We start from the raw sequence: 54,985 nt of genomic DNA, 5'->3' as shown, positions 1-54,985 counted from the left end.
CACCAACGCATGATTCGCAGCCGCCCCTAGGATAACCCCTACTAGGCAAGCGAACTCCAATCCCCCTACGGCAGACAAGATGCCCAATCCGTCTGTAGGTGGAATATCTGCATATTTTACTAGCGCATCGTAAACGACCTTTTGTTTTACTTTCAATCGTTCGTCCGAAATATTCGTGCCTCGTCCCGTTGCTTCATCCGCTGAAAGTCCGGAGAATTTTGCTGTAATCACCGCACTGGACGTAGTATTGCCGATACCCATTTCCCCCACTAGGAAGGTGTTGAAGCCTTCTTTCACTTTTTCTTCTACGAAAGCAATGCCCACCTCAACGGCCTCAATAGCTTTATCCATAGGCATAGCTGGTTCTTCTAACATGTTGTTCGTACCATTCGGCATTACCTTGTGATGGTGTAAGCCTGGCACAGCGGACATATCTGCCGCTACCCCTACGTCGATGACTTCAATTTGAGCACCACAATAATTCGCTAGCGCATTGGCTGCGGCCCCTTTGGGAATCAAGTAGTTCATAGTCATGTGCACTGTTACCTCTTGCGGGTAGGCACTGACACCGATTTTTGCCACACCATGGTCACCAGAGGCGATGATCATACAAGGCTTAGGAGCTGCTGGATTTACTTGATTCGTCGCCGCCGCATAATGCTCTACCATCGTCGCTAACTTACCATATGAACCGTATGGAGTCCCCTTACTCCACTGTTCCCCAATTGCTCGTTCAATCTCTTTATTCCGTGGCACAATCCGTGCCAATGTACTTTCATATAAACTCATACGTCCTCCTATGTGAAACCCATCATAAGAATACAAAAAAGCATAGCCCTAGACTATGCCAAGTTGATTCCATTATAAAGTATTTTTCGGTCAGTTTCAATTTTTATATTCATTTCGTTGTTAGAGTGGAGTCGCCCACATGCATGTTGTAAAAACTGCCCTACGCGAAAGTTTTGACAACATACATGTGGGCTTCCTATACAGTAGCAAAGATGAAACTATAAAAATTGAAACAGACCGGGGGAAAATTGGTGGGGAAAAGATGTTACTTATTTATATACCTCACGTCGGTGAGCTTCTCCCATTCCGCCATATACACAGCGACTCAAACCACACTCTTCCCCCTAGGTCGCCACCTGCTCAGAGCGGTTTAAATTCCTACCCCTCGATAAACGCAAAGGAGCCCCCGTGTATTCCGCAAAAACTTTCGCGTAGGGCAGTTTTTGCGGAATACACGGGGGCTCCCCTCCTTACTTTCATCGCACTATGGAATTTAAACCGATATGAGCGAACGACCTCTCCATTTGTTTGACTGCCACCGCCACACAAATGTCATCGCTCGTATAATCTCATCAATAGCCATGGCAATCCACACGCCTACAAGTCCCCAACCAAGGACGATACCAAAGTAGTAGGACAAAGTCACCGCAAAGGCCCACATACCAAAGACGCCGACAAACATAGGGATTCGAATATCTCCTGCTGCTTGCAAACATTGTACCAATACGATATTGGCACCACGTCCAATTTCTAGGAAAATTTCAATAAACAAGACCGCTTTCGCCAGATCTATAATCTCCTGATTATCCGTCACAAGGCGCATCACGGGTTCACAGGCAAAATAAAAGAAGGTACTCAATCCAACACCGATGGAAACGCCTGCTGCCGTTGTGAGCCACACACGGCGGGACACTTCTTCTTCTCGTTTAGCCCCCATAAGGAATCCTACCACGATTTGCGCTGCATTGGCCAAAGCAATTGTATACATATAGCAGAAAGTAGCGATGATATATACATACACTTTCGTTGTAATCACCACGAGCCCCATGAGGTTCACCATTTTCATGATAACTGTCTGTGACAGTTGGTATGACAAGGTTTCCCCTCCGGATGGTACGGAAATAAACAGCAATTGTCGTAGCGTTTCCCAACGGAATGGGCGAAGATACTCTACTTTCAGACGAGCTGTCAACAGTGATTGATGACACCAGATGATAAGACCCAGTCCCAATGCCTTGCTAATCACACTCGATACGGATGCGCCTAAGACACCCATGCTTGGGATGGAACCCCAACCGTAGATAAGTACGTAATTCAGAATAATATGGACCACGTTCATGACAAGGGCAATCCACATGGTGATACGAGGCATGGAGTGCCCCCGAAACACTGCTACATAGGTCATGTAGATACCCGTAATAGGAATGCTGGCAGCGGTGATATTTAAATAGAGTGCGGTTTCTTCTATAATCTCCGCTGGGACCCCAAGCCATTCGCAGAGAGTTTGATGAAAGATAATGACCACAGCCCCTGCGATAACACTGAACACCGTATGAAAGGCAACGCTAATCGTATATACTTCATCAATTTTATCGGCACGCTTAGCTCCCAAATATTGAGCGATTAAAATGGTGGTAGCTGTACTCATGACAATGAGCAAAAACAAGATAATATTGATAATCTGGTTCGCATTGGCTACGGCAGCCACTGCCGTTTCTGCATACTGGCTGAGCATGAATTGGTCCACATTGCCCAATAACATGAGTAAAAATAATTCTATAAAGATAGGGACACTGAGTGCCCCCACCGATAAAGGTACGCTTTTTGTTACTTTCATTCTAATTCAACTTTCTCTAAGGCGCCGTTCTCCACTAAAGATTCCCAGCTTGCTACCAAGCGATAGCGCGCCTCCACTTCTGCCTCTTTCCAATGTTCACCCACAGGGAACCATTCACTAGGTACCTTGCCACATTTCGTAAAATTCAAGGTATACCCCATGGAGCGCACTTCTTTAGACGCCCACCATGCACCTATACGGTCACGACTGTCTAAATAGACTGTATCTAAACCCGTTTCGGATACCCAAGATACAATCTCAGGCCAATACTCCTCAGGGATTACACTCGCTACCAATGTGTCTTGCAACGCTTGATTCGCCACTTCCGAGGGATTGTCTACTCCTACACCTGGCGTATTTTGTACTTCTTCTAGCACTTGATCCACAATGTTTTGCGCTGCGTCTGTCATACTATCGCTCCTTTCTATGTTTGCCTTTTATATCTATCTCTATCATGTTTCCTGTTTGTAACATATTTTTGAAAGCTCTCACATGCACATGCACATGCATATGCTATGCCGATTTTTTTCAATCATCTATTCCTATTATATCACAGGCTCTGCCTATCTCCTATGTTGAAAGCTTTCCCTCGTATTACATTGCAATGCATGCATCGTTCATGCTATTTCACTACTAAGCAAAGATATGGATAGGTACCTGGGTTGTACTATCAAGCACATTAGCTCTTATCTATGGGCAGGCATGGATAAAGAGCGAGGTTGCACTTTCAAATATATTAGTTCTTATCGATTGTCAGACTCGGCAAACGATCTCGTATCTGTTTCGCTCGCTCTAAGTACTGCCCTAAACTATCTCCATTATCATCCGCATGGAGCAATTGTTTTACAGCAGCTAATTCTTGCTCTACTTGTTCAATGGCTTTCAACACATTCGTACGATTTCCGTAGATAATTTCTTGCCACATACTCGGCAGACCACTGGCGGTACGAGTGCTGTCTCGTAGGCCTCCCGCCGACAAGCTCATGCGCTTATCTCCCAGTTCATCATTACCTACGGCGGTAATCATAACAGATGCCAACATATGCGGCATATGACTCACCATAGCTAAGCACTCATCGTGGCGCTTCATGTCCACGTATTCGATGCGAGAACCCACAGCTCTACCCATGTCAGCTAGCTCCTGTGCCACGGTAGCATCGTAGGCTGGTTGTTCCTCATCTTCTAGGACAATCCACCCCATTTTCTGAAATAAGTCTTTATGAGCTTCTTCATAGCCACCTTTTTCAGAACCTGCCATAGGGTGGACCGACACGAAATGAACTCCTTCAGGAATATGCGCATACACAGCATGAACAAACTCATCTTTCGCACTGGACACATCAGTCACCACTTGCCCTGGTCGGAACAGTGAGGCTACTTTCACAAAAAGTTCACTATTTGTCTGTGGTGGTAAGGCAAAGACCACAATATCCGCACCCATGATAACAGGTTCCACCGCTGTGAAAGCCTGTGATACACAACCATCAGCCAAGGCGAGGTCGCAAATTTCCTGACGCCGCGCGTAACCGATGACATCATATGTCGTATATGCTCGTAATGCTTTTGCTAGAGAGGCCCCTAGCAATCCTAATCCAATAATACCAACCGTTCGTGCCATCTATTCCTCCTACACGCAACCTCAAGAAACGTATCTATCTACCCTATACAGGCTTTAAGATGCCCCCACTTACTAATAAGGTACAGCTACTTTTACAAGCATCTGTACCCTTCATTCTGTATTTATTAGTTCTACCACGAATTATAGATTCGGTCAACTTTTATTTGTAGCGCGACCTTTATCCCATGCCAAGATAAATATTGTAACAATGATAAGGGTCATACCTATGATATCCCACTGTGTGAACTCATTGCCCAACAACAACCATGCCAGTACCGCTGCCGAAATAGGTTCTATGGATGAAAGTATCGATCCCGTCACAGCACCTACTCGTCGCACCCCTTCTAGGTATGCATTAAAAGAGACTACTGTGCCAAAAATGATGATACTCCAAAACCCACCATAGGTCCACAAATCCCATACAATTCCTTCGGAACTCGGTTGTGTAGCTATCCACGCAAAGGCCCCTCCGATAAGCATGCCAAAGCCCACGATAGGTGCCGTACCATACTTTTTCAATAGTGGCACTGGTTGTAGCGTATAAATACCAACTGCTACAGCAGATAACATCCCCCAGGTCAGAAGTGTATCATCTAACGCTGATATATCCCACACACCTTGTAAAGCAATAATCGCCGTCCCCACCGTAGCTAGTACTACACTGACTACTTCTGCCACCCTTGGTAACGTTAAACGTGTAATAGATATGTATAAAATAATCAATGCAGGACCTACATATTGTAAGACCGTCGCAATCCCTGCCCCTGCATAGGCAATCGCTTTAAAATAGGTATATTGACACATCCACATACCAAGGACCCCAAATATAACCAACCGCAATGTATCTTTCCAGTCAGAAAAAACCTTAAAAATAGAAGCTCTTCCTTGGTAAAAGGCCGCTACTACCGTAATCACACCAGCAATGACAAGGCGCATAGCTACTACCCATTCTGCCGACATCATCCGCTGTTGTTGCACAAATTGTGAGCACATTCCAGAAAAGCCCCATAGAACGGCGCCTAATGCAATTAGTAACATACCTTTCATTACATATGCGTTCATAGTCCCTCCTTTTACAACCCTTACAAATTATTAACAATTCACGGAATATCTAACTATCATCATTGCTACACCCTATTAACGCCTAATCTTACTCGGCTAATAGACTTTTATGAATCTTTACCACGACCTTGCGAATTTCTTGTACCTCATTCGGTGCAATCAAGGTGCGATGTAATTCTCCAGGATAAAAAATACAATAATCCCCTGGGCGTACATCAATTTTTACCGTACCACTTTCTGTAGGATCGTAAAAGTAACAATCCTTATCATCGTAGGCCTCAACCACGTCCGGAAAAGTTTGACGAATGAGAATCTCCATTTGCTCTTCCCCAGCCACTAGAAATTGTACATCCATGTAATCCTTATGTCCTTCAATCTTCGTCTCCTCATAGACCCTTGTGTTTACAATATCCACATTGGCATACATCAAGTCACCCTCTATGGGGTAGCGACCACCTGCAAATGTCGTGAAATCATGCGCTTTCAAAAACTCAAGAGCTCGCTCTACCGCTTTCGGATACCGAAACTGTGTATAATCAATCGCAATATTTTGATATATCATGACTTACTCCTTTATCTCCGTATATAAAAGGCACCCCACAGCGCCCTATGAATCGTATCTATCTCTATCTACTATACTAGCAACACCATATAAGGTCAAACACAAATTCTGAGAATCCTAGTAATACAAAGCCACCCTACAGCATTCCATTATTCCCTAAATTATGCCACACAAGAAACTCTACTTTTATTCTCTCACAAACTATGCTATACTAAAAACAACAAAGGAAGAGCCACCAACGTGCAGCTAGCGTTAGGCTCATCTCAAAAAATAAGGAAATTGAAATTGCCTAACGTGTGAGGTCCGCAAAACCTCTATTCGTTAGGCGTTTTCATTAGCTATAAAAGCAACGAATAACTTCTACGATTAACATAGAAAATTGAATCAATATCCCCTGAGGAACGCCATTATGCGTAGCAGCCTTGTGTCGTCCCTTTACTGCCTAAATCAAGCAATCCCAAGAAGAGCACGGTGTGCCCCGAACAAACATTATGAAATACCGTTTGTGAGGGGTATACCGTGCTCTTCCCTTTTGCATTAAGTTAAGAACGCCACAGGCTACATAGCATCACAAGTTACGACTCTTCGTGACCCGCAAATCCTGCAATGATTGTTTCTGCTTGTTTATGTGGCACTTCTTCGTATCCATTGAACTCCATATTAAACACACCTTGTCCTTGTGTCATGGAGCGCAATACTGTTACATAATCTAGCATTTCCACCAATGGAACTTGGGCTTTCACCACAGTGATTCCTTCACGCACACCTTGATCCATACCGAGTACGCGACCACGGCGGCTATTCAAATCACCCATGATATCGCCCATAAATTCTTCTGGACCGATGACATTCACATTATATACAGGTTCTAACAAAATTGGTTTCGCATCAGGCACACCTTTTTTCAAAGCTTGGGCTGCCGCCATTTTGAACGCCAACTCCGAGGAGTCCACTGTATGATAGGAACCATCTAATAATGTCACTTGGATACCAATCATTGGATACCCTGCCAAAAGACCTTTTTCCAACGTTTCACGAACACCTTTTTCTACAGCTGGAATGTATTGACGTGGCACAGCACCGCCAAAGATTTTGTCGATAAACTCGAACTCACCTTCATATAATGGCGCAATACCAAGCTTCACATGACCATATTGACCATGACCACCACTTTGCTTTTTATGTTTACCTTCTACTTCCACTGTGCCTCGAATGGTTTCACGATATGGAATATACGGAGTTTCCAATTTTGCACGTACTCCATATTTACGTTCCATTTTTTGTAAAATATGTTCTAAATGGACATCGCCCATACAACGCACTTGCATTTGACGACCTTCCACATCTTTCACCACTTCACAAGTTGGATCTTCTTCAGAAATACGTCCCAAAGCGTTCGCTAATTTTTCCTCTTCCCCTTTTTTCTCAGGTACCATAGCTATGCGGTATAAAGGTTGTGGGAAACGGATTGGTGCATATTTCACTTTAAATTCAGCTGTACCAAAGGTATCCCCTGTTTTCGTTTCTGCTAATTTAGGGATGACCACGATATCCCCAGCTTTTGCAACCTCTACTGGTACTTGTTGTTTACCAATTAAGGTCACCATTTTGCCCCATTTTTCTTCTACATCACGGGTCACATTATAGAGTTTATCTCCTACTTTCAATTCCCCAGAGAATACACGGACAAAACTTTGTTTTCCTGCAAATGGGTCAAGAATTGTTTTAAATACGAAGCCAGTAAATGGTTTATCTGCCACCACGATATGCTCCTCTTGGGAATCCACTCCGATAGCGGTCATCACTTTTTTCGTTGCATCTGGCATATAGCGAATCATACGATCTAAGACTTGGTCCATACCTATACGGCTCAAGGCAGTACCACACATGACAGGACATACACGGCCCGTCAACATGCCTTCCCGCAAACCTTGACGAATTTCTTCTAAGGTCAATTCTTGTCCATCTAAATATTTTTCTAATAATGTATCATTACCCTCTGCGGCCGCTTCCACAGTCATTTCACGAATTTCTTCTACTTTATCAGATAGCTCTGCCGGCACTTCTACTTCGGTCATCTTACCATTTTCATAGACATAGGCAGTTCGTTTTGCTACGTCTACGACACCTTTGAAAGTAGGCCCTTCACCGATTGGAATTTGCAGTGGCATAATCGCTTTACCAAATAATTCCCGCATCTTTTCCAAGGTACCAAAGAAGTCTGCTTTTTCAACGTCCATTTTATTGATGAAAGCCATACGAGGCATTTGCAATTCTACGCCATACTCCCAAGCACGAATGGTATCGATTTCTACGCCTGTACTAGCAGATAATACCATAAGCATACCGTCTGCTGCGCGCAAAGCAGACCGCACTTCCCCATGAAACTCAGAATAACCTGGAGTATCAATGAAGTTAATTTTATGACCTTTCCATTCACAAGGCGCCATGCCTAATTGGATAGTGACATTCCGTTTGATTTCTTCTGGCTCAAAGTCCATAATATGTTTATTATCTTGACCTTTACCAACAAAGTCTACAGCACCACAAGACAATAATAATGCCTCTACTAATGCTGTTTTACCCGCCCCGTCATGGGAGACCACCGCCACGTTTCTGATCAAATCACTAGTATATTCTTTCATGAACATCGTCCTCCTTTACAGCCGAAAACAGTCTATTGTTTAAGTAATTCTACATACTTTTATAAACTCCTTTGAATATACTGGATTTTATATATGCAAATTACGCATAGTATAGAGTCATGTATGAAAAAAACTAGTATCACTTATAGTTACCTATATATCCGTTACTTCTCTACTAAACTAAAATTTTACTAGGTTAATTCTATAGTTTATGGTATTCTATTAGATATATCATTTCAGAACATACATGGGAAGGGAGTTATATAGTATGAAAGATAATGAATCAAAGACGTCATTGCATCGTGGACTGAAAAGTCGACACATGCAAATGATCGCCTTAGGCGCCTCTGTGGGGACCGGCCTCTTCTACGGATCTGCCCCAACAATCCAATTAGTAGGACCAGGTGTTATTTTCTCCTATTTATTAACTGGTATCTTTATTTTCTTTTTAATGCGTATGCTAGGAGAAATGTCAGTTCGTGAACCTGTGTCTGGCTCTTTTACTTATTTTGCAAGTAAATATTGGTCTTCCTTTGCTGGCTATTTATCTGGTTGGAATTACTGGATTGTGTACATGCTTGCCAGTATGGCGGAACTTGCTGCTATTTCAGTATACTTAGATTTCTGGTTACCTGGTATTCCCCATTGGATGACTACACTAGCTTGTATTACATTAGTGACGGCGATTAATCTCATCAATGTACGTGCCTATGGAGAAGTGGAATTTTTTGCATCACTCATTAAAGTGGTTGCCATCATTGCTATGATTGGTTTCGGCATCTTCCTCATCTTTTTCGGAGATATGGGTACATTTCCGCAAAACTTCTCTAATCTTTGGGTTCACGGCGGATTGTTTCCAAATGGTGCGTATGGTTTCATCGCCTCTATCGCTGTGGTGATGTTCTCCTTTGGTGGGGTGGAACTCATTGGTATCACTGCTGGGGAAGCTGAAAATCCTGAAAAAACGTTACCAAAAGCGATTAACGAGTTGTTAGCTCGTATCCTGATTTTCTATGTAGGTACGATGACTATCATCATGGCACTATCTCCATGGAACGAATTAGGTACTCATGCGAGTCCATTTGTCCAAATCTTTACGAACATTGGCATTCCCGCAGCCGCACATATCTTGAACTTCGTTGTTGTAGTAGCCGCATTATCTGTGTACAATAGCTTGCTATACAGTAATTCTCGTATTTTGCACAGCATGGCATTATCTGGTGATGCACCTAAAATCTTCAAGAATTTAACAGCTACAGGAGTGCCATTGATCGCTACCTTGTTCTGTGCAGCCTTAGCCTTGATCGTTGTATTCTTAACATACATCTTCCCAAGTGCTAGTGATGTGTTCCTACAATTATTGGCTATCATCGTAGCTGGTCTCATCATTGCATGGTTCATCATTCCAGTGACGCACCTTAAATTCCGCAAACAATTTGCTCGTGAGGGTCGCCTTGATGAATTGAAATTCAAATCCATCTTGTATCCGTTTACAAATTACTTCTGCTTTGCCTTCATCGCTATGGCAGTAGGCGTTATGTTAACAATGGATTCCATGCGCACGTCCATCTACATCATTCCCGTTTGGATTGGTGCTCTGTACATTGCGTACAAACTTAAGAAAAAATAATATGTAACGCAAAAAGGATAGCTGAGATTGACTCGGCTATCCTTTTCTTATATCCCCATTACTATGAATTTGTGAGCCTCTAGCATGACTTGAGTATATCTACATTGAGTTTAAAATATAGCATTTTTCCCACCTTGGTAACAATGCAAACTTTCAATGGAAATTTTCGCACTTTTTGCAAATGAATTTTTCTTCAATGGAAAAAATCGCAGTTTTTGCAAATGAAAGTGCTCCCTATGTATTAGATAGTACTATATTTAGAATTTCCTACAAGAAGCGGTTTCGCTAAGTATGACAGATATGATAGTATACTAGTGATAACTAACGTCGTCATTAGTAACGGTGAACACGACTTCGAACTACAGATACGTTAGTATACATGATAATATAACCGCTTATGATTACGTTATGCTTTTGTTATATATACACTATATTTACGTTGCATTTGTGTTTTATTTGCGTTTTATTTACGAGGTACCACTATGGCATGGCTAGAAATTACACTGACCACGACACATGAAGCGTCTGAACTTATAACAGATACATTGCTCGCACTAGGTGCAGAAGGGGTCTATACGGAAGATCCCTATGAATTTGATCAACTCACAGATGATGGATTTGGTATTATCAAACCAGACCGTGAGGAGCTGTATGATTCCTCTGATGTGACTGTGAAAGCTTATATCGATCCCGACCTATATGCTGTCGATGACTTAGAAGCTCTCATCAACAGTGAGATTCAGCAGTTACAAAGTACTTTCACCATGGATTTCGGCCCCCTCAATCTATCTATTACTATGGCTGATGAGTCTGGTTGGGATGATTGGAAAACACAATATCCTCCGATTTCAATGACGGAACATTTGACGATTATTCCCGATTGGGCGGAGTATAGTCCTCGCGATGATGAACGTGTGATCCGCATCGAACCAGGCATTGCCTTTGGTACTGGCGACCATCCTACTACACGATTGGCGATCCAAGCGATGTCTCAGCATTTAACCCCTAAAAGTACGGTCTTCGACGTAGGCACCGGATCTGGGATTATTGCTCTATCCGCAGGTGCTCTCGGCGCTCGTTTTGTGACTGCTTTCGACCTGGATGAAAACGCCACGGCTAATGCACAACATCACGTTGAACTAAACCAGCTAGCGTCCGTAGTGCAAGTACAAACGAATAATTTGCTAGAAGGCATTAGTACCACTGCCTCTATCATCGTGGCTAATATTATTACCCCTATCTTGTTACGTTTATTAGACGATGCCTACCGTTGTCTAGAACCAAAGGGCGTATTCATTATGAGTGGCATTCAAGAGGGAGAAGAACAAACACTTATCGATGCAGCCTCAGCGGCTGGATTTATCAATTTATCTACTACTACAGAAAACAACTGGGTGTGCATTACCTGCCATAAATAGTGGAGAGTGCTATGGTCATCCCTACAACATAATAGCGATAGCTTTTTATATCACACATAGAAACTAAATATGGAACAAAAAAGCACGATTCTAAAATTTTCGCACACAAAAAACGCGATTTCGCGCACGATTTTAGTTCTCGTGCTTTTTCGCGTTTTTTATAGTATTGGTAAGAATTAGGTTATTAACTACAGTTATAACAATATACGGCTATTGTACTTCTATTACGATTTGCTCACCTGTTCGCATGTGATAGCACACTAAGCGATAGGCCCTAAGGGCAAACGTCTTACCTATGTCTTTTATCTGTCCTTTCGCTGTATTCGTTACCTCTTGTTGCAAGCCTTTATGACATTGTGCCTCATCTATCCCCCATGCACTCTGTCTGGATTCCAACACTCCCTCATCAGCATACAACGGATCATATACCAAGGGATATCCTATATGTGCCATAGTCACTCGAATTTGATGGGTCTTGCCCGTCCACAAGCGAATACGCACATCTGTTGTATCTTGTGCCGCATCATAGTGTAGTACTTCATATTCCGTTTTTGTCATCACACCCTCTGGGTGTACCTCTTGATGGATGCCATCTGCACTTTTGCGGATAGGTAATTCTAGTACCTCATGAGCTTGTGCCAATCGCCCTTGTACCGTCGCTCGGTACCATTTTTCCAACCGATTGTCATCCATCTGCATTTGGTAAAAGTGCTGTGCCAAACCATGCTTGGCTACTACTACCAATCCAGACGTGTCTCGATCCAAACGATTTAAAAATCGTACTTTTCCGTAAATCTTATGTATTTTAAAATAGTGGGCTACTCCATTCGCTAAGGATACTTGTTCTTTCGAATTCATCGTGATTCCTGATGCTTTATCTACAATAAGAATATCTTCATCTTCATAGACTATTGTTAAGGGTATTTCTATTGAATCGTGGTCAAGGCTCTCTTTTAAAGGGATAATTTCTAATACCATCCCCTGTGAAAGTTCAGATTTCGCCGTACACAGTTGTCCATCTAATCGAACAGCCTTGGCCCTGAAGAGTTCTTTCATCGTTTTCCGAGGAAATTGATGAATATCTAGCCATTCCCCTAACGTCGGTGCTATCGTATTTTCAATTGTATATGTTAACGTTCGTTTGTCTTTCATAGATTTTCCATTTCATCTTAGTTATTGGTGCCTAAGTCATCTTCCAATACGTATCTTTTAGACCTTATTGGGTCTATCCATAATTTGGTCAAAATATAGCAAAAAACCTTTTCACGGTTTCCCACTTTATACTATCTTTTCCTCTGCTATTCTACCTATATTTTACCATATTTGACCTTATATAAAGACGATTGCATTTACCTTTTTTGCAAAATATGCTATCCTATATATAAAGAAGAGCAAAACGTGTGGCGCGTTAGGCTCATCAAAAAATTGATTTTTGTGCCTAACGTGATGAGATACTTCTCTTTACATTAGGCACGGTTTCTTTTATAGAAACACTACTTACGTTGTAGTATTACATATAAGGTGATAATCGCTACTATGAGCATTAAGAAATTAATCCCTAGGGAAAGTATTTCAAATACTGACATAGCATCACCCCCTTTCGGAGATGAACCTAAACCACGTTTTACTCTTCATTAACAGTATAACATATGTTCGTCATAATGTGTATTATTTTCGAACGAATAAATATAAAAGCTGTGACCCAATAGTACATTGTGTTACAGCTTTTTATTATAACGATGCTAGCATCAATAGAATACTATCCTTCACCATCTTCCGAAATGCTTTTTCTGCCTCTTTATCTGGCTGCACAAATCCGCTCATAGCTATCCCTCCTAGATTTTTTCTCTAATTATATTACCTAAAGTATACACCAACTCCCCAACTTGTAAGCATACACAGCCTTGTAATACTCTCATAGAAACAGTACCATAATATAGTTACACCTTATGGCATTCATACCAATATCCTACACACAGAAAATCACAACGTAGTCCAAAACAACCTCCCTCTGAGGAACGCCGTTACGAGTAGTAGCCTTGTGGCGTTCCTTTTTACCTAAATCATACAAGCACAAGAAGAGCACGGTGTGCCCCGAACAAACATCATGAAATGCCGTTTGAGAGGAGTATACTGTGCTCTTCCCTTTTACTATTTAGTAACCTTCCCCTGAGGAACGCAGTTAGGCGTAGTAACCTTGTGGCGTTCCCTTACTACCTAACTCTCACAAACGCAAGAAGAGCACGGTGTGCCCCAAACAAACATCATGAAATGCCGTTTGAGAGGGGTATACCGTGCTCTTCCCTTTTGCCATTAAGTTAAGAACGCCACAGGCTACATAGCATCATAAGTGACGACACAAATGCCGACATAAAAAAAGAACCATCCATTCGGATGGTTCTTAGCTATGGTGGACGATGACAGGATCGAACTGCCGACATCCTGCTTGTAAGGCAGGCGCTCTCCCAGCTGAGCTAATCGTCCATATGGTGACCCGTGGGGGAATCGAACCCCCGATACCGCCGTGAAAGGGCGGTGTCTTAACCGCTTGACCAACGGGCCTTGTATGGCTCCTCGAGTAGGACTCGAACCTACGACCGATCGGTTAACAGCCGATTGCTCTACCTGCTGAGCTATCGAGGAATAATACAAGAGTTATTATATAGTACTTTCATATAAAATGCAAGTATTTTTTATATATTTTAAATTTTCACTTCGTGTAAATCAATTATATTTGTTAAAAACTCGGAATTATCTATCTTGCTAGATCGCATAGCATCTTCGATGGCTTCGCACATTAACTCCGCAGCCAAAGTGCCTACCACATTCACATCGCCTACTATAGGCTTACTTATCCCACACAGAATTTCAGACTCTGCAGTCACAGAAAAGGCGTAAATTGTATCCCCATCGGACAGGGTCCCCACTGGTCGAATAGACCGTGCATAGCCATTCGTAGCCATCATGGCAATCTTAGTTAATTCCCCTTTATGAAAGGCAGCATTCGTCACAATAGCGCCGATAGTAGTGTTTCCTTTTTCCATACCTAGGGCCGCTTCATATTGGGAATGACTACCCTGTAACGGCTCATTACCCACCCTAGATGTCACAGATTCACCTAATAGAGGTTTACTTTCACTAATTCCTTCATATTGGTCAAATATCAGCTGACAAGCATCCAATATGTGCTGACGCCCTTCATCCATAACACCCCCTAGGGCACGACCCTGTCGATCGTACACATTGCCACAGGCATTCACTACCACGACGGCGCCTACTACGAGATCCCCTAGTTTCGCTGCCGCATAACCGATACCGCCCTTCATAGCCCGTTCCATGCCGCACACCTTGCCTACGGTCGCCCCTGTCCCAGCACCTACATTCCCAGACATAGGTTCTGTACTTGTGAAAGTCCTTTCACAAGCATCACGAGCCATCTCTACCGTAGGGCGTGCTTTGGGATTGCCATAAGATAAATCGTAAATATCACTTTGGCATACAATGGGAACTACGCCATAAGCTGTGGGAAATCCAATATTCCGCGCTTCTAAGGATTGCATGATACCATCGCTGGCACATAGCCCAAAGGCGGATCCTCCACCTAAGACCAAGGCATTCACCGGCGTTGGCGCTGTCGTCGGATCTAGGACACCGCTTTCACGGGCCGCAGGACCACCGCCACTAATATGCAGTCCCCCTCGGGCACCATCAGGAAAGCGCAATACAGTCAATCCTGTTTTTCCAATCGTATCTGTAGCATTGCCTACCTTTACAAAATCTATTTCATTCCATGATATTCGTTCCATAGTCGTCCATTACTCCTATCTTCTCATTGTTAGCACTTATCGTCCTAATCATGTACACCCGGTTTATCTCGTTCCATATACATTTCGCTATATTAGACACCACTCCTATGAGTTGAGACCCTTCTAGTAGTAAGCATCGCTTATATCTACCACCAGTATTTCATAGGCACCAAAATCTGACTCAAGTTCCTAACATACGCCATGCCAATCCAATGTATAGCGTAAACATACCCCCATCATAGCACAAACAGGTACCTCTTTCTACTAGAGATACCTGTTGATCAGTACTATACGAACTATGTTCGCATAGATTAGTTGTGCGCTTCTACTTTCAAAATGGCTTCTGTAAGCAATTCTTCTGTTACTACATAAGGGCTGATGACCACATCACGAACGGAGGATGCTTTTTTCACGATCATTGGGATATGTTCTTTTGTTAATCCCATATCTGAAAGTTTCGTAGGCCATCCAATTTGACGATACACAGGTAACCAGCGACTTAACTCCTCATCTTGCTTGTCTGCTGCAAACAACACTAATAAGCCATAGGCTACCATTTCACCGTGAAGGTGGTGTTCTTCCGTATGAGGGTCTTCGGCGCAACCATAACACACAGCATGAGCAATGGTACTATTGAAATCTCCTGGCATGCAACCAGATACAATACCTGTGGTCAGTACAACGGCCATCACCAATTCATCAAAAAGACGATTGCGTTCCCCTTGCTCATTAGCAGTAAGAGCTTCACGACCATGTGCGAAAATTGGTTCTGCACACATCTTGGATAACGACAAGCCTACTTGTACGTTATAAGACAAGTCACGACCACGTGTAGCCATATGCGTTTCATAATGCTTCGCTATGGTATCACCCATACCTGCCCAGAAATATTGACTTGGGGCTTTCACCAAAATGTCTGCATCAATAAATGTATGCACTGCAGGACGTTTTAGGAAGGCTACGCTATCAAAGGTATGGTCCAAAGTATAAATGGCAATCGCCTCCGATGTAGCCGCACAAGTAGCGGCAATGGTAGGCACTGTGATGACAGGAATATCCCCTAATGCAATACTTGTTAATTTTGTGGTATCTAGGGCCTTACCGCCGCCCACACCGATAAGGAAATCCGCTGCCTGCAAAGATTCCTTTTTCGCTAATTCATTCGTTACTGCATAGGCGCATTCACCGCCAAAATGTACCACCTCTAGTACTTCAACTCCAGCTGTTTCTAGGGCTGGTTGCAAGAAAGGTAATGCCACAGATAACGATGTATCTCCACCGATAATAACAGTTTTCTTGCCTAACTGTTTCGTATACTCTCCTATGGTGTCAAAAATTTCGTGTCCTCCAAAGCTATAGCTTGGTAATGTATGTACAGGTCTCATCCAATCATCCTTTCTATGAGTCCATTTAGGGCGTACCATTGTATGTTAAAACGTAATACAAAGTATTATAGGACGATTGAAAGGAAATTGCAATCACTATAGGAGATGTGTATATATAGTGCTATGGTTATATGTGATTTCTATGAATATCTCAGCACACCCGATTCACAGGCTCCCCTTTTAGGAATGCCACAATATTATCCATCACGATATGAGCCCGTGTAACAAATGCTTCTTGGCTCGCAAAGGCAATGTGTGGTGTTAATACTGTACGAGGTGCATCGCATAATGGATGGTCTGTTGGGATTGGCGGTTCTACTTCAAATACATCGATGCCTGCGCCACGTAATTTACCGGCATGCAAGGCTTTCGCCAAAGCTTCGTTATCCACCACAGGTCCACGCGCCGTATTGATTAACACGGCTGTATCTTTCATCATATCAATGCGTTTCGCATCGATTACATGGCGTGTCTCTTCTGTTAATGGTACATGTAAGGATAGAATATCTGCTTCTTGTACCACTGTGTCTAGGTCTGTAAAAGTAATCCCTTCTGCCACTAGTTCCGGTTTTTCTGAACGGTTATAGGCGATGACCTTGCAGCCAAAGGCTTTTGCAATGCGTGCCACCGCACTACCGATTGCGCCTGTTCCCACGATACCAAAGGTTTTTCCATACAATTCAAATCCAGGTAGTCCATCTTTGGTACCGCCTGTCCGTGTGCGACCATCGCAAGGCAATACATTACGAAGTACGGAAATGGCTAATCCAAACACCAATTCTGTAACGGCTTGTGTGGAATAGCCTGCCGCATTGCTCACAATGATACCTTTTTCATGACATGCCTCCAAATCAATATGGTCTACTCCTGTGAAAGCCACTGAAATAAACTCCAACTTTGGACATTGGCGAATGATCTCACCTGACAAAGGTTGATTCGCCAAGATAATGATAGACGCCTGACGAACACGGTCCAATAATTTTATTTGATTGGTTTCCTTTGTGCCGTATACGACTAGTTCATAGCCTTCTGCCTTGAAAGGCTCCGCTAGGGATTGTAACAATGTTTCGGATACTCCTAATGGTTCCATCACAACAATTTGTTTCATGAGATAACCTCACTTTCATACTTAGTATACAGGTATTAGTTAGTCAAACTACGTACCGGCGCCGGAATACGACCACCACGACGAATGAACTCTTCCGAACTAAATGGATGCACTTTTATAATCGGTGCATATCCCAAGAGTCCACCAAACTCTACAATATCTCCTACGGTCTTATTTGGTACAGGAATGAGTCGTACCGCGGTAGTTTTATTATTAATCATACCGATAGCTGCCTCGTCTGCAATGATAGCTGAGATAGTGGCTGCCGACGTATCCCCAGGGACAGCAATCATATCTAGTCCCACAGAGCAAACACAAGTCATAGCTTCTAATTTATCTAAGGACAAACTGCCTAATGTAACCGCATCAATCATGCCCTTATCTTCACTGACAGGAATGAAAGCACCACTTAATCCACCTACGTGAGAAGATGCCATAAGGCCACCTTTTTTCACAGCATCGTTCAACAAGGCCAAAGCTGCCGTAGTACCATGGGTACCGCACGCTTCTAACCCCATTTCTTCTAGCACATGTGCTACAGAGTCCCCTACGGCAGGTGTGGGTGCTAAAGAAATATCAATAATACCAAATTGTTTATTCAATCTACGTGATGCCTCTTGTGCTACTAATTGTCCCACACGAGTAATTTTGAAAGCTGTCCGTTTAATCGTTTCCGCTACTACATCAAATGGTTCACCTTTTACAGATTCCAAAGCATGTTTTACTACTCCGGGACCACTGACGCCAACACTAATTGTTGTCTGACCTTCTGTGACCCCATGGAAAGCCCCTGCCATGAACGGATTATCTTCTACAGGATTGCAGAAAATCACTAGCTTCGCACAACCCAAAGCATCTCTATCGGCTGTGAGACGGGCTGTTTCTTTCACAATGTGCCCCATGTCAGCCACTGCATCCATATTGATGCCTGCCTTTGTAGAACCGATACCTACGGAGCTACACACGATATCTGTTGTCGCTAACGCTTCAGGAATGGAAGCTATGAGCTTGCGATCTCCCTCTGTATACCCTTTCGATACTAAGGCAGAGAACCCGCCAATGAAATTTACACCTACTGCTTTTGCTGCTTGATCTAAGGCACGAGCGATGGACACATAGTTGGGTAAGTTGGAGGCACCACCAATTAAAGAAATTGGTGTCACAGAAATACGTTTATTAATGATAGGTACTCCTAGTTCACGCTCTAAATCTTCCCCTGTTTTCACTAAATATTCTGCTTCCTTCGTAATATGGTCGTAAATACGAGTGCACATGCGCTCCCCATCTTCCGAGATACATCCTAATAGGCTAATCCCCATCGTGATGGTCCGCACATCTAACTTATTATCTTGAATCATCCGATTCGTTTCTAAAATATTTTCAATACTTAACATAGGTACCCTCGCTTATCCCACTCGATGCATGCTTAAAAAGATGGCTGCATTTTGCGCTAAAATTTGAACCCCTAATCGTTCTCCTTCTGCTGCTAAAGCTTTTTGGATACCACTTAAATCAGCGGAGTCACTGACCTCACACATCATGATCATATTAAAGATACCATCCAAAATAGTTTGGTTAATGGATACTACATTTACTTCATTGTCCGCTAACACACGAGTCACTCCCGCAATAATACCTACTCTGTCTTGCCCTACCACTGTCACAACTAATTTCATAGTTTCATCTCCTATCAAATACGTATCCAATTGTAGTTTCATTATAAATTATAGTCATTCAAATTTCAACGAATATATAAAGTTCTTGACTTTCACTATAAACTATGAAATAATAGTACGATTTGTGAAACAAGGAGGTTCCTATGGCAGATGATCGTTTAATTGTAGCCTTAGATGTGTCCTCACTAGAGGAGATGAAATCCATCGTAACATCCTTAGGCGATTCCGTCAGCTATTATAAAGTTGGTATGGAATTATTTTATGCAGCAGGTGAACAAACTGTAGCATTTTTACGGGACCACAATAAATCCGTATTTCTTGACTTGAAGTTACATGATATTCCAAATACGGTAGCCCATGGTATTAAATCATTAACTCGTTTGGGGGCCAAGTTAATCACCATCCACAGTCAAGGTGGCAAAGTGATGATGGAAGCCGCTATGAACGCCGCCAAAGAACAAGCTGCTGAACTAGGCATTGAGCGTCCTAAACTATTGGCGATTACAGCGCTAACCAGCTTTGATGATGAAAACTGGTCCGCTATTGGTGGATCTTTACCAATTTCAGACCATGTAGTAAAACTAGCTAAACTAGCTAAAGAGGCTGGTGTAGATGGCGTTGTGGCTTCCCCATTAGAAGCGAAACTTATTCGTGAAGCCTGCGGAGAAGATTTCTTAATCGTCACACCAGGTATCCGTCCATCGTTTGCGGCTACTAACGACCAAAAACGTATTGCTACCCCTAGTAGCGCTTTACAAGATGGGGCCTCTCGCATTGTGGTAGGACGACCAATTACACAAGCAGAAAATCCACAAGAAGCAGTTCGTTTAATTGTTGAGGAAATGGAGACAGTTTAAAAATGATGACAGAAGAGAATATAAAACAATTATTGATCGACACACAAGCTATTTTAGAAGGACATTTCTTGCTAACATCTGGCCTTCACAGCCCTATGTATGTAGAAAAATTTAACGTCTTATCCCATCCAAAATATACAGAACAATTATGCCAAGAGTTAGCTCGTCGTTTTGAAGATCAAAATGTAGAGCTTGTGATCGGACCTATGACTGGTGGCATCTTATTGGCTCACGAAGTAGGTAAAGCCTTAGGCACTCGTGCTATCTTTACAGAACGAGAAAAAGGTAAAATGACATTACGTCGTGGTTTCCGCATTGAAAAAGGACAACGTGTTCTTATCGTAGAAGACATTGTAACCACAGGCGGATCCGTTCGTGAAGTAGTAGATGTTGTAAACGAAGCTGGTGGTGAAATCGTTGGCGTAGGCCTTCTTGTAAACCGCAGCGGTGGTAAAGCAGACTTTGGCGTACCAAAAGAAAAAGTACAAGCCTTGTTAAACTTAACTGTACCAACATTTGAAGCTGATGCATGCCCACTCTGCCAAAATGGCACACCGATGACAGAACGTGGTAGTAAACATATTAAGTAAAACTCTGATGTATACCTAATAGGTCCCCCGTCTATTGTAAAATAGACGGAGGACCTTTCTTCTTTAGTAAAACCTATACAAAGCACAAAAAAGGAACTATGCAAAGATCATTCGATCTTGTATAGTTCCTTTTCTCATATACCGTTACAATCTATGTTTCCATCTGACTATCTAGTGATCATTATAGCATCTAACTCTCTAGCAAGTATGGCATCATTTAAAATACATAGACAGGAAATACATTAGCCGTTATATCCTTTAATTTTTAATGCTTCTACTAAGCGACGCAATGCCACCATGTACGCAGCCAACCTTGGGTATACTTTAAATTCTTCTTGCATAGCCCATACTTCTTCAAAGCTTTTTTTCATATTCTTCGCTAATTTTTCGTTTACTTCTTCTTCAGACCAGTAGAAACCAGCTTTATTTTGTACCCATTCATAGTAGGATACAACCACGCCACCGCCATTGGCTAATACATCTGGCAATACAGGAATACCTTTTTCAAAGAAGTATAAGTCTGCATCTTTCGTTAATGGTCCGTTAGCACCTTCCAAGATTAATTTTGCTTTTACTTCTTTCATATTGGCTTCGTTCACTTGGTTTTCTAAGGCCGCTAAGTATAGCACGTCTACATCCAATAACAATAAATCTGGATTAGGGATTCTTGTCATACCTGGCTCTTCGTAGCCTTCTAAAGAACGGCCATGAGAGTTTGCATATTCGTAAGCTTTTTCTACATCGATGCCGTTTGCATTGTACAGAGATCCATGTACATCACCGATGGCAACGATTTTAGCACCTTCACGATGCATCAATAAAGCACCAACAGATCCTACATTACCAAAACCTTGTACAGCAATCGTCAAATCTTTAATAGATTTACCTTGTTTTTCCAAGTAGGAAAGTAATGTAAACATACAGCCACGGCCTGTTGCTTCATTACGACCTAAAGAACCACCAATTGCTAATGGTTTACCTGTTACGATCCCTGGTGTCCATTGACCAGTTAACGCACTGTACTCATCGACAATCCAAGACATGATTTGCGGATTTGTGTTCACATCAGGAGCTGGCACATCTCGTTCTACTCCAATGATAGGAGCAATTTTACGAACGAAACCACGTGTTAAACGTTCCAACTCTCTTTCACTTAGTTTTTTCGGATCTACCTTGATACCGCCTTTGCCACCACCATATGGTAAATGAGCAATGGCATTTTTGATGGTCATCCAAGCACCTAATGCACGCACTTCATTTTCATCTGCATCTGGGTGAAAGCGCAATCCACCTTTAGATGCGCCAAGAACGGAGCTATGTTGGCATCGGTAGCCAGTAAATACTTCCACATGTCCATCATCCATTTGTACTGGAATAGCCACGTTCATTTCACGTTCAGGGTGACGCAACACTTCATAGTCATTGCGTGGAATGCCCAATGTGTCCGCTGCTAAGTCTAATGTTTGCAGCATATTTTCGTAAGGGTTGTAATTTGCCATAATACCACCTCGTTTTACATATAAATAGAATGTGTATATCCTAATAGTAACACAACTCATTCCTTATGACTATAGATTTTCAAAAAATCCTACTTATTTTATAGGTAAATTAAAACTTTAAAAACACTTTTGTAAAAAAGAAGCTGATTCTATCACGAATCAGATAGAATCAGCTGTTCTTTTGCATTGAAAAATTGTCGACAACTCAAGTATCCTGCTATAGCAATGGCAATGGATATGGTTGAAAAGGACATGAAAATAACGATAATCTGGTATTTAATGGCCTCCATAGGACTCATGCCTGCTAAGATTAAGCCTGTCATCATCCCCGGTAAGGACACAATACCCAAGGTTTTCGCACTATCAATGGTAGGTTGCAAACTAAAGATAAGAGCTGCTCGCAAAATAGCTTTACAGGCCTGCATAGGCGTAGCACCCAAGGCTAGCTTAATCTGAATCTCTTGTTGGCGACTCTCAAAGTTCGTTGTAATTTGGCCGAAACATAATCCTACTGCCGCCATCGCCCCTGACATAACCATGCCTCCTACAGGGATCATTTGATACGGCGTAAAGGACAAAACATTAGCACTTAACAATACCGCTAAGGTAAAGATAGCACCAATGCCGATGCTGACACCTGCAATCCAGGAGGCATGTTTGATACCAGGTCCCCGTTTACCCCCATTTATAGCAGCACTGATCAGCATCACCAACAATACACCACCGGTAAACAAAGGATTGTCAGCGCCAAAAATGAAATGCAATAGATAACCTACTACCACAAGCTGTACGACTGCTCGCAAGGCACTGTGCAATATTTCTAGTTCCAATCGCAACCGCTGTTGATAGGACACGATAACAGTCATAACGATGAGTACTGTTGCCATCAGTAAGGATTCATTAGATAAGGCATTAAAGCTCCCCATGTAGCACCTCACAATCTGCAATACGACCTTCTTTCACGGTGATACGACGTTGCCCCATACGAAGACTTTGGTCTAGATTATGGGTCACCTGTAACAAGGTTAAGCCTTCTTTATGTAACTGCATAAGACCTTGTTCTACCCACTCCGTATTTTCCGTGTCCAAGGCAGATGTCACCTCATCTAATAACAACACCTCAGGGGCAAACAGTACACTCCGAATCAAGCAAATTCGTTGCATTTCACCACCGGATAACTCTGTATTCGACTTCTCTAACAACTGTAGATCCATACGAAACAAATCAAATAACTCTTTGATTCTTGCTTCGTCAACAGCACGACCCCGTATAGTAAAAGGAAATGCTAGATTACCTCGCACTGTTTGTCCGAATAAATAGGGCTGCTGGAAACAACAGGCTACTCGTTTGCGATACTCCGTCGGCGCATAGCTTTCTACAGGTCTACCATGAAAGAAAATCGTACCTCCCGTAGGAGATATCAAGGAGCTAGCCAATTTCAAAATTGTACTTTTACCACTCCCCGATGGACCTATGATGGTGATGCTTTCACCTTGTTGAACCTCAAAAGAAATATCCCCTAAAATCTGGCGACCATGAAGCATTAAAGAGATATTTTCAAAACGTAATAGTGACATAATGCACGCTCATCCTAGAAATTATAAATCCATAACTAGTTCCACTGGGCAATGGTCAGATCCAAAAATATCTGCATGAATCTTCGCCTCTTGGATTTTATCGGCAATGCTGTTGGACACTAAGAAATAGTCAATTCTCCATCCCACGTTCCGTTCACGAGCTTTCCCCATATAGGACCACCAACTGTAGGCATCTACCGCATCAGGGTATAAATAGCGGAATGTATCTGTAAATCCAGCTGCTAGCAGTTCTGTCATTTTTTCACGTTCTTCATCACTGAAACCAGCATTTTTACGATTTGTTTTAGGGTTTTTCAAGTCAATTTCTTGGTGTGCTACGTTCAAATCACCACACAAGATGACCGGCTTTTTCGCATCTAATGCTAGCAAATACTCGCGGAATGCCACTTCCCATTCCATGCGGTACTCCAAACGAGCCAATTCACGTTGGCTATTCGGTGTATAGCACGTAACTAAATAAAACTTTTCATATTCCGCCGTGATCACACGTCCTTCTTGGTCATGTTCCTCAATGCCAATACCATTCACTACGGAAATTGGCTTTTCTTTTGTGAAAATAGCCGTGCCGCTATAGCCTTTTTTACCGCACTATTCCAATATTGTTCATGATTTGGCAAGACCATTTCAATTTGTTCTGGTTGTAATTTTGTTTCTTGTAAGCAGAACATATCTGCATCTAATGCATCGAATGCATCCATAAATCCTTTTGTCATAGCTGCACGCAAGCCATTCACATTCCAAGAGATTAATTTCATTGTTAGTACCTCATAGTATTTAGTAACAAAAATATATATTGATTATATCATATATTTTCGATATTTACTTTCCCAATATTTTAAATGACAGTGGCAAATTTTGTTGGAAAATGAAGCAAAATTTCTTACTTTTTCTATCTGTTAAATTAATGGATTTCTTTAGAGAAATACCGAAAATTTTGATATAATGTTAAGGCTGACCTAAGAGATACGTAAAGGATAATTTTTAAAAGAATAATCGGTATGAATTAAAACCATGGAAGATTAGACAGAAATCTCTCTACCACCACCCATGCGGAAACAAGATTATATGAAATAAAAGGAGTACCCCATGACAGGAAACTATTCAGCACGTGAATACCGTGATAAATTATATGATGATCTTCATGTTCGATTAAGCGATACAGTAATTTTGATGTGCGCGATTTTTATTGCCTCTATAGGTTTAAATATGAATTCAACAGCTGTTATTATTGGAGCCATGCTGATTTCCCCTCTTATGACACCGATTGTTGGACTGGGATTCGGGTTAGCTATTTTTGATACCCGTTTAATCAAGCAATCTTTAAATGTTTTATTGACTCAAGTATTGGTCAGTTTGCTTGTCTCAGCTCTGTATTTCTGGATTTCTCCCATATCTTATGCAAGCAGCGAGTTGATTGCTCGAACCTCTCCAACCATTTGGGATGTTCTCATTGCTATTGCAGGTGGGATAGCAGGTGTCATTGGTTCAAGAAAAAAAGAAACGAACAATATCGTGCCAGGAGTAGCCATTGCAACAGCTCTGATGCCACCTATCTGTACTGCCGGCTATGGTTTAGCGAATGGAAATGTACAATTTATATATGGCGCTCTCTATCTTTTCTTAATTAACTGTGTCTTTATCATGCTAACCAATATTGTTGGAACAAGAATTTTGATGAGAAAATCTCCCTTACGCTCATTTAAAGAGCTAAACATTAAAATGAGAATTGGGTTGATATCCTTGATTGTATTATTAATTCTTCCAGCCACCTATTCAGCAGTCACGCTGACCATAGAGCAGGCACGAAAAGAAGGAATCAAACAGTTTGTAGGAAAAGAGTTTACCAATCATACGGTCATTAGTCAAGTCTACAAGTCAAACAAAAATGAATTGGTCTTGACGATTGTTGGCAATCCGCTTTCAGAAGAACAATTAGAAACACTCCGCCAAAAACAAGCCTCTTACGGTATTCAATCTGTTCATTTGAAAGTCAACCAAGTTAATCAAATTCATAATTCGACAAAATTGGATAGTGAGACAACCAAAGAATTTTATGAAAATATTAATAAGTATATCGATCAAAAACTCTCTGAAAAAAATTCACAAAAAAATATTGTAAAAGAAAATGAAGAAGACAAGGATTGAGGATATTGAACTTATCTCAAAAAAGCAACGGATTTGCCGTTGCTTTTTTGCATAGTTGCGATAGTCTTGCTAAACCAGAATCGCCCCATATACCATTTACAGATGCCACTTTTATACGAATGAGAGAAGACAATATGAATATTGCTACAAACCTATTTATTGTAAATGAATTTTTTCTTTCCATTGTTGGATTTGTGCCACTTCTTCTGCCACGATTGTTTGTCCAATCTGCATTTGACGTGCTACGCACTCTGGCGCTGTACCACTGTAGTTACTGCGACCTGCTACGCAAGCTTCGATGGTAATGGCATCCAAAATATCCGCCTCAAAGTGATGTGAAATAGCTTTGAAATCTTCTACTGAAAGATCCAACAACACACATCCTTTTTCAATGCAATGTTGTACCGCTGCCCCTACAATGGCATGGGCTTCCCGGAATGGTACACCTTTTTTCGCCAAATAGTCCGCCATATCCGTAGCATTGGAGAAATCATCGTCCAACACTGCTTTTGTATGGTCTCCATTGACTTTCATGTGACGTAACATATCCGCCGTAATAGAGATAGCGAAATGCAAGGTATCGATCGTATCGAAAACGCCTTCTTTATCTTCTTGCATATCTTTATTGTACGTCATTGGTAGGCCTTTCATGGTTGTAAGAAGTCCCATCAAATGACCGTAGATACGACCTGTTTTACCACGTACGAGTTCACATACGTCTGGATTTTTCTTTTGTGGCATAATGCTGGAACCCGTACAGTGTGCATCGTCTAATTCGATGAATCCAAATTCTGTGCTAGACCAAAGGATTAATTCTTCGCTTAAACGGCTTAAATGCATCATCACTTTTGCCCCAAAGCTGAGAAACTCTAGTACATAGTCACGGTCGCTGACAGCATCCATACTATTTTCATAGATGGCATCGAAGTGCAACAATTCTTTTGTTATGTTTTGATCGATAGGATAGGTCGTACCTGCCAAAGCCCCTGCCCCTAATGGCATTACATTGGCATGTTTAAAGATTAAGGGCAAATTATCGAAATCACGGCTTATCATGGAAAAGTACGCCATCATATGATGGCTAAATAGCACTGGTTGTGCCCGTTGTAAATGGGTGTAACCAGGGATAATGACCTCTTTGTATTTTTCTGCTACTTCTAAGAAGACTTGTTGCAAGTTCACAAGTTCTTCCCCCATGTGTACTACGGCCTTACGGATATACATGTGTAAGTCCACCGCCACTTGGTCATTACGGCTACGACCTGTATGGAGACGTCCACCTGCCTCACCGATGGCATCGGTTAAACGTTTTTCTATATTCATATGGATGTCTTCTAAGGCCACAGAGAACTCAAAATCTCCTACATCGATCTGCTTTTCAATAGCCTGTAAACCTGCTACGATAGCGTCCTTATCTTCCTTAGAAATGATGTGTTGCGCTGCTAGCATTGTGGCATGGGCAATACTGCCTGCCACATCTTCTTTATGCATACGGGAATCAAAGGAAATAGAGGACGTGAAGTCCTCTACTGCCTTATCCGTCCCTTTGGTAAACCGTCCGCCCCAAAGTTTCGCCATTATTTTAAACCTGCTTTCTCTTTCATTAATGCATTAATTGTCAAAGGCAATCCGAATAAATTGATGAACCCTTCTGCATCAGCTTGGTTATATACATCATCTTCTTCAAATGTTACAAATTCTTGGTTATACAAGGAATATGGAGATGTAGATCCTGCGCTGATAATATTACCTTTGTACAATTTCAATGTAACTTGACCGGTTACTGTTTGTTGTGTGCTATCCACGAAAGCTTGTAAAGCGCTCATCAATGGAGCAAACCACATGCCATCATACACAAGTTCTCCGTATTTGTTTGCCACCAACTCTTTATAATGGTATGTGGCTCTGTCTAGGCAAAGATATTCTAATTCTCTATGGGCATACATGATGATAGCTCCACCAGGATTTTCATAGACACCACGAGATTTCATGCCTACTAACCGATTTTCTACAATATCCACGATGCCAATACCATTAGCTGCGCCGATTTCATTTAAAGTTTGTAAGATGGTAAGTGGAGACATGGCTTGACCATTCACCGCTACTGGAACACCTTCTTTGAAGTCGATGGTCACCATAGTTGGTACATCTGGAGCTTCTTCTGGAGATTTGCTAACTAAATATACATCATTTTTAGGTGCATTCTTAGGATCTTCTAAATCGCCACCTTCATGGGATAAATGCCATACGTTTTGGTCCATGGAGTATGGGTGTTTTTTAGTAGCCACTACTGGAATATCGTGTTTCGCTGCATATTCCATGCAATCTTCCCGGGATTTCAATTCCCACTCACGCCATGGAGCAATGATTTTTGTATTTGGTGAAAGTGCTTTGATAGTCAATTCAAAACGAACTTGGTCGTTCCCTTTACCTGTCGCACCATGAGCGATGGCATCAGCACCTTCCTGTGCGGCAATTTCTACTAATTTTTTAGCAATCAATGGTCTTGCGAAAGAAGTACCTAATAAGTATTTGCCTTCGTATACAGCACCTGCTTTGACCACTGGCCAAATGTAGTCAGACACAAATTCTTCTTGCGCATCAATAATGTATGCTTTTGTAGCACCAGATTTGATGGCTTTTTTCTCTACTGCGTCATAATCTTCTGGTTGACCTAAGTTTACGCATACTGCAATGACTTCTGCGCCATAGTTTTCTTTTAACCAAGGAATAATAACAGATGTGTCTAAACCGCCGGAGTAAGCTAATACTACTTTGTTAATGTTGCTCATAATAAACCTCTTTCTTTGTGTAAATGACTGCTATGCAGTACCTGTTTCTATCTTATGAACGTATTATACAACCACTTGCATAATAATGCAAGTATTTTTTATAAAAATTCTTTTATATACATTTTTAATCTATATGTTGCTATTCCATAGCCATTCCCTATAACCTATCATTTCATAATTGCTAAGGGCTAAATCATAATGTCTATTGTTTTTTACTAAAAATACTATAACTCTAACAATCTCAACGTCATCACTACTCTGTTACATTACAAATATCTTATGTGTATATAACAAGGACAATCCACTTTATTATAAGATTCTATAAGTCCTATTGTTGATACACCCTAGATGTGATATGATGAACCCATGAAAACACTTTTTAAACTCATTCTTGTGCTTGCCATTGCTGCTGGTGGTTTATATTGGTTCGCTGGGTATACCCCAGAGGATGCTAAAACGACTACGCAACATGTAGCGCATACGATAAAAGAACAAACCATTGAACAAGGGGAAGATCAACTTTCCAGAATCGACCGCATCAAACGTCTCTTTCATTTTAAAGAAGCTGTAGAGGAGGCCATGGATAAACGGGTGCCACTAGAGCATCGCGTTCGCAGCGAAGACATTAGCCCTATAGTAAAACAAGCTTTAGTGGCTACGGAAGATAAACGTTTTTATGAGCATGGAGCGGTAGATTTTTTTAGCATTGGTCGCGCCTTATATACGAATACCATAGCTGGGCAAACCGTAGAAGGTGGCAGTACCATTACCCAACAATTAGTAAAAAATTTATTCTTATCCTCCAAGCGTATCATGTCTCGTAAGGTGGAAGAAGTATTTCTTGCCTATTTGATGGAGCATTATTACAGCAAAGATGAAATCATCACTATGTATCTTAACACCATTTATTATGGTACCGATTACTATGGTATTAAAGCAGCCTCTGAAGGATACTTTAAGACAGAACCAAAGGACCTTAACTTAAGTCAAGCTGCTGTGCTCGCAGGCATTCCACAAGCGCCGTCCTACTTTAACCCAGTAAGCAACATAGATGCTACAAAACAACGACAACGGACAGTATTAACCTTAATGGCACAACAAGGGATTATCTCCTATGCAGATATCGATAAAGCCTATTATAAGAGACTTGACGCTCCGAAGAAACAAGAGAATCACTAAATAAAAATAGAGGAAAGTTGAACAAAACCTATCAACTTTCCTCTATTTCATTTCCTAGTTATTTTTTACAATCTCTAGCTGTACATATACTTTCTATATTTGATACCACTAGGCATGACTACTTAACAGTTGCAGAGTGGGCTTATGATTTTTAACTTATTTCCCTAAGTTTCCTACTGGCACATAAATGCTACCACTAGACATAGGGGCAATAGTCCCTTGGTCGTAAATCAACACAATCTCATGATTTTCACGGGCAAAGAAACTATTTGGCTTGCCTACTGTGGCATCTGCATAGATAGATTTTTTACCATCTTTCGGTAGTTGTTGTATTCCTGCTGTAATCTTCTCTTGTGGAAGTCCACCAAAGTCATTTAAGGACAGCGTACGGCCTGTGGTGGTATTAAAAGTAAATCCCTTTTCCACGTTTACCCCATGAGACGCATTGTCTTCTATTGTATAGGATGTGATAGTGACAGAAAAAATACCATTCCCATCTGCTCTGACATCATAACTCATATACAGATTTTGTTTTTCTCCATCTACTGCTTTTTCATTCATCTTGTGGACTTGCTTACGAAGCTTTTCTACATACTCTGTAATCGTCTTATTTATCGCTTTCGTCACGTAAGGACTTACAGATTGCACTCGTGGGTATGTCAAATCCATATGATTTTCTTTCACTGTCTCTGGTTTGACTGTTACTTGCAAACGATCTGTAAACGCTTTTGCCGCTGGTGCTATGATTTGTTTTTTATCTTGTCTAGCTTTCATCGTTTCCTCACGGATGATGCGATTGGTTTCTGGCGATGCTGTTGTAGAGATACGTTCACCTACAGCAATCGGTGTTTCTTTCACCACCATAACATCTGCTGCCTGTAACGCCATCGGTAAACAAGCGGCCATGAATAGAGCGCCAAATATCTTTCTTTTCATAGTCTGTCTCCTTATGATATAGGAATAATTATTTCTTTATATATACACTAACTAGATGAACCTTATATGAATATTTTAACTATATTCTCTCAAAAAGACGTATGTATACAATATTTACTATATTTTTTATTGAAAGTCTATGAGAATACTGATACAATGGATGAGATAGTAGTGTATTTTAAGGAGGTATAACTATGAAGCATGATTTTATGAGTCATGATATTAGCTTACCGGAATTAACAGTCAGAGGTATGTTACTAGGTGCGATTATTACATTAATCTTTACTGCATCTAACGTATACTTAGGACTAAAAGTAGGTTTGACGTTCTCATCCTCCATTCCGGCTGCCGTAATATCTATGGCAATCTTACGCTTCTTCAAGGATTCCAATGTTCTTGAAAACAACATGGTACAAACGCAAGCATCTGCTGCTGGTACCTTATCTGCAGTCATTTTCGTATTGCCAGGTCTATTGATGATCGGTTATTGGCAAAACTTTGACTTATTGGAAACATTGTTATTATCCGCCTGCGGTGGCTGTCTTGGGGTATTATTTACCATTCCATTACGCCGTGCTATGGTTATGAACAGCGACTTACCATATCCAGAAGGTCGTGCCGCTGCTGAAATCTTGAAAGTAGGCTCCAGTGTTCCTGGTGAAACAGTAAAACAATCTGGTGGTATGAAAGAAATCGTATCTGGTGGCGCATTGGCTGGTATCATCAGCTTTGTTACTCAAGGTTTACGTGTCTTAGGCGAATCTAAATCATTCTGGTTCCCTGTAGGTGCTGGTGCTACACAAATTCCTTTCGGTTTCTCCTCTGCTTTATTAGGCGCAGGTTTCCTAATTGGTATTGCTAGTGGTATCGCTATCTTAATCGGTATGATTATTGCTTGGGGTGGTTTCGTACCATACTTAACAAATCATCTACCAAACCCAGATAATTTGGAAGCTATCAAATTCTCTAGCACAGTTTGGAAAACAAAAGTCCGCTTCATCGGTGCTGGTACTATCGGTGTGGCAGCGATTTGGACATTGTTAACATTGATCAAACCAATTATTGAAGGTATTAAATTATCTATTAAGTCCATGACGGCAAGCGCTGAATATCGCGACACACACCGTATGGATACAGATATGAAACCATCTACTATTGGCGTTGTATTTGCATTAATTATTATTGGCTTAATCATTTGCTTCTACTCTTTCGTGTCTGCTCTTCCAATGTCTGCAGGTCTTGCTTGGACATTAGTAATTGCAGGTATCGTAGTGGCATTGTTAATCGGCTTCTTCGTAGCTGCTGCTTGTGGTTACATGGCTGGTTTGATTGGTACTTCTGCAAGTCCAATCTCTGGTATCGGTATCATCGGTATCATCGTGTCTTCTCTAGTAGTATTTGCCATCGGTTCTGCCAATGACTTATTGTCTACTCCAGAAGGCGTAAAATTCTCCACTGCCTTGGCGATCTTCATGACATCCGTAGTTATCTCCATTGCAGCAATTTCCAACGATAACTTACAAGACTTGAAAACTGGTCAATTAGTGGGTGCTACACCTTGGAAACAACAGGTAGCTCTATTAATTGGTTCCTTAGCTGGTGCCGTAGCGATTGCTCCAGTACTTGACTTGTTATACCATGCATATGGTTTTACAGGCGCTATGCCTCGTGAAGGAATGGATCCTGCTCAAGCATTATCCGCTCCACAAGCTACTTTGATGCGTCAAATCGCAGAAGGTATCTTCAATGCTAATATGGATTGGACATACATTTTCTACGGCATCGTAGTAGGTATCGTAGCTATCGTTGTAAACTTAATTTTAAAATCTACAACAAAATCCTTAACATTACCACCACTTGCAATTGGTATGGGTATCTACTTACCTCCAACTTTGGAAATGCCTCTTGTAATGGGTGCCATCATCGGTTACTTCGTAAATCGTTACATTACAAAACGTGCGAAAGAACGTGCTGGTGCTTATGCAGATGCTGACGTAGAACAATCTAACCGCCGTGGCGTATTGTTCGCTTCTGGCTTGATCGTTGGTGAAAGTATCATCGGCGTTATCATCGCTGGTATCATCGCCTTCTCCGTAAGTACAGGTGGTAGCGAAGCTCCACTTCAATTAGCTTTCACTGAAGCAAAATCCTACGGTGATACAGCTGAATGGCTAGGCTTTGCTGCTTACATCTTCGTTGCACTTTGCTTAATCCGCATCGTTATTGCTTCTAAATTCAACAAAGCAGAAGCAGAAGCAATCGAAAATATGAATAAATAAAACACTACACATATCACAAAATAGGCTGTAACCATTTGGTTGCAGCCTTTTTATTCCGCTAAAGAAATACACAAATAACAAAGGACTGAAGTAAATTCTAACGCATCATTTTACTTCAGTCCTTTTATATTTGTATCATGCTAGCATATACAATGCTACCTTAATGTATTCTTTCTAGCATATACAATGATACTATTATCCATTGTTTCTACCATATTTATAGATCCACACCAGTCCATAGATACATCCGATGACTGTGGCAATCATACCACCAATAGATACGTCCCAAAGAAAGGCTAATGCTACACCGATAGTAGTAGCTACGGTAGATACTATCATACTAATGAATAGCATGGCTTTCACAGAACGAGCTAGCATAAATGCCGTTGCTGGTGGACCAATCATACAACCCGTTACCAAGATAGCCCCTACAGTTTGAAAGGAAGCTACTGTCGTCAAGGACGTCAATGTCATAAGTCCATAGGACACTGCCATAGGCATCGCTTGATATATCTTAGCACACACAGGATCAAAGGTGGTAAGTATTAATTCTTTCTTAAACAGCGCAATACATACCGCATTGATAAGGCATACCAGAATGGCAATCCACAACAACATAGGTCCTAAGTCATAGGCATCTACGGTAAAGCGTTGGAATGTGGCAAAGGCTAAATCCCCTAAAATCGCCGTATCCACATCGAGATGTATGTGTTTACCAAATAAGGTAACTAACACAATAGCTAGGGCAAATAAGAAGGGAAACACGATACCGATAGCTGCATCTGGCCGAATATACCGACGTCGTTGCATCCACTCTACGGCATACACCGTCCCTACCCCCATGGCGGTAGCACCAATGATGAGCCAAGGAGAGTTCAAATCTTTTGTCACCAAAAAAGCAAGTACAATACCTAAAAAAACAGTATGCGTAATGGCATCCACCATCATAGATAAACGGCGCAACACCAAGAATGTACCTATGAGGCTACAGCTGATGCCTGTCACTGTGGCGATACCCCATATTTCTAAGATATGGCTCATCCTAAACACCTCCTCATGAGGCGTTTACCATTAGCCAATACTAAACTTAATAAAATCATACCAGTCATAACAATGATAATAATAGGGCCCGTAGGAAGATTGCCCCATAGAGCACTCACAAAAGTTCCCATAAAGGCGACTACACTACCACAGATGGCAGCAATAATTACCAAGGTCCGCAAAGAATGAGTCCATTGACGACCAATCATGGCTGGACCAATCAGCAAGGAGCTAATTAAAATCACGCCCACCGTCCGTATGCCAATCACAATAGTCACTACGAGAGCCGCTCGATAAAAAAATCGTACCTTTGACACGGGGATACCCATCAACTGGGCTTCGATAGGGTCAAATACGGTAAGACTCAACTCTTTCCAAAGTATAATAACCCCACCTACAATGCAAGTTCCACAAATGGCCATCACCCAAATATCACTTTGCATCATGGTTACAGCTTGTCCAAAGATAAACGTATTCAGACCTGCCTGTCCAGCATTTTCCATAGACTGTACTCGCGTTAATAGCACTGTACCAAATCCAAAGAAAGCCGCTAAAATCGTGGCTAAGGCTGCATCAAAACGAACTCCTTTTTGGGATGTTTTATACATAATCCATTCTGATAAACAGGCCGTGCAAATCGCACCTAGTAATAGCACTGTGGTGTCTTTCACTCCTGTTAGAAGAAATCCTGCCACTACCCCAGGTAGTGTGGAATGGGCTACACCATCGCCTAGTAAGCTTTCTTGACGCAATACTGCAAAGGTTCCTATGACGCCACATACCAAGCCTAGCATCACCGTCCCCAGTGCTACGATTTGAAATGTATATTGTTGTAATAATTCCATGGTGCCTCCTAGTATGAATATGTCTCATCTAGGATAGGGGATCCCACTATGTCTCGAACCGGTCCCATGCCCACCAATCTGCGATTGATGCAGAGAACTTGATCAAAATAAGCTTCCAAAGTTTGCAAATTATGATGTACGATCAGCAATGTTTTTCCTGCTGCTTGCATGTCTTTCATAATCTTTACGAGTACCGCCTCTGTCGTCTTATCGATACCCTTGAAAGGCTCATCTAGTATATATACATCTTGATTTTCCACCAAGGCACGAGCTAGAAATACACGCTGTTGCTGTCCTCCTGACAATTGTGAGATAGACCGCTGTGCATAGTCTAACATGCCTACCGTTTGCAAGGCTTTTGTCGCCTCATCTCGTTCACGTTTCCCTGGGCGTGTAAACCAACCTAGTCTGCGGTAGGTGCCCATCAATACCACCTCAAATACCGTAATGGGATAATCCCAATCTACCGCTGAGGTTTGTGGTACGTAGGCAATATGGTTATAAATACTATTTGTTTTCGCGCCTCCATACGCAGAAACTGTTTTAGTATCTAATGTTAACTCAATCCTTCCTTCTACTAATGGCACAAGCCCTAACATGGCTTTCACCAAGGTTGATTTGCCGGCACCGTTAGGACCAACTATGGCCGTCATCGTTCCTTGTTCAATCTGAAAGGATACATCTTTCAGCACCACCGTATCATCATAGGCTACTGAAAGATGATTCACTTTCAAAATACACTTGCTGTCACTCATCATTTAAGAGCGCCTACAATGGTATCGATGTTGGCTTTGACCATGCCAATGTAAGTGCCGCCTTCTGTGTTAGGAGAACCTAAGGAATCGGAGTATAATTCACCGCCGATAGCTACGTCCCAACCTTTAGCTTTACATGCTTCTTGTACAGCTTCGATTGTTTTATGAGGAACAGAAGATTCTACGAAGATAGCTTTGATTTTGTGGTCTACAATAAATTGTACTAAGTCGTTCATATCTTTTGTGCCCGCTTCTGTAGCTGTGCTCACACCTTGCAAGCCTTTTACTTCAAAGCCATAAGCACGAGCAAAGTAATGGAATGCATCATGCGCTGTAACTAATACACGAGATTGTTCAGGAATTTCTTTCGTTCTATCTTTAATATATTGATCTGCTGCATCTAATTCTTTCATGTATGCTTCGTAATTAGCCACATAAGCTTTTTCATGTTTAGGGTCTTTCGCTACCAATGTGTCTTTTACCACTTTTGCAGCTAATTTCCAGTTTTGTACATCGAACCAAATATGAGGGTCTTTTGCATCTGGACCTTCTTCTTCAAAGGCTAACAATGTGGATGGATCCATATCTTTAGACACTTCCACTACTGTTTTGTTGGATTTTTTTAATTCTTGGAATACTTGGCCCATTTTACCTTCTAAATGGATACCATTCAAGAAGATTATATCGCCTTTTTGTAAAGTAGATACATCACCTGCACTAGCTTGGTATAAATGTGGGTCTACCCCAGCCCCCATCAATCCTTGTACTGTTACATGGTCACCACCAATTTTTTGTACTAAATCTGTAATCATTGTTGTAGTAGTTACCACTTGTAATGGCTTACCATCTTGTACCGTATCCGCTTGCTTTCCACAGCCTGCAATAGCCATAATACAAACGGCAAACACAATGAACAGCCGCCATAATTTAAATTCTTTCATGGTCTTTCCTCCCTTACTAAACATGTGGGATGTCCTGTACTATCCCTAAATTAAAAATTCCATGAGTCTTACTTATTTATACTATATCACAACTGATAGTATTTCTCAATATAGATTTTTAATTATGTCTTTCAAAGAATGAAAGAATTAGCTATTACCTTTATTATCATTTATATTTATGATAATGGGTATTGTTTACTCTATAATATATCATTAAACATGTCTTATGTGTGCCCAAAAAAGTCCACTTTGAGATGACAATATATTTTTTTGTGATATACTACAGGTACAAAAGTTAATCAAATCCATTGAAACAAAGAACCCCCACAGTTGCCGCTGTGGGGGTTCTGCTTTTTCACTTATAATATCGTAAACACGGTCACTTCTCTAGCACAGTTCAACCGCACAGGGAACCAATGTCCCGACCCTCGGCTTACGTAAGCAAATAATCCTTGTTCTTCGTAGAGTCCTTTCCAATACGGCTTATACACCGGCACTAGGTTCACGCCCCATAGATTAATCTGTCCTCCATGGGTATGTCCAGATAAGATTAATGGGATATGTCTACGGAATGCTTCAGGGATATAGTTCGGATGGTGCGCCAACAAGATAGGATATGCATTGTCGGGCATACCTTTCATGGCTTTGTCCAACAAGCGTACATTTTCCTCTTGCACATCGTCTTTAAAGTGGTAATCCATGCCTACTAAATACACAGGACGAGGTCCACCTAATATCTGTTGATGACTGTTACGATACATGTGCATCTTCGTTTGGTGGAACCGCTTCCACACACGCTCTACATCGACGCGGTATTCGTGATTCCCTAAAATATAATCAATGCCATCAGGAAAATCTTGTACACGGCTATCTAGATAATCTGCCACTTCATCAAGATACCCCAAATCATCGATTAAATCTCCAGTGATAACCAGTCGATTCGGGTGTTCACTAGCAATGGCATCCACCATTTCTTTCAACTTATCCATGCCGATGAAAGGACCTATATGAATATCGCTGAGTTGTCCAATTTTATATCCTTTCAAAACCTCTGGTCTATCTTTCAAAGCCAACTGTATCTTGCGTAGTTGCAGTTCACCATTCCCTTGAAAGGCCGCTACTGATCCTGTGACACCTACTACAGCAGGTACCACCACTGCCGTACGTTTAAAGAAATTCCGCCGTGATTCGTCGATATGGCTATCCCCGCTGTCAGAGCGAGCCCCTAAACGCATAAGTCCATAGAATACACTGAAGATAGTCAATACTGCAAAGGTGCCGAACAGTGCTACAACCAATCCATTCAGTTCGATTAGAACCGGGCGTACTAGATCCAGCACCATGCCACCATGAATGCTGTACATAAGGCGTTGTAGGACAATCGTTCCTACTGCAAGGGCTAACCCCAGTACACCGCCATAGATTAGGCCCTTTCGTTTCGAACCGTTTCTAAATAAAGCTACCCAGTATCCTGTCATAGCTCCAAAAAGAGTCATTCCAAGCACCAAGATTCCTATTAATATATATATTCTCATCTATATCACTCCTCGGTATAGATTAACAAAGATCAATGAATTTACCATGAGGTCCTGCCCAAGGTAAGACGTGAAAGGCCTCTTTACGACAGAGAATCCAATCCTCCTTCAGAGGAATAATCTGACCTTCTGCTACAGCTTGTTGCACCGCTTCATCACCTTCCAACACGATTGGATTCGGCATATCGATTGCCACCTCTGTCGCTTCCCCTCGATAGCCTTTCATCGTCCATTTGCGATGGCTAAAGATATGGGTCACTTCCTTTGCCATAGGTCGTTCCATAGTGACGGTAACCCCAATGGATTGTAACCCCTCAATTAATTCTACTTTGCGACTCTCTGCTGTGCCACCTTCTACGCTGGGAAACTCCCACATATTCTGCAGCAATCCTTCTTTGGGTCTTCGATGCAATAGGTAGTACCCATCTACTGTAGAAATAATCCCTACGTATAATTGGACAGATTGTACCTTTGTTTTCTTAATCCGTATAGGTAACACTTGTTCCGTGCCTTCTGCTTTTGCCTTACAATCCTGTACTAATGGGCAAGACTCACAACGAGGTGTTTTGGGAATACAAATGGATGCACCAAAGTCCATAAGGGCTTCGTTAAAGTCGCCTGGTCGATCGTAGGGCATAGTATCCTCTACCAAGGAAGTAATCACTTTTTTCCCTACGGTCCCTAAAATATCTTCGTGGATATTGTATAGACGAGCATAGACACGAAGTACATTCCCATCGACAGCAGGTTCACGAAGGTTATACGCAATGGAGAGCACTGCCCCAGCTGTATAGGAGCCTACGCCTTTTAAAGATTCCATTTCCTTCCGTGATCTCGGTACTTGTCCCCCATAGGTTTCTACCACTTCTTTCACACCTTGATGCAAATTACGAGCCCTAGAATAATACCCCAAACCTTGCCATGCCCGAACCACTGTATCTTCTTCGGCACTAGCTAAACTTTCAAGTGTTGGAAATTGCAACACCCAGTTTTCAAAATAAGGACGCATGGCCTCAATCCGGGTTTGTTGAGACATCACTTCCGACACCCAAATACGATAGGGGTCTTTACTTTCACGCCAAGGTAAGTCACGCTTATGCACATCATACCAATTTAATAAATGCTGTGTCCATGCCACTTGGCTTTGCTGTTCTACTTGTTTCACTTCATGCCCTCATATATCCAAGCCGTCACACGGTCTACATCGTCGCTTTCTAGCACCTCTTCTACAGTTATAAATTGCATGGATTCTATCGTACTATTATCTTCTTTGAAAGTAATGATACCTTTCAACTTCTCGCCACGCCAAACCCGTGGAATCCACTCTTCATCACCAGCCCACATATGGTCAAAGGGAGTGTTCTCCAACGTAAACCAATGAGGCTCCATCTCTTCTGATTCCAAAGGAATACCTTGAAATTGTTCTACCATATATACATAACTAATATGACTCAACTCCGGTGAGTAAGGGAACTGAAAGTCCAATAGCGCCACTGCCTGTAGGTCCTCTTCTTTCACCAGTAAGGATACTTCTTCGAAGACTTCTCGCACGGCGCAAGCACGGAAACTTTCACCATCCTCAATTTTACCACCAAATCCATTATAATAGCCGGCTCCAAAGCCGCGTTTTTTACGTCCTAATAAAAATAAATTCTCCCGTTTTGGAAAACATAATGTTGTAGGTCTCATAGTTCCTCCTATTCTTTTTTATTATATCATGTTTCACACTTTCATAAACCTCGCCCCCTATGATACTATAGTAATAGTGAGGTGAACTATGAAAGAACCATTAATTTTTGATATTGCTCTGGGACAAACAAAGCCCAACAGCATGCACAATCGCGACGGGCACTGCCCATTTTGCGAACCCTCGCAATTAACTGATATACTAGATACATCTGGGTCTATCATTTGGCTTATGAATAAATACCCTGTATTGGAACACACATGGCCTACTGTTATTATTGAAACGTCACCACATGTGCATACAGAATATTCTAAATTACCCTTGTTAGATGCGGTCCATATTTTAGAGTTTGGGCGAATGAAATGGGAGGAGGTAAAATCCGACCCTCGTTTTACCTCTGTCTTATTCTTTAAAAATTACGGCCCCATGTCTGGAGGCTCTATTTATCACCCTCACAGCCAAATCATTGGCCTAGAGGACTATGATTACCGTGAAGATATTCACAGAGAACATTTTGAAGGATGGCTCATCTATGAAAAGGATGGTCTGCGCATGACTTTATCTAATCGTCCTATCCATGGATTCTTTGAATTTAATATGCGGTTTGATCCACAATTAGATACATCCATATTAGCCAAATATTTACAACGTATCTTACGCTATGTATTAGAAGGATTTTCTAAATATGTAAAATCTTATAATCTATTTTTCTACGATATAAATGACGGTTATCACTATCTAAAAATTGTACCACGCTATATAACATCACCGCTTTTCATCGGTTATGGAATTTCACAAGTGTGTCATGAAACACGCGCCTTAGAGGTTATCCGTCATATACAACCATATTTACACAATTCTTTGGAGGTTTAATGAAAGTTTTTGCCATTGGCGATTTACACCTATCTGGGCAACCACCAACAAAACCTATGACCATCTTCGGTCCACACTGGGATAACCACTGGGAACGTATCCAAGCACACTGGCGAGAACATATTGATCCTAATGACCTAGTCTTTCTAGTAGGTGATATGTCTTGGGCTATGCGCCTTAGTGATGCAAAGGTAGATCTAGATACCATTGCGACCCTGCCTGGGAAAAAGTTTATGATTCGTGGCAATCACGATTATTGGTGGACAAGTCTACAAAAAATGAATACTCTTATGGAAGGACGTATCACATTCTTACAAGGTAGAGGTTTGTACCATAATGGTATCGCCTTCGGCGGCACGAAAGGCTATATCTATCCACAAGACCCTTTCTTTAAAGAAGCTGATGACCGCCACATCTATGAGCGGGAATTAATACGTACTAAAGCAGCTCTAGACGCTATGGAAACTGCTATTACTGAAAGTGGTGATGACCCATCTCAGATAACACGCATACTGTTACTGCACTATCCACCCACCTTAGAAAATCATGCCAATGGATTTACGGACCTACTAGAACAGTACCAAGTAGATCACTGCGTGTTTGGTCATTTACATGACAAAGCATCATTTCAAAAAATACCTTCTCATTGGGGGCATACACAATTACACTTAGTCTCAGCAGATGCTGCTAATTTTATGATGAAGGAGATACCATGAGCCGTATCCACAAAGAACACTTACAAGCAGGGTACATCTTTGGTGACCCTCATAACTCAGAATACCTATACCTACCCGCCGGAGAAGTTGGCTCCAGCGACCCTCGATGCATATTCGAACAAGGGCCTACAAAAGAAGACCTAACCCTAGACGAAGCGTGCCGTATCATCGATCGATATACACTAAAACCATGTAAGCACCCAAAACTAGGCAAACGGTCATTTTAAGGTACCATCTACCTATATTGGTTGCACTATATTTTGACAAATTCATTCATGTATATACTATGGCAATATTATATGTCATTCATAATAGAGTACCACCTATAATAAAATAAGTAGCCTTACGCAACAAACTATGTTACACTAAACATAATAAAAGAAGAGCCATCAACGTGTCTTAGGCGTTAGGCTCATCTCAAATACTAGAAATTTGATTTGCCTAACGTGTTAAGTACTTGCAATACTTATCTTGACGTTAGGCTTTTCACTGACATATTTAAGTAAGTTAAAAATGCTATAACCAACATTCCAAATTGTATTAGTAAACTAAAAAACTCGAATGGTGTCATAGTATTACCTCCTCCCAATGATTAGGAAGAGATGAGCCCAACTCACGTTGATAGATCTTCTATATTTATAGTATAGCGCATTTTTACATTTCGTTGATATAGATTAAAATAATTATCAATTCCCTAAGAAACGCCGTTGCGTGTAGAACACCAGTGGCGTTCCTTTTTTGTCTAAATAAAGTAATACTAGAAGAGCACGACATGTTCCGGAGCAAACCTAACGTAGTATCAGTTTGTGGAGGAATATGTCGTGCTCTTCCCTTTGCTAAGTAAAAGAAACGCCACTGGTTTCATAACGAAGCCAGTGACGTCTTAAAAAAGGGAGTATTTATATTGTTTATATTGTTTGTGTTATGTTTGTGTTATTTGTATTTATATAGTAAGGGAGTTTAAGGAGAATAATACTAAGATTAGTATTTGCTAGTTTTCATTTTTACATTGATAACTTCACCAGTCATTGCATCTACTTTGACTTCAGCTTCTTTACCACTGCCATCGATCATATCCATTTCATACATTAAACGACCATGCTCTTTCTCCACAGTCCACTCTATCGCTTGATACATGCCACCCACTTTTTCTTGAGCTTTTGTTTCAGCTACTTCTGGCATGATAATATCATTTACATTGAAAGCTTTTGCCATCATATGACCTTCCATGCTTGGCATACCTTGTCCATGCATCATAGAGTTATCTTTCATCATCTTCCCATGTTTCATATCCATAGACTTCATCATGTTATCTTTTTTCATATGCATAGATTTCATATCATGCTTTATGGATGTTACTTCTGTACCCATCACTTCACCAGCTTCAGTCATATGCATTTCCATTTTTTGACTATTACTAAATCCTTCCACTTCATACATAGGATGATGTTTTCCATCATAGGAAATAGATGTGACTTGTGCATTAGGATACATGGACATAAATGTTGTTACTGCCCCTTTATAGTCTACTTGTTTCATATCCATCATGCTCGGCATAACACTGCCTACACCATTCCAGGTACCCATCTTAGCCATTTGTTTTTGACTCATCATAGCATTGTCATTCATCATACTCATAGAATCTTTAGATATGCCAGTCATCATAGCCATAGGCATTTTGTCCATACTATTCATAGGCATAACAATCATCATTTCATTAGGATTTGCTTTCACAGACATAGTATTCATCATAGTGGTATCTGCTGCATTCGCTACCCCACTCGCCATCATAAGTCCTGCACCTAGAGCCATCACAGCAGCTCCTAAACGAAACATTTTTTTCATAATCTCCTCCTTCACGTGCCCGATGCATCGTGTCTTGTTTTTCTATTAAGGAATATTCGTTATTTCTAACTTGCTTATATCTTACCTTTTATATATGAAAAAAGCATGAAAAAAATATGAGCCAACCATGAAGTTACAATGAATATTAGATGAAGTTTTAATCTCTGCTACATACATGTATTCCCTCATTTATATACAAATATTAATATATCATAGTGAAAGCTATTTCAAACTATATAAACTCAATAAATACAAAAAGAGACAACACCGAAATGTTGTCTCTTTATCTGTTTTAGTATGCTAGATGGTAATTAGTGTTTAACTAATGTTAAGATACCTTCCAATTGTGGGAAGAACTCTTGACCAAAGTAAGCAAAAATACCAGAAATAACTAAGTATAACAAGAAGTATTTAGACACATGAACCATGATGGAACTTGCATCGATGGAATGACGTAATTGGTCAGCTTTTTGTGCATCGATTTTGTGTTCTTCGATGAATGTGTTAAGAGCAGGACCTACGGCACCGATGGCAATCGCAATACTTTGTGGGGAGAACATTTTACCAACACCAGCGGAACCAGAGTTAGTTGCTGCCAACCACAATGCTAATGTATCATGACCAGGTGTCAATTGATGAGCCGCTGCTGTTTGCAATGGTCCGAACAATACGTTTGCATTTGTACCAGAACCTGTCAAGAAGGCACCCAATGCACCAATTACAGGAGCAAATGCAGGGTACATACTACCGGTAGCAGCTACTAATGCATTCGCAATCATGCCAGTCATACCAGAGTATGTCATCAATTTTGCAGTTACTACTACAGAAATGATTGTTACATACGTTAATTTCAAAGTTTTGAAAGTATTAGTTAATACTTGTTTTTGAGTTCCAAGACCTGCTTTTTGGATAAAACCACCAATTAAAGCGGAAATGAAAATCATGATACCAGGAGTCGCAATCCAAACGAATGTGTAAGGTTTTGCATTTACACCAGCATGGATAGGTACAGATGTTTTAAATACCATCAAAGCACTATATACAGCTGGCACCAATTTAGATGTACCAATTAACAAGATGAAAATCAAAATGAATGGAGATGCTGCAATTAAACCTTCTTTAGCAGACACTGTACGTGCAGCGCCAGTTTCAACTTTGTATTCTGGATCATTAACAGGCATTAATTTTGCGATAGCAATAATCACACCCATGATTACAATAGAAGAACCCATAACGGCTAACTCAGGACCACCTGCATACATGCTAATCAATAATTCAGGAATCGCCAATGCTAAACCAGCTAATAAAGTTTGTACAAATACACCTTTAATTGCTTTCACACCGCCCGCAATGATGCCTACGATGAAGAATGGAGTAATTACGTTTAAGAAGAATAATTGCACTGCAATGAATGTACCCAATTCAGCTGGTTGTAGACCAGTCAAAGATGCCAATGTTGTTGTTGGAATCGCAATAGAGCCAAATGTAGTTGGTACGGAGTTTGCTACTAAACAAGCCAAGATGGATTTCAATGGATCAAATCCTACTGCTACCATCATCGCTGCTGGAATAGCAACGGCTGTACCGAAACCTGCCATACCTTCCATGAAAGCACCAAAGCCCCATGCTAACAATACGGCTAAGATACGCATATCACTAGTTACGGAAGATAACATAACTTTAATAGTTTCCATAGCTTTTGTATGAACTACTAATTGATATGTAAAAATTGCTGCTGTAATAACCAAAAGAATTGGCCAAACTGCAAGAGCTACACCTTCCATAGCTCCTGTGTACATAATATATGCATTTTCTCCATAGTAGAATACAGCTAAAATATATGTACCAATTGCTGCTGCCAAACATGCTTTCCATGCAGGCATTTTTAATACTGCCAATGCTACGATAAGCCATAGGATCGGCAAGACTGCTAAAAATATATCCATATTAACAATCCCTTTCTATAGTGTGAATCACTGTAATTCAATTCTAGCATACGCACAGTGTGATATAAACAAAAAGAGAGGAAATCCACAGATTCCCTCTCTCATATGTTCAAAGATGTTGACTGTTACCAGTCTCTAAGAAGTATTCCTTAGGGATACAAAACTACTGATTCTGCATCGATAAAGATTTGTAATTGTCAGCTATTGAACTGCAAATTAGTAGTTGGAAGCAACTGCTTTAGGTGGTTCATAGTCGCCGAAGTATTTTTTAGGATCCAATTTCAACAAGTTACATACGTCGAACAATTCTGCCACAGTTTTGTCGATAACTGGCACACCTTCTTTACGGCAAACTTCGATAGCTTCTGCTTCTTTTTCACCATGAGTGTAGATGCGTTCAGCACCTTCAGCTTTAGGAGCTTCACGAAGTTCTTGTAAGAATGTGGAGAAGTGTTTTTTAACATCTTCTGGGTTACCGAAGATAGCTGGGTTAATAGCCATGAAACCATGACAAATATTCGAACGGCCACCAGTCATACATTTATTGGATGTACCACCTTGAGAGAAGATGGATGCGAAGATTTCGCAAAGCATACCGTAACCATAACCTTTGTGGGAACCTAATTGTTCAGTGTTGCCACCTAAAGGCATGATACCGCCACCAACGTGGTCAGAGATATTGCCCAATACTTCGGCAGCATCTTGAGATGCTTTACCGTCTTTATTTAATGCCCAACCGTTAGGTAATTCTTTACCCAATTTGTTGTACATTTCTAATTTACCACGAGTTACTACTGTAGTAGATGCGTCGAAGAAGAAGTTGTATGGTTCAGCTGGCATTGTGAAAGCGATTGGGTTGGAACCAAGCATTGCTTTACGAGCGAATGTAGGAACCATGATTGCTTCGGAGTTAGTGCAAGAGAAACCGATTAGGCCTTCTTTTAAAGCAAGATCAGCATAGTAACCAGCGATACCATAGTGATTAGAGTTACGAGCAGATACGATACCGATACCGGATTCTTTAGCTTTTTTAATTGCTAATTCCATAGCGAAATGACCAACTAATTGACCCATTGCGTCATGGCCTTCGATAACTGCAGATACTGGAGTTTCGAATACTACTTCTGGTTTTGCTTTAATATTGATAAGACCTTTTTCAATACCTTTATGATAACGAACTACACGTTGCATACCATGGGATTGAATACCGTACATGTCGGACATCATCAATACGTCTTTAATGATGCTAGCTTCTTCAGGGCTGAAGCCAAATCCTTCAAATGCGTCTTGACAGAATGCGTTAAGTTTTTCTTCTTGGATGTAAACAAAATTTCCCATCTTTAAAACCTCTTTCCCTAACCATAAAATAAATTGTGACATCTTGTAGTACTCCTCAACAGATTGTCACTACTCTTGATACGTAAATTATAGCACACATGTACACCACATGGAATAGAAATCCCCTTGTTATAGGCGTTTTACTCTTATCATATATGCATAGTTAAGAGATAATTTAATTAATTCCTTTAAAAAATAACCTAAAAATAGCTATTTTATAAGGTTAAAGCAATCATTACTTTTAGTTATGCTTCACTTATGTTCTTCCTCATAAGTTCATATATATTCATATCTATATCGAATTCCATAAAAGAACATCTATATTTATCGTTTTTCTCTATCGATATCTATCGATAATAATGACCTATTGTATAGTCTACTATAACGGTTAGTTTTATGTACTCTTTATTTCTTATCTTTTTTATCTTTTTTGTCTTTTTTGTTCTTTTTGTCTTTCTTATTATTATCTGCTACTACACCAGACTCATCACTAATAGCTGCATTCATTTGTTTTGCTATTTCAAAGGCTGCATCATAGGTTGGCATAGTCACAATATTAGTAGAACCAATAGCCACTGTAGAGCCATCTACACGAGCACCACCAATAGTATTATCGTGATATAATCTAGCTAGTTTACCAGCTACTAAATAAGCTCGCATAGGTGCCGTATAATTACCTTTTGGAGTACCTTCATACACAGGTTTTCCATTGATCATTACGGTTTGTTGTTCTACTTTTACATGATTTCCAGAATATGCATATAAGCGTTGTAAATTATCCAATACTCGTTGCGATGTTTTGGGATGATCATTAGGATTTAAAATTTTACCAAATCCCTCACGATACGTATCGCCGTATTTATTTTTAATCACTTCCATGGCAAGAGCTGCCCCACCTACATTGAAGGAGGAATCCGACAATATCATGAATCCTAATTCATCAGCATTTTTTCTTGGGACATCGTAAATACTTGGCTATCTAAATATTTTCCCGTAAGTCCAGCCGCAATTTGGCCTAAATCTCCTGAATTAAAGGTAGCCGCTCCAATAACGGTAGATAAAATACTACTTTTTTTGGCTCCATTTACTAAATCTTTATGCTCACCGTGGCTTAACTCGTGACCAATTACTGCCGCTAAAGCATCATCATCTAGTAAATCCATAGTGCCTTTGTTAATAGACATAACTCGACCAAAGGTCATAAATGCATTGAAATCTTCATCTGGGTTAACGTACACCACATAACTGCGTTTCACATGAGGTGATTTTGAAAGCTCATCCACAATACGCTTCGCTCGCATTTGATAGGCGTAATTATCATAAACGCCTGTACGGTCTTTTGTTTTTTCCAACATTTCTTGTTGCCCTTTTTCTGTATTGTCTAGGTCACTCAAATGTTGATGCACAGAAATGCCTCCTAATACACTTTTACCAAGAGCCTCCCACAATCCATGAGCTTCTACTGTGAGTATTCCTGTAGATGTAATACCCATAGTCAACACTGCTGCACACAGCATACGTTTCCAAGTCTCTTTCATTAGCTCTCCCTCCTACTTCTATATACAAGGGTCATCTTCACGATACGCCAGATCTCTAAACCGTGTATATGCCCCTTCAAACCATAGTTTTACAATCCCTAACTCACCATTACGATGCTTACGGATGATAACTTGTGTTTCTACACCATCACTAGTATCTTCTGTATCTTGATAATTTTCACGATTCAAGAAAGCAACGATATCCGCATCTTGTTCTAGAGAACCAGATTCACGCAAATCACTTAACATCGGCGTTTTATCGGCTCGGCTTTCCACACCACGACTTAACTGCGACAAGGCAATCAATGGCACATTAAATTCTCGTGCCATAATTTTTAATTGTCGAGAAATGGCAGATACTTCTTGTTGGCGATTATCCGCTATTTTTTTACCGCCATTTTCCATGAGCTGAATATAGTCCACCACCACAAGTCCTAATTCACCATGCTCTTGAATTAAACGGCGCAATTTTTTCTTCATTAACTGTGGCGTCAAACCTGAAGTATCATCAATATATAAGGGAGCTTCTGCTAAATCATTCAAGGCACTAATTGCTTTTCCCCAATCTTCTTGACTCAATTGACCATTCCGGATTCGTCCAGAGTTAATACCTGCCACAGCTGCCAACACACGGGCTACAAGCTGTGTCTTAGACATTTCTAGAGAGAAAAAGGCTACATTTTTCTTCGATTTCATAGCTACATTTTGAGCAATGTTCAATGTAAATGCTGTTTTACCCATAGAAGGGCGGGCTGCTACTAAAATTAAATCCGATTTTTGCAATCCACTAGTTAAGTTATCTAAGTCTTTAAATCCCGTAGATACGCCAGTCAGTATCCCTTTATGCCGTTGTAATTCATTGATACGATCAATCGTTTCATACACCACATCTCGCATAGAACTAAACGAGGATTCTCCTTTGGTGGTGCCGCTTACATCTAATACCATTTGTTCTGCTCGATTGACGATATCTTCTGTCTCTTCTTCTTCACGATAGGCCATAGATTCCACTGCATTCGCTACATGAATAAGTTTACGCAAATGGGCTTTATCTCTCACAATTTTTGCATGATCTTCTACATTGTATACATCTACAATATCTGTTGTAAGATTTGTAAGGTATAAAATACCTCCTACAGCCTCTAATTTTTGGGATTTTTTTAATTCTTCAGATAATAAAACATAGTCTGCTCGCTGATTTTTTCCTACAATACTAGCAATCGCTTCATAAATTACTCGATGATTATCACTGTAAAAATCTTCTGCTTTTACAATAGAGCTAACTGCATCAAAGGCATCTTTATTGAGCAAAATAGCTCCTAGTACGGCTCGTTCTGCTTCTATACTATGCGGTGGTATCCGTCCTGACATACATACCCTCCCTATATACAATTACATATTTTATGCAAAAAAGAGGGGCCTAGCCCCTCTTTCTATTAACCTGCAACTACTTCTACAGTAATCTTAGCTGTAATTTCTGGATGCACTCGAATTAACACTTCATGAGTACCCAATGTTTTGATTGGCTCTTTTAAGTCAATTTTCTTTTTATCTACATCAACTTTTACTTGCGCTTGCAATGCATCAGAAATATCTTTACCTGTTACAGAACCGAATACACGGCCACCATCTCCCATTTTTACAGGGATTGTAATAGATACTTTCGACAATTGGCTAGCCAATACAGTAGCTTCATCAGAGTCCACTTGTTTTTTATGAGCTTGAGCCCCCAATTTTTGTTTCGCGTTGTTCAAATTCTGAGGAGTTCCTTCAAGTCCAACACCTTTTTTAATAAGCACATTGCGACCATAAGCTTCAGAAACTTCTATGATTTCGCCACGTTTACCAACTTTTTTAACATCTTCTAATAAAATTACTTTCATGTTAAGTCCTCCTTCGTTTCTCTTTGTAATTCTGTCATATGGGATACGGCTACTTCAGTCACCCATTGGCGCGCCTCTTTCATAGACATATTGTAAATCTGAGCGCCCGCCACGGTACGATGACCTCCGCCACCGACAGATTCCATAATTAACTGTACATTTAACTTGCCTTGTGACCTAGCACTGACTCCAATGCCACCATCTGGCAATACATAAAATACAAAACTAGCTTCAATACCCTCTAGCGTGATTAATTTATCACCTGTTTGAGCTGCTATCACTGTTGCATTCTTCGCATCTTGCGGTGCCTCTGTAAAAGCCATATTTTCTATTTCTTCTGCAGACGCTAGCATAGCAGAACGTATACGCATACCTTCAAAGCTATCCATAAATAAATGTCTTACTAAAGATACATCTGCACCTGATCGGCGCAAGAAAGAGGCTGCTTCAAAGGTGCGCGCCCCTGTTTGGACCACAAAGTTTTTTGTATCTACTACAATACCCGCATATAAACCACTAGCTTCAATATGCTTAATCTCTACATGTTCTGGGAAATATTGAATTAACTCTGTTACCAGTTCACTAGTAGATGATGTAGATGGTTCCAAATAGGTCAATAATGGAGACTCAATAAAGTCTGAACCCCTTCTATGATGGTCGATGACAACACGACGATTTGCCTTTTTCAAAGCTGATGGAGCTGCCACCATCTCAGAACGATGCACATCTGTCACAATCACAACTGTATTATCTGTTACAAACTGAGCTGCTTCTTCTTCATCAATAATTAGACCTTGAAAATCTGGATGTTCTACCAATACTTCTACTAATTTACGAACTGCTGTAGGATGCGAACTCAAGGCAATATGCACGGGTTTCTTAAGAGCTCTTGCCATCGCTGCTACGCCTACAGAAGCACCAATACTATCATAATCTTCCCGATCATGACCCATCACAAGCACACGATCAGAATCCAACATAATTTCATGCAATGCATGAGATACGACCCTAGCACGGACACGAGTATTCTTTTCATTTCCTGATGATTTTCCGCCAAAAAACTTGACTTCTTCACCATGGTATACGCAAACTTGGTCGCCACCACGTCCTAAAGCAATCTCCAAGGCAGCTTTTGCCTTTTCTCCTTGTACTTTCACAGTATCCTCTGTCAAAGCAATACCCATACTGATGGTTGGAGGGATATGTTTCGATGTAGTTAAAGCGCGAATTTTATCTAATAAACTAAACTTCGATTCCATCATGTGCAACATGGCAGCCTTACTAATACTAAAGGTATACGTATCTTCTGTAGCATTCCGAATAAAACCATCATGTTGATCGATTTCCATCACAATCAATCGGTTCATATCAGACCACAATTGTGTATATTCAATATCGCTCAAGCCAGAACGCAAATCTTCGATATTATCCATAGCAATGAAACCAAGAGCTGGCAGCATAGAAATAGCCTTATGTTTTTCTGCTTCAATATCTGTAATATCATCAAAGTAAAATGCCATATAAGACTCTAATTCATCACTCTTTACATCAGAATAGTTAGACTTTGGTGCTACCAAGGTTTTGTAAAGTACGCGATAATACTTACCATCAATTTCCTCGTGAAAGAACCCAGACTTGCCCCAATATTTATCAATCCGCAAGGTAGGAATAAATCCACTTAATTTCATTGTTTTATCAGAATCACTGGGCAACCAATCTCTAAATACGCTATTACTCCAGCAGATAACATTATGTTCATCGATGATAACAATACCTACTGGCAAGTTTTGTAGCGCAAAGGTAGAGGCCTGCGTAATTCCTTTCGCCATACAGTCAAATTGAGCTTTTCTAAAATGTCGTCCTCTTCGAATGGTACGTCCCACGTACAAATACGCAGCGATTACCACTATACAAGCCAACATGGCTAGTTGCCAATTCAAATAGAAAATAATACCTAATAAGATAAGAATGAGAACGGCAGCAGTAATTTCAATAGAACTGTATTCAGTTTGTATATCCATACTACCTCCTCTAATTTCACTCACTTCGTCTGCCCCATCGTTCCTCTAGGTGCAAGAACACATCTAGAGCTCCTAATATAGCGGCGGACTGTGACATCATAATAAATAAACCTAGTACAATCCACGGTACAAACTTCGGTGGATGATAACTTTTACTAATACGCCAAGCACAAGATATACCTCGTATAAATAGCATTATACCACCTAAGTACATCAAATTATAGCCTACATATTCAAGGAGCGGAATATATTGTTTCACAAAATAAGAAATAACACCCACTAAAAAGATATGTAATGCCCAATCTGGTACACGCCAACCTTTAATAGTAGGCATTTCAGGAATATGGTAAGTACCGATACGACTGAGCACAATATACGTAAGACGATTGATAATATAAGAAATAGCCACACCAGAGCAAAATAAACCTGCAATCAATACTTTTTTCATGATTTCAATTTGATCTTGTAAGGCGATCATCGCCGTTGTCACTTGTTCCTCTGAAAGCCCCTGCTGCACATACATATCTTGCATGGATACTGTAATTTGTTCTTCCAAAGATGACCACATCTCTGTAGGACTTACCTGCATCACCAAAGCGGATGCCCAAAACTGAACTACTACTGCTAGCATTAATACCACAGCAGGAATCATCAACAATTTAGAAATCGACCAGTGCTTGCTTAATCCATAACCGATTAAAATACCAATCACACCAAAGACTCCCCCTTCTACTATGGCCGTCAAAGGTCCTAATAAAAAGGCAATGGCTATAATCGCTGATACAACAGATAATAGGCTCCAGCGAAAACCATGACGTACACCTACAATGGCAATCGTCATAGGCACAAAAATAGATCCAAAAAATCCAAGCATAGGTACACTGAGACCTATCATGGCAAAGACAATCATCAATGCCGTTAAGATACCAGACTCTACGACGGACTTTGTACTTGTTTGATTCATATACTAACCCCATACTATGTCTCTCCCCAAAGGTTCAACATAGTTCTATGCCAATACAATAAATAGACATATGACTTTCGTCATATGCCTATTATATCATATTCTCTATACGTCTTGAATGATTGGTAGAATCATTGGGCGACGACGTGTTTTTTCATAGAAGAATTTTCCTAATGTGTCACGCACCACAGTTTTGATCGTTGTCCAATCTTTGATATGATCCATTTCACATTTCTCTACTGCTGCATCTACACGACGTTGTGCTTCACTTAATAATTCTTCTGCATCACGAACATACACAAAGCCACGAGATAACATATCTGGTCCCGCTACAATCGTACCAGAAGCACGGTCCATTGCCATAACAACCACAACCATACCTTCTTGCGCTAATTGCTGACGATCACGGATAACGATGTTACCTACATCGCCTACACCTAATCCATCCACAAAGACTTTACCAGCTGGCACACGACCTGCTAAACGACCTGTACGAGTAGTAAACTCAAAAATTTGTCCATTATCACCTACCAAGACATTGCTAGGTTTTACAATCCCCATGGACACAGCCAGTTCACCATGTTTTTTCAACATGCGGTATTCACCATGAACTGGGATAAAGAATTTAGGTCTCACCAAATTCAACATAGTTTTTAAATCTTCTTGACTACCATGACCAGATACGTGAATACCACGATCCTTGCCGTATACTACATGAGCACCTTGGCGCAATAAGTTATCGATAGTACGTCCTACGGCCGCTTCGTTACCTGGAATTGGTGTAGCGGAGATGATAACAGTATCATTTGGTGTAATCTCTACGGTACGGTGATTGTTTGTAGACATACGAGATAGACCTGCCATTGGTTCCCCTTGAGACCCCGTTGTTAAGATCATAATTTCATCAGCACGATAGCGATTCATTTCATCATCACCGATGATAGTTCCTTCTGGCACTGTTAAGTAACCACGCTCTTGAGCGATTTCTGTAACATTTACCATGGAACGACCTAATACCACTACTTTGCGTTTTGTGGCTACCGCTGCATCAATAGCTTGTTGCAATCGGGACACATTAGATGCAAAAGTAGCTAAAATAACACGACCGGTAGCTTCTGCGACAGCACGCATAATCGCTGGTCCTACAGAACTTTCAGATGGAGTAAACCCTGGCTTTTCCACATTAGTGGAGTCGGACATAAGCGCCAATACGCCTTTGTTACCAAGTTCTGCAAACTTGTGAACGTCCATCAATTTCCCATCTACAGGAGTTTGATCCACTTTGAAGTCCCCCGTATGTACCACAGTACCTACTGGAGTTTCTAAGAAGATGGCGCATGCATCTGGAATAGAGTGATTTGTTTGAATAAAGCCCACTTTGAAGCAGCCAATTTTAAACTCATCACCAGCTTTTACAACTTGTAATTTTTTAGCTTTTACATGATGTTCTTTTAATTTACCTTCAATCAAGCCACATACTAAGTTCGTAGCATACACAGGTACGTTCACTTCTTTTAATAAATACGCCAAGGATCCAATGTGGTCTTCATGACCATGAGTAATCACCACAGCACGTACTTTATCTTTATGCTCGATTAAATAACTCATATCAGGGATTACAATATCTACCCCTAACATGTCATTT

At 40.8% G+C, this 54,985-nt stretch carries 48 protein-coding genes, 3 tRNA genes and 1 pseudogene (1 of these 52 running past the window's edge); 10 read left to right on the top strand and 42 right to left on the bottom strand.

Annotation, left to right across the window (positions count from 1 at the left end; all coding sequences use genetic code 11):
- The 7 genes from HMPREF9200_RS02545 to fusA form a co-directional block, all read right to left on the bottom strand.
- The coding region (locus HMPREF9200_RS02545) for a nicotinate-nucleotide--dimethylbenzimidazole phosphoribosyltransferase (protein ID WP_009353212.1) at nt 1-789 on the bottom strand (789 nt) is incomplete at its 3' end.
- 493 nt (nt 790-1,282) lie between these two features.
- Nucleotides 1,283-2,626: an MATE family efflux transporter gene (locus tag HMPREF9200_RS02535; protein WP_009353194.1), complete on the bottom strand. Its 1,344-nt coding sequence runs from the start codon at nt 2,624-2,626 to the stop codon at nt 1,283-1,285.
- Complete coding sequence (locus HMPREF9200_RS02530; protein WP_009353193.1) at nt 2,623-3,036, bottom strand: hypothetical protein; 414 nt, start codon at nt 3,034-3,036, stop codon at nt 2,623-2,625. Before HMPREF9200_RS02530 ends, HMPREF9200_RS02535 begins: the two co-directional genes overlap by 4 nt.
- 326 nt (nt 3,037-3,362) lie before the next feature.
- Nucleotides 3,363-4,244 (bottom strand): prephenate dehydrogenase/arogenate dehydrogenase family protein, encoded by an 882-nt coding sequence (locus HMPREF9200_RS02525; protein ID WP_009353174.1) that lies wholly within the window; start codon nt 4,242-4,244, stop codon nt 3,363-3,365.
- A 153-nt stretch (nt 4,245-4,397) separates the two neighbouring features.
- On the bottom strand, nt 4,398-5,306 hold the full coding sequence (locus HMPREF9200_RS02520; RefSeq protein ID WP_009353172.1) for a DMT family transporter: 909 nt from the start codon (nt 5,304-5,306) through the stop codon (nt 4,398-4,400).
- Nucleotides 5,307-5,394: 88 nt separating this feature from the next.
- Entirely contained in the window at nt 5,395-5,868 is a 474-nt protein-coding gene (locus HMPREF9200_RS02515) for a YhcH/YjgK/YiaL family protein (RefSeq protein ID WP_009353158.1), read from the bottom strand.
- 575 nt (nt 5,869-6,443) lie between these two features.
- Nucleotides 6,444-8,513, bottom strand: a complete 2,070-nt coding sequence (fusA, locus tag HMPREF9200_RS02510) for an elongation factor G (RefSeq protein ID WP_009353209.1) — start codon at nt 8,511-8,513, stop codon at nt 6,444-6,446.
- Between the two features lie 268 nt (nt 8,514-8,781).
- Here fusA and HMPREF9200_RS02505 point away from each other — a divergent pair, with 268 nt between their 5' ends.
- Both HMPREF9200_RS02505 and prmA read left to right on the top strand, forming a co-directional pair.
- On the top strand, nt 8,782-10,143 hold the full coding sequence (locus HMPREF9200_RS02505) for an amino acid permease (protein WP_009353213.1): 1,362 nt from the start codon (nt 8,782-8,784) through the stop codon (nt 10,141-10,143).
- Nucleotides 10,144-10,625: 482 nt separating this feature from the next.
- The gene (prmA, locus tag HMPREF9200_RS02500) at nt 10,626-11,561 is read left to right on the top strand and encodes a 50S ribosomal protein L11 methyltransferase (protein ID WP_009353206.1); all 936 of its coding nucleotides are present in this window, start codon (nt 10,626-10,628) and stop codon (nt 11,559-11,561) included.
- Between the two features lie 210 nt (nt 11,562-11,771).
- Here the strand turns inward: prmA and HMPREF9200_RS02495 are convergent, their stop codons facing one another.
- From HMPREF9200_RS02495 to HMPREF9200_RS02455, 10 genes are all read right to left on the bottom strand, one after another.
- Nucleotides 11,772-12,713 carry an RluA family pseudouridine synthase gene (locus tag HMPREF9200_RS02495; RefSeq protein ID WP_009353170.1) on the bottom strand — a complete coding sequence of 314 codons (942 nt, stop codon included), beginning with the start codon at nt 12,711-12,713 and terminating at the stop codon, nt 11,772-11,774.
- A 341-nt stretch (nt 12,714-13,054) separates the two neighbouring features.
- A complete protein-coding gene (locus tag HMPREF9200_RS09180) occupies nt 13,055-13,147 on the bottom strand; it encodes a putative holin-like toxin (protein ID WP_369688075.1) in 93 nt (30 codons plus the stop codon).
- 822 nt (nt 13,148-13,969) lie between these two features.
- Nucleotides 13,970-14,045: transfer RNA gene (locus HMPREF9200_RS02490), tRNA-Val, on the bottom strand.
- Between the two features lie 3 nt (nt 14,046-14,048).
- Nucleotides 14,049-14,123 (bottom strand) — tRNA-Glu (locus HMPREF9200_RS02485).
- Between the two features lie 5 nt (nt 14,124-14,128).
- Nucleotides 14,129-14,204, bottom strand: a tRNA-Asn gene (locus tag HMPREF9200_RS02480).
- Between the two features lie 59 nt (nt 14,205-14,263).
- Complete coding sequence (locus HMPREF9200_RS02475) at nt 14,264-15,367, bottom strand: P1 family peptidase (protein WP_009353195.1); 1,104 nt, start codon at nt 15,365-15,367, stop codon at nt 14,264-14,266.
- 311 nt (nt 15,368-15,678) lie between these two features.
- Nucleotides 15,679-16,752 (bottom strand): iron-containing alcohol dehydrogenase family protein, encoded by a 1,074-nt coding sequence (locus tag HMPREF9200_RS02470; protein ID WP_009353176.1) that lies wholly within the window; start codon nt 16,750-16,752, stop codon nt 15,679-15,681.
- 151 nt (nt 16,753-16,903) lie between these two features.
- A complete protein-coding gene (locus tag HMPREF9200_RS02465; protein WP_009353153.1) occupies nt 16,904-17,860 on the bottom strand; it encodes a 2-hydroxyacid dehydrogenase in 957 nt (318 codons plus the stop codon).
- Between the two features lie 35 nt (nt 17,861-17,895).
- Entirely contained in the window at nt 17,896-19,254 is a 1,359-nt protein-coding gene (locus HMPREF9200_RS02460) for a PFL family protein (RefSeq protein ID WP_009353184.1), read from the bottom strand.
- Nucleotides 19,255-19,266: 12 nt separating this feature from the next.
- Nucleotides 19,267-19,536 carry an ACT domain-containing protein gene (locus tag HMPREF9200_RS02455; RefSeq protein ID WP_009353203.1) on the bottom strand — a complete coding sequence of 90 codons (270 nt, stop codon included), beginning with the start codon at nt 19,534-19,536 and terminating at the stop codon, nt 19,267-19,269.
- A 143-nt stretch (nt 19,537-19,679) separates the two neighbouring features.
- Here HMPREF9200_RS02455 and pyrF point away from each other — a divergent pair, with 143 nt between their 5' ends.
- On the top strand, nt 19,680-20,393 hold the full coding sequence (gene pyrF, locus HMPREF9200_RS02450; RefSeq protein WP_009353169.1) for an orotidine-5'-phosphate decarboxylase: 714 nt from the start codon (nt 19,680-19,682) through the stop codon (nt 20,391-20,393).
- A gap of 2 nt (nt 20,394-20,395) precedes the next feature.
- Complete coding sequence (gene pyrE / locus HMPREF9200_RS02445; RefSeq protein WP_009353220.1) at nt 20,396-20,983, top strand: orotate phosphoribosyltransferase; 588 nt, start codon at nt 20,396-20,398, stop codon at nt 20,981-20,983.
- A gap of 242 nt (nt 20,984-21,225) precedes the next feature.
- On the opposite strand, the gene HMPREF9200_RS02440 is transcribed toward pyrE, so the two are convergent.
- The 4 genes and pseudogenes from HMPREF9200_RS02440 to HMPREF9200_RS02425 form a co-directional block, all read right to left on the bottom strand.
- Entirely contained in the window at nt 21,226-22,482 is a 1,257-nt protein-coding gene (locus tag HMPREF9200_RS02440) for a Glu/Leu/Phe/Val dehydrogenase (RefSeq protein ID WP_009353161.1), read from the bottom strand.
- 152 nt (nt 22,483-22,634) lie between these two features.
- Nucleotides 22,635-23,408 (bottom strand): iron export ABC transporter permease subunit FetB, encoded by a 774-nt coding sequence (fetB, locus tag HMPREF9200_RS02435; protein ID WP_009353155.1) that lies wholly within the window; start codon nt 23,406-23,408, stop codon nt 22,635-22,637.
- Nucleotides 23,395-24,060: an ATP-binding cassette domain-containing protein gene (locus HMPREF9200_RS02430; protein WP_009353232.1), complete on the bottom strand. Its 666-nt coding sequence runs from the start codon at nt 24,058-24,060 to the stop codon at nt 23,395-23,397. Before HMPREF9200_RS02430 ends, fetB begins: the two co-directional genes overlap by 14 nt.
- A 21-nt stretch (nt 24,061-24,081) precedes the next feature.
- Nucleotides 24,082-24,836, bottom strand: a pseudogene (locus HMPREF9200_RS02425) (exodeoxyribonuclease III).
- A 331-nt stretch (nt 24,837-25,167) separates the two neighbouring features.
- On the opposite strand from HMPREF9200_RS02425, the gene HMPREF9200_RS02415 reads away from it, so the two are divergent.
- A complete protein-coding gene (locus tag HMPREF9200_RS02415) occupies nt 25,168-26,226 on the top strand; it encodes a TIGR00341 family protein (protein WP_009353201.1) in 1,059 nt (352 codons plus the stop codon).
- Nucleotides 26,227-26,382: 156 nt separating this feature from the next.
- On the opposite strand, the gene argH is transcribed toward HMPREF9200_RS02415, so the two are convergent.
- Both argH and HMPREF9200_RS02405 read right to left on the bottom strand, forming a co-directional pair.
- Nucleotides 26,383-27,804: an argininosuccinate lyase gene (gene argH, locus HMPREF9200_RS02410; protein ID WP_009353228.1), complete on the bottom strand. Its 1,422-nt coding sequence runs from the start codon at nt 27,802-27,804 to the stop codon at nt 26,383-26,385.
- Nucleotides 27,804-29,018: an argininosuccinate synthase gene (locus HMPREF9200_RS02405; protein ID WP_009353173.1), complete on the bottom strand. Its 1,215-nt coding sequence runs from the start codon at nt 29,016-29,018 to the stop codon at nt 27,804-27,806. Before HMPREF9200_RS02405 ends, argH begins: the two co-directional genes overlap by 1 nt.
- A 366-nt stretch (nt 29,019-29,384) precedes the next feature.
- On the opposite strand from HMPREF9200_RS02405, the gene HMPREF9200_RS02400 reads away from it, so the two are divergent.
- Nucleotides 29,385-30,197, top strand: a complete 813-nt coding sequence (locus tag HMPREF9200_RS02400; protein ID WP_009353221.1) for a transglycosylase domain-containing protein — start codon at nt 29,385-29,387, stop codon at nt 30,195-30,197.
- A 156-nt stretch (nt 30,198-30,353) separates the two neighbouring features.
- Here the strand turns inward: HMPREF9200_RS02400 and HMPREF9200_RS02395 are convergent, their stop codons facing one another.
- The gene (locus tag HMPREF9200_RS02395) at nt 30,354-31,133 is read right to left on the bottom strand and encodes a hypothetical protein (protein ID WP_009353239.1); all 780 of its coding nucleotides are present in this window, start codon (nt 31,131-31,133) and stop codon (nt 30,354-30,356) included.
- A 194-nt stretch (nt 31,134-31,327) separates the two neighbouring features.
- Here HMPREF9200_RS02395 and HMPREF9200_RS02390 point away from each other — a divergent pair, with 194 nt between their 5' ends.
- Nucleotides 31,328-33,412 (top strand): OPT family oligopeptide transporter, encoded by a 2,085-nt coding sequence (locus HMPREF9200_RS02390; protein WP_009353181.1) that lies wholly within the window; start codon nt 31,328-31,330, stop codon nt 33,410-33,412.
- 195 nt (nt 33,413-33,607) lie between these two features.
- Here HMPREF9200_RS02390 and HMPREF9200_RS02385 read toward each other — a convergent pair whose 3' ends face one another.
- The 7 genes from HMPREF9200_RS02385 to HMPREF9200_RS02355 form a co-directional block, all read right to left on the bottom strand.
- Nucleotides 33,608-34,453, bottom strand: a complete 846-nt coding sequence (locus HMPREF9200_RS02385) for a metal ABC transporter permease (protein WP_009353231.1) — start codon at nt 34,451-34,453, stop codon at nt 33,608-33,610.
- Nucleotides 34,450-35,298, bottom strand: a complete 849-nt coding sequence (locus HMPREF9200_RS02380) for a metal ABC transporter permease (RefSeq protein WP_009353166.1) — start codon at nt 35,296-35,298, stop codon at nt 34,450-34,452. Before HMPREF9200_RS02380 ends, HMPREF9200_RS02385 begins: the two co-directional genes overlap by 4 nt.
- Before the next feature lie 8 nt (nt 35,299-35,306).
- Nucleotides 35,307-36,026: a metal ABC transporter ATP-binding protein gene (locus tag HMPREF9200_RS02375; RefSeq protein WP_255260712.1), complete on the bottom strand. Its 720-nt coding sequence runs from the start codon at nt 36,024-36,026 to the stop codon at nt 35,307-35,309.
- A gap of 26 nt (nt 36,027-36,052) precedes the next feature.
- Entirely contained in the window at nt 36,053-36,994 is a 942-nt protein-coding gene (locus tag HMPREF9200_RS02370; protein WP_009353227.1) for a metal ABC transporter solute-binding protein, Zn/Mn family, read from the bottom strand.
- A 359-nt stretch (nt 36,995-37,353) separates the two neighbouring features.
- Nucleotides 37,354-38,529, bottom strand: a complete 1,176-nt coding sequence (locus HMPREF9200_RS02365) for a metallophosphoesterase (protein ID WP_009353171.1) — start codon at nt 38,527-38,529, stop codon at nt 37,354-37,356.
- A gap of 22 nt (nt 38,530-38,551) precedes the next feature.
- Nucleotides 38,552-39,694 (bottom strand): A/G-specific adenine glycosylase, encoded by a 1,143-nt coding sequence (gene mutY / locus HMPREF9200_RS02360; RefSeq protein ID WP_009353197.1) that lies wholly within the window; start codon nt 39,692-39,694, stop codon nt 38,552-38,554.
- The gene (locus tag HMPREF9200_RS02355; RefSeq protein ID WP_009353156.1) at nt 39,691-40,218 is read right to left on the bottom strand and encodes an 8-oxo-dGTP diphosphatase; all 528 of its coding nucleotides are present in this window, start codon (nt 40,216-40,218) and stop codon (nt 39,691-39,693) included. The genes mutY and HMPREF9200_RS02355 overlap by 4 nt, the downstream gene beginning before the upstream one ends.
- Before the next feature lie 88 nt (nt 40,219-40,306).
- On the opposite strand from HMPREF9200_RS02355, the gene HMPREF9200_RS02350 reads away from it, so the two are divergent.
- From HMPREF9200_RS02350 to HMPREF9200_RS08930, 3 genes are read left to right on the top strand one after another with little or no spacing between them, the layout of a single operon-like run.
- Nucleotides 40,307-41,089: a DUF4931 domain-containing protein gene (locus HMPREF9200_RS02350; protein WP_009353168.1), complete on the top strand. Its 783-nt coding sequence runs from the start codon at nt 40,307-40,309 to the stop codon at nt 41,087-41,089.
- A complete protein-coding gene (locus HMPREF9200_RS02345; RefSeq protein WP_009353234.1) occupies nt 41,089-41,805 on the top strand; it encodes a metallophosphoesterase in 717 nt (238 codons plus the stop codon). Before HMPREF9200_RS02350 ends, HMPREF9200_RS02345 begins: the two co-directional genes overlap by 1 nt.
- Nucleotides 41,802-42,032, top strand: a complete 231-nt coding sequence (locus HMPREF9200_RS08930; RefSeq protein ID WP_038144502.1) for a hypothetical protein — start codon at nt 41,802-41,804, stop codon at nt 42,030-42,032. Before HMPREF9200_RS02345 ends, HMPREF9200_RS08930 begins: the two co-directional genes overlap by 4 nt.
- Before the next feature lie 239 nt (nt 42,033-42,271).
- On the opposite strand, the gene HMPREF9200_RS09175 is transcribed toward HMPREF9200_RS08930, so the two are convergent.
- From HMPREF9200_RS09175 to HMPREF9200_RS02295, 11 genes are all read right to left on the bottom strand, one after another.
- The gene (locus HMPREF9200_RS09175) at nt 42,272-42,376 is read right to left on the bottom strand and encodes a putative holin-like toxin (RefSeq protein ID WP_369688074.1); all 105 of its coding nucleotides are present in this window, start codon (nt 42,374-42,376) and stop codon (nt 42,272-42,274) included.
- 410 nt (nt 42,377-42,786) lie between these two features.
- The gene (locus HMPREF9200_RS08010; protein WP_009353205.1) at nt 42,787-43,650 is read right to left on the bottom strand and encodes a PepSY domain-containing protein; all 864 of its coding nucleotides are present in this window, start codon (nt 43,648-43,650) and stop codon (nt 42,787-42,789) included.
- A gap of 311 nt (nt 43,651-43,961) precedes the next feature.
- Nucleotides 43,962-45,605: an L-lactate permease gene (locus HMPREF9200_RS02330; RefSeq protein WP_141558178.1), complete on the bottom strand. Its 1,644-nt coding sequence runs from the start codon at nt 45,603-45,605 to the stop codon at nt 43,962-43,964.
- Nucleotides 45,606-45,812: 207 nt separating this feature from the next.
- Entirely contained in the window at nt 45,813-46,934 is a 1,122-nt protein-coding gene (locus HMPREF9200_RS02325) for an Ldh family oxidoreductase (RefSeq protein ID WP_038144517.1), read from the bottom strand.
- Between the two features lie 405 nt (nt 46,935-47,339).
- Nucleotides 47,340-47,861 (bottom strand): hypothetical protein, encoded by a 522-nt coding sequence (locus HMPREF9200_RS08005; RefSeq protein WP_009353217.1) that lies wholly within the window; start codon nt 47,859-47,861, stop codon nt 47,340-47,342.
- A 5-nt stretch (nt 47,862-47,866) separates the two neighbouring features.
- Nucleotides 47,867-48,472, bottom strand: a complete 606-nt coding sequence (locus tag HMPREF9200_RS08000; protein ID WP_009353225.1) for a M48 family metalloprotease — start codon at nt 48,470-48,472, stop codon at nt 47,867-47,869.
- An 18-nt stretch (nt 48,473-48,490) separates the two neighbouring features.
- Entirely contained in the window at nt 48,491-49,843 is a 1,353-nt protein-coding gene (gene dnaB, locus HMPREF9200_RS02315) for a replicative DNA helicase (protein ID WP_009353230.1), read from the bottom strand.
- A gap of 65 nt (nt 49,844-49,908) precedes the next feature.
- Complete coding sequence (rplI, locus tag HMPREF9200_RS02310; protein ID WP_009353218.1) at nt 49,909-50,355, bottom strand: 50S ribosomal protein L9; 447 nt, start codon at nt 50,353-50,355, stop codon at nt 49,909-49,911.
- Nucleotides 50,352-52,376, bottom strand: coding sequence for a DHH family phosphoesterase (locus HMPREF9200_RS02305; RefSeq protein ID WP_009353187.1), 2,025 nt, complete (start codon nt 52,374-52,376; stop codon nt 50,352-50,354). The genes rplI and HMPREF9200_RS02305 overlap by 4 nt, the downstream gene beginning before the upstream one ends.
- Nucleotides 52,377-52,392: 16 nt before the next feature.
- A complete protein-coding gene (locus HMPREF9200_RS02300; protein WP_009353182.1) occupies nt 52,393-53,340 on the bottom strand; it encodes a YybS family protein in 948 nt (315 codons plus the stop codon).
- Nucleotides 53,341-53,445: 105 nt separating this feature from the next.
- Nucleotides 53,446-54,985 carry the 3' portion of a ribonuclease J gene (locus HMPREF9200_RS02295; RefSeq protein ID WP_009353164.1) on the bottom strand. Its footprint extends 380 nt past the window's final position, so only the last 1,540 of its 1,920 coding nucleotides appear in the window; the start codon falls outside the window, past its right edge; the stop codon is at nt 53,446-53,448.

Origin of the sequence: Veillonella sp. oral taxon 780 str. F0422, assembly GCF_000221605.1 — a bacterium.
Lineage (GTDB): Bacteria > Bacillota > Negativicutes > Veillonellales > Veillonellaceae > F0422.
The sequence above is the reverse complement of the archived record's forward strand: the minus strand, read 5'-3'. Positions and strand labels throughout refer to the sequence as shown.

Bases quoted from the DNA above. Each gene is read 5' to 3' on its own strand.
- HMPREF9200_RS02535 (WP_009353194.1), bottom strand. From the start codon at position 2,626: ATGAAAGTAACAAAAAGCGTACCTTTATCGGTGGGGGCACTCAGTGTC.
- HMPREF9200_RS02530 (WP_009353193.1), bottom strand. From the start codon at position 3,036: ATGACAGACGCAGCGCAAAACATTGTGGATCAAGTGCTAGAAGAAGTA.
- HMPREF9200_RS02525 (WP_009353174.1), bottom strand. From the start codon at position 4,244: ATGGCACGAACGGTTGGTATTATTGGATTAGGATTGCTAGGGGCCTCT.
- HMPREF9200_RS02520 (WP_009353172.1), bottom strand. From the start codon at position 5,306: ATGAACGCATATGTAATGAAAGGTATGTTACTAATTGCATTAGGCGCC.
- HMPREF9200_RS02515 (WP_009353158.1), bottom strand. From the start codon at position 5,868: ATGATATATCAAAATATTGCGATTGATTATACACAGTTTCGGTATCCG.
- fusA (WP_009353209.1), bottom strand. From the start codon at position 8,513: ATGAAAGAATATACTAGTGATTTGATCAGAAACGTGGCGGTGGTCTCC.
- HMPREF9200_RS02505 (WP_009353213.1), top strand. From the start codon at position 8,782: ATGAAAGATAATGAATCAAAGACGTCATTGCATCGTGGACTGAAAAGT.
- prmA (WP_009353206.1), top strand. From the start codon at position 10,626: ATGGCATGGCTAGAAATTACACTGACCACGACACATGAAGCGTCTGAA.
- HMPREF9200_RS02495 (WP_009353170.1), bottom strand. From the start codon at position 12,713: ATGAAAGACAAACGAACGTTAACATATACAATTGAAAATACGATAGCA.
- HMPREF9200_RS09180 (WP_369688075.1), bottom strand. From the start codon at position 13,147: ATGTCAGTATTTGAAATACTTTCCCTAGGGATTAATTTCTTAATGCTC.
- HMPREF9200_RS02475 (WP_009353195.1), bottom strand. From the start codon at position 15,367: ATGGAACGAATATCATGGAATGAAATAGATTTTGTAAAGGTAGGCAAT.
- HMPREF9200_RS02470 (WP_009353176.1), bottom strand. From the start codon at position 16,752: ATGAGACCTGTACATACATTACCAAGCTATAGCTTTGGAGGACACGAA.
- HMPREF9200_RS02465 (WP_009353153.1), bottom strand. From the start codon at position 17,860: ATGAAACAAATTGTTGTGATGGAACCATTAGGAGTATCCGAAACATTG.
- HMPREF9200_RS02460 (WP_009353184.1), bottom strand. From the start codon at position 19,254: ATGTTAAGTATTGAAAATATTTTAGAAACGAATCGGATGATTCAAGAT.
- HMPREF9200_RS02455 (WP_009353203.1), bottom strand. From the start codon at position 19,536: ATGAAATTAGTTGTGACAGTGGTAGGGCAAGACAGAGTAGGTATTATT.
- pyrF (WP_009353169.1), top strand. From the start codon at position 19,680: ATGGCAGATGATCGTTTAATTGTAGCCTTAGATGTGTCCTCACTAGAG.
- pyrE (WP_009353220.1), top strand. From the start codon at position 20,396: ATGATGACAGAAGAGAATATAAAACAATTATTGATCGACACACAAGCT.
- HMPREF9200_RS02440 (WP_009353161.1), bottom strand. From the start codon at position 22,482: ATGGCAAATTACAACCCTTACGAAAATATGCTGCAAACATTAGACTTA.
- fetB (WP_009353155.1), bottom strand. From the start codon at position 23,408: ATGGGGAGCTTTAATGCCTTATCTAATGAATCCTTACTGATGGCAACA.
- HMPREF9200_RS02430 (WP_009353232.1), bottom strand. From the start codon at position 24,060: ATGTCACTATTACGTTTTGAAAATATCTCTTTAATGCTTCATGGTCGC.
- HMPREF9200_RS02415 (WP_009353201.1), top strand. From the start codon at position 25,168: ATGACAGGAAACTATTCAGCACGTGAATACCGTGATAAATTATATGAT.
- argH (WP_009353228.1), bottom strand. From the start codon at position 27,804: ATGGCGAAACTTTGGGGCGGACGGTTTACCAAAGGGACGGATAAGGCA.
- HMPREF9200_RS02405 (WP_009353173.1), bottom strand. From the start codon at position 29,018: ATGAGCAACATTAACAAAGTAGTATTAGCTTACTCCGGCGGTTTAGAC.
- HMPREF9200_RS02400 (WP_009353221.1), top strand. From the start codon at position 29,385: ATGAAAACACTTTTTAAACTCATTCTTGTGCTTGCCATTGCTGCTGGT.
- HMPREF9200_RS02395 (WP_009353239.1), bottom strand. From the start codon at position 31,133: ATGAAAAGAAAGATATTTGGCGCTCTATTCATGGCCGCTTGTTTACCG.
- HMPREF9200_RS02390 (WP_009353181.1), top strand. From the start codon at position 31,328: ATGAAGCATGATTTTATGAGTCATGATATTAGCTTACCGGAATTAACA.
- HMPREF9200_RS02385 (WP_009353231.1), bottom strand. From the start codon at position 34,453: ATGAGCCATATCTTAGAAATATGGGGTATCGCCACAGTGACAGGCATC.
- HMPREF9200_RS02380 (WP_009353166.1), bottom strand. From the start codon at position 35,298: ATGGAATTATTACAACAATATACATTTCAAATCGTAGCACTGGGGACG.
- HMPREF9200_RS02370 (WP_009353227.1), bottom strand. From the start codon at position 36,994: ATGAAAGAATTTAAATTATGGCGGCTGTTCATTGTGTTTGCCGTTTGT.
- HMPREF9200_RS02365 (WP_009353171.1), bottom strand. From the start codon at position 38,529: ATGAGAATATATATATTAATAGGAATCTTGGTGCTTGGAATGACTCTT.
- HMPREF9200_RS02355 (WP_009353156.1), bottom strand. From the start codon at position 40,218: ATGAGACCTACAACATTATGTTTTCCAAAACGGGAGAATTTATTTTTA.
- HMPREF9200_RS02350 (WP_009353168.1), top strand. From the start codon at position 40,307: ATGAAAGAACCATTAATTTTTGATATTGCTCTGGGACAAACAAAGCCC.
- HMPREF9200_RS02345 (WP_009353234.1), top strand. From the start codon at position 41,089: ATGAAAGTTTTTGCCATTGGCGATTTACACCTATCTGGGCAACCACCA.
- HMPREF9200_RS08930 (WP_038144502.1), top strand. From the start codon at position 41,802: ATGAGCCGTATCCACAAAGAACACTTACAAGCAGGGTACATCTTTGGT.
- HMPREF9200_RS09175 (WP_369688074.1), bottom strand. From the start codon at position 42,376: ATGACACCATTCGAGTTTTTTAGTTTACTAATACAATTTGGAATGTTG.
- HMPREF9200_RS08010 (WP_009353205.1), bottom strand. From the start codon at position 43,650: ATGAAAAAAATGTTTCGTTTAGGAGCTGCTGTGATGGCTCTAGGTGCA.
- HMPREF9200_RS02325 (WP_038144517.1), bottom strand. From the start codon at position 46,934: ATGGGAAATTTTGTTTACATCCAAGAAGAAAAACTTAACGCATTCTGT.
- HMPREF9200_RS08005 (WP_009353217.1), bottom strand. From the start codon at position 47,861: ATGATATTGTCGGATTCCTCCTTCAATGTAGGTGGGGCAGCTCTTGCC.
- HMPREF9200_RS08000 (WP_009353225.1), bottom strand. From the start codon at position 48,472: ATGAAAGAGACTTGGAAACGTATGCTGTGTGCAGCAGTGTTGACTATG.
- dnaB (WP_009353230.1), bottom strand. From the start codon at position 49,843: ATGTCAGGACGGATACCACCGCATAGTATAGAAGCAGAACGAGCCGTA.
- rplI (WP_009353218.1), bottom strand. From the start codon at position 50,355: ATGAAAGTAATTTTATTAGAAGATGTTAAAAAAGTTGGTAAACGTGGC.
- HMPREF9200_RS02305 (WP_009353187.1), bottom strand. From the start codon at position 52,376: ATGGATATACAAACTGAATACAGTTCTATTGAAATTACTGCTGCCGTT.
- HMPREF9200_RS02300 (WP_009353182.1), bottom strand. From the start codon at position 53,340: ATGAATCAAACAAGTACAAAGTCCGTCGTAGAGTCTGGTATCTTAACG.